Raw genomic sequence first — 57,671 nt, forward strand, 5'->3', positions numbered from 1 at the left:
CTTCGCGCTAATGGTACTCAAACTTATAAAGCTACTGTTAAAGTTTACGGAAATAAAGACGGTAAAGCTGACTTGACTAATCTAGTTGCTACTAAAAATGTAGACATCAACATCAATGGATTAGTTGCTAAAGAAACTGTCGAAAAAGCTGTTAAAGATAACGTTAAAGACAGTATCGATGTTCCTGCTGCTTATCTTGAAAAAGCTGAAGGAAAAGGTCCTTTCACAGCCGGTGTAAACCAAGTAATTCCTTATGAACTATTCGCTGGTGATGGTATGTTGACTCGTCTATTACTAAAAGCTTCTGATAAGGCTCCATGGTCTGATAATGGTGTAGCTAAAAATCCTGCTTTATCTCCATTAGGAGAAAATGTGAAAACAAAAGGTCAATATTTCTATGAAGTAGACTTAAATGGCAATACTGTTGGTAAACAAGGTCAAGATTTAATTGATCAGCTTCGCGCTAATGGTACTCAAACTTATAAAGCTACTGTTAAAGTTTACGGAAATAAAGACGGTAAAGCTGACTTGACAAATGTCGTAGCAACTAAACAAGTTACTATTAAGATAAATGTTAAAGAAACATCAGACACAGCAAATGGTTCATTCTCACCTTCTAACTCTGGTTCTGGCGTGACTCCGATGAATCATAATCATGCTACAGGTGCGACTCATCAAACAGCTGCTGACCATAAGGATATGATGACACCAGCCAAAGAGACTGATAAAGCAATGCCAGCAAATGACCAAATGGAAAAATCAGGTATGAAGACTGAGACTCCAGCTCCAAGTACTACAGATAGCATGCCTGCTGACACCATGACAAGCTCTACCAATACGATGGCAGGTGAAAACATGGCTGCTTCTGCTAACAAGATGGCTGATACGATGATGTCAGACAAGATGATGTCAGATGATAAAGCTATGCTACCAAATACTGGTGAAGCTCAAACATCAATGGCAAGTATTGGTTTCCTTGGGCTTGCACTTGCAGGTTTACTTGGTGGTCTAGGTTTGAAAAACAAAAAAGAAGAAAACTAATCAGCTAAGGAAATAAATGATGGATAGTGGGCTGACTAAGGCTAGTTTACCAACTCAATCAGCAATCAGGACTTTCTTTCAATAGCAGATTAAAATCATCGTAAAACAATAAAAATAGTGTTATACTTAAAGCAGTATAGCACTGTTTTTATCAAAGGAGAGACAGATGGGAAAGACAATTTTACTCGTTGACGACGAGGTAGAAATCACCGATATTCATCAGAGATACTTAATTCAGGCAGGTTATCAGGTCTTGGTAGCCCATGATGGACTGGAAGCGCTAGAGCTGTTCAAGAAAAAACCGATTGATTTGATTATCACAGATGTCATGATGCCTCGGATGGATGGTTATGATTTAATCAGTGAGGTTCAATACTTATCACCAGAGCAACCTTTCCTATTTATTACTGCTAAGACCAGTGAACAGGACAAGATTTACGGCCTGAGCTTGGGAGCAGATGATTTTATTGCTAAGCCTTTTAGCCCACGTGAGCTGGTTTTGCGTGTCCATAATATTTTGCGCCGCCTTCATCGTGGGGGCGAAACAGAGCTGATTTCCCTTGGCAATCTAAAAATGAATCATAGTAGTCATGAAGTTCAAATAGGAGAAGAAATGCTGGATTTAACTGTTAAATCATTTGAATTGCTGTGGATTTTAGCTAGCAATCCAGAGCGAGTTTTCTCCAAGACAGACCTCTATGAAAAGGTCTGGCAAGAAGACTATGTGGATGATACCAATACCTTGAATGTGCATATCCATGCTCTTCGACAGGAGTTGGCAAAATATAGTAGTGATCAAACGCCCACTATTAAGACAGTTTGGGGGTTGGGATATAAGATAGAGAAACCGAGAGGACAAACATGAAACTAAAAAGTTATATTTTGGTTGGATATATTATTTCAACCCTCTTAACCATTTTGGTTGTTTTTTGGGCTGTTCAAAAAATGCTGATTGAGAAAAGCGAGATTTACTTTTTGCTTGGAATGACCATCGTTGCCAGCCTTGTCGGTGCTGGGATTAGTCTCTTTCTCCTATCGCCGGTCTTTACGTCGTTGGGCAAACTCAAGGAACATGCCAAGCGGGTAGCAGACAAGGACTTTCCATCAAATCTGGAGGTTCAAGGACCTGTAGAATTTCAGCAATTAGGCCAAGCTTTTAATGAAATGTCCCATGATTTGCAGGCCACCTTTGATTCCTTGGAAGAAAGCGAACGAGAAAAGGGCTTGATGATTGCCCAACTTTCGCATGATATCAAGACCCCCATCACTTCGATCCAAGCGACGGTAGAAGGGATTTTGGATGGGGTTATCAAGGAAGGAGAACAGGAGCATTATCTAGCAACCATTGGACGTCAGACGGAAAGACTCAATAAACTGGTTGAAGAGTTGAATTTTTTGACTCTAAATACAGCTAGAAATCAGATGGAAACGACCAGCAAGGACAGTATTTTTCTGGACCAGCTCTTGATTGAGTGCATGAGTGAATTTCAGTTCTTGATTGAGCAGGAAGAGCGAGATGTCCATTTGCAGGTAATCCCAGAGTCTGCCCGGATTGAGGGAGATTATGCCAAACTTTCTCGTATCTTGGTGAATCTGGTCAATAATGCTTTTAAATACTCAGCACCAGGAACCAAACTGGAAGTGGTGGCTAAGCTGGAAAATAACCAGCTTTCAATCAGTGTGACCGATGAGGGACAGGGGATTGCCTCAGAGGATTTGGAGAATATTTTCAAACGCCTTTATCGTGTAGAGACTTCGCGTAACATGAAAACAGGTGGTCATGGCTTAGGACTTGCGATTGCGCGTGAATTGGCCCATCAATTGGGTGGAGAAATTACAGTTACCAGTCAGTACGGCCTAGGAAGCACCTTTACCCTCCTTCTCAATCTCTCTGGCAATGAAAATAAAGCCTAAAACCCCTTTACAAATCCAGCCATTCATGGTATAATGAATTTTGTGTGAAATATCAGCAGGAAAGCATGAAGCTCGTCAACAGGTGTCTTATGATAAGTAACCTTGGCTGTTTAGGCGAAGGGCATCTGCACGAATCAGGGCTTTCTAAGTGACTATTTCCACCGAAATATTATTTATATCAGGAGGACATTCACATGTCACGTTATACAGGACCATCTTGGAAACAAGCTCGTCGCCTTGGCCTTTCACTTACAGGTACAGGTAAAGAATTGGCACGTCGTAACTACGTACCAGGACAACACGGACCAAACAACCGTTCTAAATTGTCAGAATACGGTTTGCAATTGGCTGAAAAACAAAAACTTCGTTTCACTTACGGTGTAGGTGAAAAACAATTCCGTAACTTGTTCGTACAAGCTACAAAAATCAAAGGCGGAATCCTAGGTTTCAACTTCATGCTTCTTTTGGAACGTCGTTTGGATAACGTTGTTTACCGTCTTGGTCTTGCGACTACTCGTCGTCAAGCTCGTCAATTCGTAAACCACGGTCACATCCTTGTTGACGGAAAACGCGTTGATATCCCATCATATCGCGTAACTCCAGGTCAAGTGATCTCAGTTCGTGAAAAATCATTGAAAGTTCCAGCTATCCTTGAAGCAGTAGAAGCTACTCTTGGACGTCCAGCATTCGTATCATTCGACGCTGAAAAATTGGAAGGTTCATTGACTCGCTTGCCAGAACGCGACGAAATCAACCCAGAAATCAACGAAGCACTTGTCGTTGAATTCTACAACAAAATGCTTTAAGGTAAGACTTTATATTGTAAGAAGCCTACAACAGTGGGCTTTTTGCTTTGTCTTAAAAGGTTGATTTCTGGGTTTGTCATCATTTTTGTCATCACTTATAACGAACTCACAGCTTTCTCATAAAATGAGACGGCTGTTTTACTTTTTCTTTGGAGAGATGACTGTAAGTGTCCATAGTCATAGCTAGTGTAGAATGACCTAGACGGTGTTGCAGTTCTTTATATGGTATTCCAGAGTTAAGCAAGAGACTAGCGTGAGTATGGCGAAAACCATAAAAACCAATGTTAGGTACACCAGCATGTTTGAAACGTGTGTTTAAACGAGTTGCTAGTGTTTTATTGTTTGGGTATTGAGGAAATAAGAAAAGTTTAAGTCTGTTATTTTAAATTTGATGTTTACAAAATGATAAGCAGATAAGCAAAGTAATAACTTGCCTTAGTTGCTCGCAGAATGACAAGGGATAGAAGAGATAAAAATGTCTCTTAATTCCTTACCAAATGGTATGGAGAATGGACTTGAACCAAGAGCGAACGCCGAGAAAATGCAAAAAAGCACTTAGAAAAATCTAAGCGCTCAAGAGTAGTGGACGGTGTGCCTGTCCCGTCATCTCATACTATGAAGTTGCGTAGCGACACTATCATTTCTACCTCACTTCTCTTTAAACTAATTATATCATAAAGGAGTAGCAGCTTGACCACTGACGAAGTAGAAAAGAAACAAAAAGTATTAAAAATTTTGAAAAAGCAACTCAGAGACTAGACTTAGACTTAGACTTGAAGATAAGTGATTGTATGATGTACGACGTGAGATATTCGCCACTCTCTTTACAAGGCGAACTGGAGAGAGATTAAAGCTATGGCAATTATACGAGGCGCTAGACATCAATAAGGCTCAATATGAGTGCCTCAAGGCTGAGATACTGCTAGACTTTGCTAAAAGCTATCGTGGTGGTGTTTTAGTGGTGTATAAGCAAAACAATATCTTAGGCCTAATTAAAAGCCCTTAGAAACGAATCTAAGGGTTTTTTGTAGTACGACGGGCATGTCGTGCATCTGAGGTGTAAGTCCTCCGTGGGCACCCGCTACCGGTGAACCCAATAGCGATTCCCAAGCCTGACTATCGTGAGGTAGCGGGGAGAGGAAGGGATAGCGAAATCGTGGCTCTACGGACAGGAACGTGATAGTAAGGCGTATATAGCGGATAAGGGGGCTTCAAACTCTAAAGTCCAAAAAGGTAGTCGTAACCTATATGCGTAAATCACGAGAGTAAACGAGGAAAGATGTATGACTTATCCCGTGAGGTCTCATGAGCGCTGAAAGCGTAGTAACAACGAATCATGAGAAGTCAGCCGAACCCATAGTAGTGAGGAAACTTCTGTAATGGAAGTGGAGCGAAGGGGTGAACAACTAATTGAAGTAATCCTACTTCACTTGTGTCTGTAAAACAAGCGGTCTGATAGAACTGGACTCTATCACGTATTGACTAGATGAAGGCTCACCAATATAAGATGTCCCTCAGGCACCAAAACAAGAAAGGAATACGCACATGTCAAAATTGCTAGATAAGATATTATCACGCGAAAATATGCTTGAAGCCTACAATCAAGTAAAATCCAATAAAGGCTCAGCTGGGATTGATGGAATGACTATCGAAGAGATGGATAATTATCTCAGACAAAACTGGCGCCTGACTAAGGAACAGATAAAACAGAGAAAATATAAGCCTAAACCAGTTCTCAGAGTTGAGATTCCCAAACCAAACGGAGGTATTCGTCAATTAGGAATTCCAACGGTTATGGATAGAATGATTCAACAGGCCATTGTCCAAGTCATGAGCCCCATTTGTGAACCTCATTTCTCAGATACGAGTTATGGCTTCAGACCAAATAGGTCATGTGAAAAAGCCATCATGAAGCTCTTAGAGTACTTAAATGACGGCTATGAGTGGATAGTGGATATAGACCTAGAGAAATTTTTCGATACGGTTCCTCAAGATAGATTGATGTCCTTAGTACATAATATTATCGAAGACGGAGATACGGAATCCTTGATTCGTAAGTATCTTCATTCAGGTGTTATCATTAATGGTCAGCGTCATAAAACGCTAGTTGGTACACCACAGGGAGGAAATTTATCTCCTCTCTTGTCCAATGTCATGCTTAATGAATTGGACAAGGAATTAGAAAAGAGAGGACTTCGATTTGTGCGCTACGCAGATGATTGTGTGATGACGGTCGGAAGCGAGGCAGCCGCTAAGCGTGTGATGTATTCAGTCAGTCGTTTTATTGAGAAACGGCTAGGTTTGAAAGTAAATATGACCAAGACTAAGATTACCAGACCAAGAGAGTTGAAATATCTAGGTTTTGGGTTCTGGAAATCATCAGATGGTTGGAAAAGTCGTCCACATCAAGATAGTGTTCGGAGATTCAAGCTTAAATTGAAGAAACTAACACAGAGGAAATGGAGTATAGACTTAACAAGACGTATTGAGCAACTGAATTTGTCCATTCGAGGATGGATAAACTATTTCTCATTGGGAAATATGAAGCGCATAGTCGCTAGCATAGATGAGCGCTTGCGTACTCGCCTACGAGTGATTATCTGGAAGCAATGGAAGAAGAAATCGAGACGATTATGGGGATTGCTTAAGTTAGGAGTTCCTAAATGGATAGCAGATAAGGTATCTGGCTGGGGCGACCACTACCAATTAGTAGCTCAGAAGTCGGTACTTAAATGTGCTATATCAAAACCAGTCCTTGAAAAACGTGGACTGGTTTCGTGTTTGGATTATTACCTTGAACGACATGCGTTAAAAGTTAGTTGAACCGCCGTATGCCGAACGGCACGTACGGTGGTGTGAGAGGGGCTAGAAATTATCCCCTACTCGATTGGTTGATTTTATCAGTAATTTCAATTTCCTTGATTTCATTTTCAAAGAGTTTAATCCATTTGGTTCCAGAATTAACGGATAACCCATCAAATTCTTCATCGTGGACATCTTTGTCTTCGTAAAGAGCTACACCTTTAAATATTTGGCCATCAATATCGGTGATTCTGACAACCTTGTTATTAAATTCTTTAAGTTCCATAAGTCTCTCCTTTCGTGGTACTATAGTCTGTTATATTATTGGAATTCCCTTAACATACGCTTCTTTAGCCTCCGCAAGTGTCATTTTATTAGGACCACCATCTATATTAGTTTCTCCTGTATTTTGCCACTGACAAACGTCACAGATATCATACACTGCGGTAACAGTACCACATACTGGACAATGGACATATTCGCTACCGTTAATAATGATTAAATTCTCTTTTCCAGTCTTATTCATTTAAGGTTACTCCCAACACTATACAAATATATTAGCTATTTCTATACACTACTTTTTCAATATCATTGATTGTAATTGTTATGGTATCCCAGTCTTTCGGGGAATCTCCTATGTCAGCAATAAAAGTATCTTCACTTAACTTTTCGACAATTGTCGCCGTTTGACCGTTTTTTAACAACACTGTATCAAATTCTAGAATTTTTACGATTTTTCTCCTTGCGTAAGCTTCTTTGGCTTCAGCTAGAGTCATCTTATTCGGACCACCGTCTATATTTATAATACCCGTATTTTGCCAACGACAGACGTCACAGATATCATAGTCCATAACTTCAGTTCCGCAAACAGGGCAATGTAACCATAAATATCCATCAATTTCCCATGTCGATTTTGATCTATCCATATAAATCCCTCCTCCATAAACTCGCCAAACCAGTCTTTTTGGTGAACCGTCAACATTAACCCACTTTTTCATCATTATACTGCAAATCGAAGGGGATTGCTAATAATTGAGTGTGTATTCCAGATGTGCTATGATAGTATTATTAGGTAATAAAAAAAGCACGATTGATTGTCCTTTTGTGGGGGTTTTTGTGGTTGAAAAGTGTTAGAAAAGGTGTATAATATAGATAAAGAATAGAAGTAGAGAAATATCGGGAACTACGCACCCTTGGGGTATCTGAAAAGTGGGGAATTCCCGTCCCGCCTATTCCAGCACCTAGAGAAATCTAAGTGCTTTTTGATATGAGTTATTTTCTACGTGATATAATGAACCTATCAGCAATAAAAAAGCACGTTTGACCGTGCTGATTCCTTGCCTGCTGAACTCATCATTTTAAGTCCTTTTTTGTTACCCTTTAATGTTTTTTCAACTTATTTGAATTTAATAGTTTTGGAGAAAATCAAGTTAGATTTAGAGCAGGCTTAGGCCTGTTTTTCTGTACCTAATCACTGCAAGATAAGAAAATGTTGTAATATTTTATTAAACAAGATAGGCTTTGAATCCTTGATATTAAGCACTTTGGGGCGCTTTCCCTTAGTGCTTTTTGATTTCTCTTAGTATCTAGCTATAATCGTCTATACGCAACTAGACCTGTATAGTTTAAAGTGATATAATAGTATAAAGGAGGTGCTACCATGAATGTTTTAGAAAAAAACACACAGGTAAACTTTAAGACTAACAGAGACTTGTTAGAAAAGGCTAAAGCTATTATCACAGCGCAAAATCTTGATATGACAGCCAGTTTTAACTTGTTTTTAGAACACATTGTAGAAAATAAAGCCTTGCCATTTGAAACTCAAGTAGACAGAGAAAGAGAAGAACTTCTATCAGGGTTGCGTGCTGAAATTGCCCGTAGCTTTGAGGATTTAGAATATGGTAGGACTTACAGCCTTGATGAAGTGAGGGCTAACCTTGGAATTTAACGAGAACGCATATAGCCTTATTATCTCCGAAACGGTACAAGAACAGCTAAGAGGTATTAAAGATTATATCTCAGCTAACTACTTTTCAGAACAGGCAGGAGCAAACACAGTTAAGAATATTCTTTATGGTTTGGAGCGTCTTGAAGTCTTCCCAGAAGCAGGATCTGATGCTGATGAAAGAATAGGAGTTATTATATACCCACCCCACAAAACTCGATGCATCATTTTAGGCGATTACTTAGCTTTCTATCATATTTTAGAGGATAGAAAAGCTGTCTTTGTATCAGATATTATTCATAGTAAACAGGACTACATCCGTTTGTTCAAGAAAAAATAGCGCCTTAGGAGGCGTTTTTGTTTGGGAATGACGTGATCTTGATGATATAATATTTTGCCCCCTCACTTTAAGGAAGGGAGGTGTTATATATGCTAGAATTATTTTCCCTTTTTCTAGCTCCGTTACTTGTTAACGTACTATCTGAGCTTTTCAAGCTATGGATAAAGAGACGTAGCAAGTAGCATTTAACCCTTTTAGAGGGTAGCAAAAAACCCCATCGGTGGCACGGTGGGGCTTTTTAGTTATATATGCTAGAAGCATTATTTTCCCTTTATGCTCTCATTCTAACACAATTCCTCTGATATTTCAAGCCTTTGTTTTTATATTTCCTTAGAGTGTGTTTGTGTTTTGAGTCCGCTCCACTGAAATTAGCACGCCTCCATTCTACAGCAAAGAAATCAACTCTTTTATAGGGGATTTCCGCCCTCATTTTGCTCTTTTGTGCTAAAATAGACTTATAAATTGAAAATAAGGAATGTTTATGAAATCGAGTAATGGTTTTTGGAAAGGCTGTCTCTATTTTTGGGGCTTCTTGTTCTTACTGGGCCTTTTGGTTCAATATGCTCTCCCACTTGCGGCTTGTGTCTTGCTAGGCTATGGTGGTTATCGTCTCTATAAACGTTGGCGCTATCCTCTTTTGCAGGATCGTTCTCTCGACGATCGGATTGAGCTGTTAAAAGCTCGGATTCGCCAGGCGGACAAGGATATTCAGCAATTGGAGGGAACTTTAGTAGAAAAAGGCTCAGAGTCCTATAAGAGTCTGGCCAATCAAGTATTGATCGAACTGAGGGAAATCCATCAGGAGGCGGATCGTCTCAAGTCCTATATCGATGCTGATGTTTACAACCGTATTGACAAAAAGGTTCGTACAGTAAGGGCAAACATCGATGTTCAGCTAGAACGTTTGGATAGAGAAAGTCAGGTAGATCTTGAAAATGCGGAGCCAGAGGAATTAGCTCCAGAATTGTCCCAGACCTTGGCCAATATTGCCATTGACCATCAGGCCATTTTAGACAAGATTGCTACCTCGGCTGAGGGAGATAAGGAAGAATTGACGGCCATTCATAGTTTGAAGATGGAGAAATTCAAAACGATTTTAGAAGGCTATTTAAAGATTAAGGTCAATCCTAAAAACTATAATCGAGCAGAAGAACGTTTACAGCAAGCTAAAGCAGCTATCGAACAATTTGACCTTGAGCTGGACCAGGTGTTGAGAGAACTCAATGAAACAGATATGCGTGATTTTGATATTAGTTTGCGTATCCTAGAAAAAGATCGTAAAGAATAGGTTAGAAACAAAGGAGTAACCATGACAGAATTTAATTTTGATATTGACCAGATTGCCAATAATACGGTAGCTAAGGTGGATAAAACAACCCAAATCATCGAGACCAATACTGGCTCGGACAAGACCTTGACCTTCCTTGAAAAGTTGAGCCCTGAGCAGCAAGAAGGAATCAAGGCGCACGTGCCCCAGTTGGTAGACCAATTTGTCAGCAATCAAAATGCTCTTTTGGATTTTGGACAATCTGCTGTCGAAGGTGTGAATAATACAGTCAATCGTATCTTGTCAGAACAAAAGAAATTGCAGATTCCCCAAGTAGATGATCTACTTAAAAATACCAACCGAGAGTTGCAAGGCTTTGTAGTCAAATACAAGAACGCTGAAATTGCTGAGTTAGAAGAGAAGCCAAACTTTTTGCAACGATTGTTTAACAAGAGTAAGAATACCTTACAAGAATTTTACTTTGACTCAAAAACAGTGGAGCAAAAGCTCGATGGCATGGCTGCCGCAGTGGTCAAGCAAGAAGATGTGCTAGCTCGAAATATCGTCTCTGCTGAGATGTTGATTGAGGACAATACCAAATCCATTGAAAATCTAGTGGGAGTGATTTCCTTTATCGAAGCCAGCCAGACAGAAGCTGGCAATCGCGCTGCCGAACTGAAGGCCCAAGCTGATCGACTCGACACAAGTACGGTAGAATACCAAACCAAGTCACAAGAATTGGCCCGCATGGCTGAAGTGGTCAATACCCTCGAACAACAACACACCGAGTATGTCAGCCGTCTCTACGTTGCCTGGGCAACAACACCTCAGATGCGCAATCTTGTGAAGGTGTCATCTGATATGCGTCAAAAATTGGGCATGCTTCGTCGCAATACGATTCCGACAATGAAACTTTCGATTGCCCAACTTGGTATTTTGCAACAATCAATGAAATCAGGTGTCGTGGCAGATGCCATTGTCAATGCCAATAATGCTGCCCTTCAGATGCTAGCTGAGACCAGCAAGGAAGTGATTCCGCAGATGGAAAGAATTGCTCAAAGCCCGACAGTCGCTGTTGAGTCTGTTACCAAACTGGCTGAAAGTCTGGTCGCTCAAAACCAGGGTATCGTCGCTGCCATTGAATTGGGACGGCAGAAACGTGCCCAACTAGAAACAACCATCGTCAAGTCCGCAGAAATGATCAACGACTCTGTTAAACTCCGCGATGAGAAAATCGTCCAAGCCCTTCTCGACCAAGGAAAGGCTGCTCAGAAAGAAGTACAAGAATAACACACAAGTCCCTTGTAATGTAGATTTGCAGGGGATTTTGCTTGGTCTAGGAGTTTTTACCAATCATCGTCAGTGGCCTGCAAGCAAGTTTACTCTGAAATAGAGATAAAACCATAGGAAATCTTTTCCCAAGGAGTCTTTTATGATACAATAGAAAGAAGTAAAGGGGTTGTTTTTCGATCTTATCAACGCCTTGGATGAATGAAAAGGAAGAGTCCCTATGGTTTTCAGATTTAAGCAAATAACTAGCTTGCATATATATATATATATAAACTCGCGTTTTCATACCCATTTTCAAAACCTGCCAATCTTTTTGGTAGGCTTTTTGCGTTGTAGAAATGGGGTATGAACATGGCTTACACCTTATCAAAAGAATTAGAACAAGAACTCATCGTTTCAGCACCTGAGTTGCAGCCTAGTTATGCTGCCATCGTAGAATACCTAGAAGCTATCAACCAGAAAGAAGCATCTGGAAGCAATTCTCAGGAACTCCAGAACCAGCTTGCTATTCAGCTGGGACGTTTAGAAGATTTGGTGCAGGGCTATATCCAAATAAAGAAGAACCCCCATCACTACCTGGATGCAGATAAAGACCTGACGGCAGCCTATCAAGCCATTAAAGGGACGGAGCAAGCTCTTCTGGAAAAATTACAACATCTCAATCAAGCAGCCTTGCAGGATTTCCATATCAGTCAGAGACTCTCTCCCAAAGATGAGACTGCTATCCCTGTAGCGGGTAAAGCCAAAACCAAACAGGAATTGGCTATCGAGCGAGATTTAATCAACCAGCTGACAAAGGGAGAAAGTCAATGGGTGTATCGACCCGAGTTAAATACAGAAGACCTCCTATGGGGAAACTTTTTTGCCAAGCTGGAAGCCAATAATGTCCGCATTTTGCAAGACCATCCCCTTACAAATTCAGAGAAAAATCAAATTAAAAACCAGCTCAATTTCGTCAACTTCTATGAAGCAGCTAAGTGGATAGCAGGGGAAAATGGCATTGCCAAGGTACAGGTTCAACGTGAAGATGCTAGTTTAGGCACCATTCGCTTGGAAGTCTTGTGGAGAAACAATGTCGCTGGTGGCAAATCCAGCTATGAAGTTGTCAGTCAAGTCATCACAGGCGGAGAAGGGATTCGCCAGCGTCGTGGGGATGTGACTTTGCTGATCAATGGTCTGCCTATGATTCAGATTGAACTGAAAAGCCGTTCTCATCCTTACATGGATGCCTTCCGTCAGATTAAAAAATACGACCAAGAAGGACAATTCAGAGGCATTTTTTCAAGTCTTCAGATGTTTGTCGTCTCTAATGTCACAGACACCCGCTACATCGCAACTGCCAAAGCCAACAAGCTAAATGAACGCTTCTTGACCAAGTGGGTGGATAGTGAAAATAGACCTCAACCCCAGCTATTTGACTTTGCAGAGTCTGTCTTGTCGATACCGAGAGCCCACGAGATGGTCATGCAGTATTCTGTCATCGATGATGACAAGAAGGCCTTGATTTTATTGCGTCCCTATCAAGTCCATGCCATTGAAGCCATCCGTGAAGCCAGTCGCAAGCGCCAATCGGGCTATATTTGGCATACGACTGGTTCAGGAAAAACCCTGACTTCCTATAAGGTTTCGCGTAATCTGCTTCAGATACCATCCATTGAGAAGACAATCTTTGTGATTGATAGGACAGACCTTGACCAACAGACGACCAGTTCTTTTCAGTCTTACGCAGAGAATGACATGATCGATATCGACGAGACCGATGATACACAGGAATTGGTTAAAAATCTAGCTTCTGATGACCGCCGTGTCGTTGTGACGACCATCCAGAAAATCAATGCCATGATTCGTCAGTTTGATGAAGGCCGTCACCAAAAGGTCTACAATCGTATCAAACAACTCAAACTAGCCTTTGTCGTCGATGAATGCCATCGCGCAGTGACTCCTGAACGCCAGCGCCATCTAGAGCACTTCTTTACAAATTCTCTCTGGTATGGGTTTACAGGGACTCCTATCTTTACAGAAAATAAGCGTGAACAAAAAGGAGACCTTGCTCAGACGACCGAAGAGCAGTACGGTGACTGCCTCCACCAATATACCGTCAAAGAAGCCATCCATGACAAGGCGGTTCTTGGTTTTAATGTGGAGTATCAGACAACCATGCCTGGTTGGGCAGAAGATGAGATTGACGAGGAGCGTTATGATGACGAAGGCCACATGCTTGCTGTTTTAGATGCCATTCTCAATCGCTCAAGACGCAAACTCGGCTTCCAAAATGGGGTAGGAAAAACCTATGAAGCCATTTTGACCGTCAAAAGCATTGCCCGTGCACAGGCCTATTATAACCTGATTAAGCAAGTCAAAAATGGAGAAAAGTCTTTAAGCATTTCGGAAAATGTTAAAAAGGTCTTACCAGACTTTCCTAAGGTTGCTATTACTTACTCTGTGACAGAGAATGAAGCAGACTCCTATGTCAACCAAGCCTATATGGAGGAGAGCCTAGAAGACTACAATACCATGTTTGGTACCCACTTTAGCCTAGCAACCATTGCTTCCTACAATAGTGACCTTAACGACCGTCTGGCCCGTAAGAAAGAACGCTTTGCCTTCCGTGAAGAGCAATTGGATCTGGTTATCGTTGTGGACCGCTTGTTGACAGGCTTTGATGCCCCTTGCCTATCGACCCTATTCATGGACCGTCAGCCCATGAAACCCCAGCATATCATTCAGGCCTTTTCACGAACCAATCGCCTCTTTGATGAAGGCAAGAAATTCGGTCAAATCGTCACCTTCCAAACTCCTGACCGTTTTAAAGAAAAGGTGGATGAAGCTCTGAGCCTCTACTCAAATGGTGGCGAAACCAGTGTCTTAGCCCCAGAATGGCAGGAGGAGAAGGCCAAGTTTCTGGAGAAGGTTCATCAACTATTAGCCATCGCTCCAAGTCCAGAGCAGGTGCCTGATTTGGATACAGCGACAGATGCAGAATTAAAACGCTTTGCCAAGGCTTTCCAAGAATTTGACAAGCTCCTATCCTCCATACAAGTCTATTCTGACTATGATGAGAAAGTCATTTTCAGAGAGATTGGTCTCAGCCTAGAAGACATCGAGAACTTTGCCGGCCAATATCAAAATGTCATCGAAGAACTCCGCAGACGCAGAAAAGAAGACCAAGAAGAGGAAGGGGTTCTCCTAGATATCGAGTATGAGCTCGAATCCATCCGCACCGACGAGATAAATTATCACTATATCCTCTCTCTCATCCAAGCCCTGATTGAAAATCGGGAAAACTTCATTGGTAAAAAGGAAAAGAGTCTGGTAGATAACTATATCGAAGATTTGAACAAATCCAATCCCAAGTTATCCAGCCTCATCTCCAAACTCTGGCAGAATGTCCAATCAGATGCCAAGAGCTATCAGGGTCAATCTATCATCCATAAGTTGGATGAGATGATTGAACTAACAACCCAGAAAAAGATTCGTGAAACGGCAGATTATTGGCAGATAGGGGAGGATGAACTCCAGTTCGTAGTGGACAACTACCGCATCGGACGCGACAAGCAAAATGGCGAAAAAGCCATCACCGAGTCTCAGGACTATCTGGCCTATAAGGAAGCTCACGGAGACAAGGCGCTACCAAAACTCAAATATAAAAAAGCCCTCAAAGAGGACTATATGCGCATGATTTCAGAGGATATCCTACCGCTAAGGGGGAGATAGGTTTATACTCTTCGAAAATCTCTTCAAACCACGTCAACGTCGCCTTGCCGTATATATGTGACTGACTTCGTCAGTCTTATCTGCAACCTCAAAACAGTGTTTTGAGCAGCCTGCAGTTAGTTTCCTAGTTTGCTCTTTGATTTTCATTGAGTATTAAAAATGGTCAGAAAGATAATGTTGGGAAGGTTTTCTACCAATTAGGGTCAAAATTCCCCTATCTTCAAGATGCAAGAAAGCATCCTTGACCTTTTTCTTAGAGTAATGATGGTTGGACTGATTGGCCAGTTGGATGATGCTTCTATCTTCTATGCCATATCTCTTATCATCGACAAAGAGCTTGGACTGAGCGAGGAGAAACAAGATGTATTTCTCGACTTCTTCCAGCCCTTCTGTTTGCTCTATCTTAACTTTATAGCGATGCAGTTGCTCTTGTTTTTCAAGGAGGGTTTGGATAATATTTTCCTGCCCTTCCTTGATAAAAGTCAATAAAGTTTCAACGAAGAAGGTAGCATCGGCACGGTTGAGATGATCACCAGTATTCCTAAAAGCCTTATAATAGTCTTGCTTATGGTGATTGATTTGTTGGGACAAAACCAGGCCTGAGAATTTATCGAGCTTTCTAGACAAGTACTTGGCAAGGATATAGCGGCCTGTCCGACCGTTCCCATCGTAGAATGGATGAATATTTTCAAAAAAATAGTGTCCGGCACAAGCCTTGATAAGGTTTGGGATAGAATGGTCGTTGATAAAACGAATCCACTCTGTCAGCATGACCTGAATCTGTTCCTCCTTTTGAGGTGGGATATAGATGACTTTGCCAGTCTTGTCGTCTTGGATAAAGACCGATTTCTGTCTAAAAAACTCTCCATCGAGTTCATCCTCTGGCGATATTTCTCCCTGTGTTAATTGGTCATAAATCCCTCTGATATCTTCAAGAGATTGGATTTGGAGAAATTCATCCTTCAAGATTTGTTGGTACATTCGCAAGGTGGAAAGATGTTTGACTTGTTCGGTCTTATAGGGGTCTTCCTCTAGGAGTTTCTCCACATCGACCAACTCTTTACGAGTTGTATGGATACCTTCGATTTCATTTGTGGAAATAATCGATTGGTAGAGTTGTTCTTTATAGAACTGATCGTGGGCAATCTTGGGGAGGGTATCAGCTATTTCGCTAATTCGTTGAGACTGCTGTGAGATAGTTTCCATTAGTTGGGAAATCCCAAGATGCAGGGTTACAAATAGAGGGTATTGACTTGTTTTGACAGTATCGCGTTGCATTAAATGAGGATAAAGAGATGTTCTAATGGAACTGTATCCTTGTAAGCGTAGTTGATACTCTTCCTCATATTGGTCACGATGACTGTAGTATATTTTTCTAAGTTCTCTATAGTTCATATGTAGTCATCCTCGCATTTTAACGTTTTTTAACATTATATCACAAAATCAGCCCTTCTATTGTTTCAAAATAGGCAAAATTGAAGAATAGAATAGCATAGTTGCCTATCTAAAGTGCAAAAATAGCTAAAATTGAACAATAGAAATGATAGATGGACATTCTAAAGTGTAAAAACTGCCAAAATTGAAGAATAGAAATCAAAAAAGAAAATCTAAAGTGTAGAAATAAGAAAATGGAGTAATAGAAAGGGGGATATAGTGGAGAAATTATTTATTATCGGAAATGGTTTTGATATGGCACATGATATGAAGACGAATTATCTATATTTCAAAAAGTTTGTTTATCAGCAGGCTTATGGGAAAGATGAACTTTTAGAGTCGTTGCAAACAGTAAAAGGAATTTGCGACTTTTTTAGGGAAAAGGATATTGAAATTCAAGAACAACATCAATGTGCTAAGGAAGATGAGTTGAGAGACATATATGGATATTCTCTGCCTAAAATTAGAAATGGTCAGTTAGATAGATATGAACGGTATCAATTTATTTATCGACATATGATGCAGTTAATGGGATTAGAAAATTTTTGGTCTCAGTTGGAGCGTGATTTAGGTTGGATAAATGAGGTGAAAATTATACCGCCATCTTGTGTGCCAGAAGATTTAGTAACATATTCTGAGGAGCTGGCAACGATTCTTGAAAAATTTCTAAGAGCAGACATTGAAAACTTATTTAGGGAATGGGTCCAATGTTTTGTTCTTGACTGGGATAATATGCCTTCTAATCTAAAAAAACTAAAACGAAAGAAATATGTTGAACACAATAAAAATGCCTACTTTTTAACTTTTAATTATAGTATGTTGTTAGAGGATTTCTACGGTATAAATTCTGAACAAATATGTCATATACATGGAAGCATTTCTGAAAATAAGCTAATATTTGGACATAATCGTGAAATGGATTCTTATGATAAATTTAGACAAAATAACCCAACTGAGGTACGTGACTTTCTTCATAATTTAGTTGATTTGACTAGAAAGCCTGTCCATCAGCAACTTAGAAAACATGAATACTTTTTCAAAAGTTTAAGTTCTATCAAAGAAATCTATTTCATTGGTTTTGGTATTCGGGATGAGAATGGAGTGGATGCTCCGTACTTTAAAGTAATTTTTAAACAGGCACCGGATGTAAGTATTTATGTAGACCAGTTTGATAAGGAGAATGAATATACTATTAAGAAAATACTTAAGGCATGGGGAGCTCGTAAAGCTTATCAATTGCAATTTATAGATACAGATAAAGACGAATTAGTTGGAGGAGTAATATGACAAAGAAACCAAGTTATCGCTTTGCGGGTTATACCGAATCTTGGGAAGATAGTAAGTTAGGGGAATGTACAAAAATATCTGCTGGTGGAGATCTTGAAAAATCTAAATTGTTGAATAACGGTAAATATCCAGTGATTGCAAATGCTCTTACAAACGATGGAATTGTTGGGTATTATAATGATAGTTATAGAATAGATGCTCCTGCAGTTACAGTAACAGGTCGAGGTGATATTGGAGTAGCAAAAGCTCGCAATGTCAATTTTACTCCTGTTGTTCGTCTTTTATCATTAAAGTCAGAACATGATGTTATTTTTTTAGAGAATGCTATAAATATTCAAAATATTGTAATTGAATCAACTGGAGTTCCCCAGCTAACTGCCCCACAGCTAGGAAGATATAGGATTTCCTTCCCTTCCCTCCCCGAACAAACTGCCATCGGTTCTTTCTTCCAAGAGATTGACCAGCTCATCAGCCTTCAACAGCGTAAGTTAGAGGTGCTCAAAGAGCAGAAGAAAACCTACCTCAAACTCCTCTTCCCAGCCAAAGGACAAACCAAACCAGCCCTTCGCTTCGCAGGATTTGAAGATGAGTGGAAGGAAGTGAAGTTGGGGGAAGTTACGAATAGGTATGATAATTTAAGAGTTCCAGTTTCAGCAAATGAAAGAATTTCTGGGGATACTCCATATTATGGGGCTAATGGGATACAGGATTATGTAGATGGTTATACACATGATGGCGAGTTCATTCTTATTGCCGAAGATGGTGCAAGTGATTTAAAAGATTATCCAGTACAATATGTAAATGGAAAAGTTTGGGTAAATAATCACGCTCATGTTATTCAAGGTAAAAAAGATTTGATAAACAATATTTTTTTACTATTTGCAGTAAAACAAATTAACATTGAACCTTTTCTAGTGGGAGGAGGGAGAGCGAAGCTAAATTCGGATATAATGATGAAACTTCCTCTATATCTTCCAACCCTCCCTGAACAAGAGGTCATCGGTTCTTTCTTCCAAGACCTAGACAAGGCCATTGGCAAGCAAGAGGAAAAAGTCAACCAGCTAAAAGAAAGCAAACAATCCCTACTCAGAAAAATGTTTATCTAAGATACTAAGACCGTCAAAAGCTCAGTAAAAATAGGAAACTGGGACAGTCTTCGATGAAGACCAGACAGTTTGTCTTTTTTACCCAGCTTTTAGGTCGTGTTCGATTATCTAAGATACCAAGACCTCAGAAAGCTACACTAAACGAATAAAAGTAGAAATTGATAGGAGACCCTATGTCACAAACAGATTTATCAAGAGAACTCTACCAATCCCTCTGGAATGCGGCAGATATCCTGCGTGGCCAGATGGAAGCCAATGAATACAAGTCCTACCTCTTGGGCTTGATTTTCTACAAGTACCTATCCGACAACATCCTCCAAGCCGTCTGTGATAACTTGGACGAGCCCTTTGTGTCCTTCCAGCAAGCGCAACTTCTTTACGAGGAAAACTTTGCGGATGCAGATGTCCGTGAAGACCTCATTGAGGTCTTAAATGACGAGCTGGGCTATGTGATTGAGCCTTCTCTAACCTTTACCAAGCTGGTTCAGTCTATCCATGAAGGAACCTTCCAGCTAGAGTCTCTAGCCCAAAGTTTCCGTGATATTGAGCAGGCCAATGAAAAATTTGAAAATCTTTTTGAAGATATCGACCTCTATGCTAAAAAGCTAGGCAACACCCCACAAAAGCAAAACAAAACCATCTCTGAGGTTATGAAACAGCTCAACGACCTCAATGTCTCTGGTCATGCTGGTGATATCTTGGGTGATGCTTATGAGTACTTGATTGGCCAGTTTGCCAGTGATTCTGGGAAAAAGGCTGGAGAGTTCTATACACCTCAAGCAGTCTCTCACCTCATGACTCAGATTGTCTTTGCAGGGCGGGAGCATCAAAAGGGGATGTCGGTTTACGACCCGACCATGGGTTCTGGTTCTCTCTTGCTCAATGCCAAGCGCTATAGTAAGGAAGCTTCGACGATTTCTTACTACGGTCAAGAGTTGATTACTTCGACCTTCAACCTTGCTCGTATGAATATGATGCTTCATGGGGTTGCGATTGAGAACTATCACCTCAGCAACCAGGATACCCTAGACGAAGATTGGCCGACTACCGAGCCGACAGACTTTGATGGGGTTTTGATGAACCCACCCTATTCGCTGAAGTGGTCAGCAGATAGTGGCTTCCTGCAAGATCCTCGCTTTTCAAGTTATGGAGTTCTTGCACCTAAGTCTAAAGCAGATTTTGCCTTCCTTCTTCATGGTTTTTACCACCTCAAGTACAATGGTGTCATGGCTATTGTCCTTCCTCACGGAGTTCTCTTTCGAGGAGCAGCCGAGCAAAAGATTCGTCAACACCTGCTAGAAGAAGGCGCTATTGATACAGTTATCGGCTTGCCAGCAAATATCTTCTACAACACCTCTATCCCGACAACTATTATTATCCTTAAAAAGAATCGCACCAATAAGGATGTCTTCTTTATCGATGCCTCAAAAGAGTTTGAAAAAGGGAAAAATCAAAACAATATGACCGAAGACCATATTGCTAAGATTTTGGAGACTTATCAAAAACGCGAGAATGTCGAGAAGTTCGCCCATTTAGCCAGCTTTGAAGAGATTGTCGAAAATGACTACAACCTTAACATTCCACGCTATGTAGATACCTTTGAGGAAGAACCCGTTGTTCCCCTCACCGACCTTGCAGACCAACTCGCAGAGATTGATAAAGAGATTGGAGAGGTAGAAACCAGACTCGCACACATGCGCAGCCAGCTAGTAGGCACAACACCAGAAGCCCAAGCAGAATTAACCGCCTATCTTGAAAAGTTGAATGAGATTTAGAGAGTAGGGGAAGAGTGAAAAGACGCAGGCCGATTTGAGCCTGCGTTTTGGTTTCCGAAAATTTGGGAAAAGACAATATTATTTCAAAAATTTTTAGGAATGAAAATAAAATATTTAATATTTAGTCATGAAATCTCCAAGATTTTTGATTTGTTGTTTAATGATGTGGTATTGTTCAGTTGAGCTTTTAGGGAGAACATATCTTGTAGATCGTCCCTTACCTTCTATCTCAATATACTTTTTATTTTGTAGAGATTTCAAATTTTCTCTAAATTTATACTCAGTCATGAGAGAATTTTCGAGGACATCATTTTTAGTAATACTACCATTTTTAATGATATATTCAAGTATTATCTTTTCATTATCTGATGTATTCGCATAAGAAGACAATAAGTCTACTTTCCAGATTGTAACAACAGTACTATCAAAGGTAGTGCTTACCTCAGGGATTTTTAGTTTATACTTTTCGGAAATATCAAAAATTTTTGGTCCACCTGATCCAGCTTTTTCGGACATCCCAATTCTACGGAATAATGAAGAGATTGTACTATTTCGCGTTTTGGAAGTTCCGCCATGTATAAATTCGGGAATAGAAATTTTCATCTTACCTGGATTTTTAAATTCATAGAAGTCTTGATAAGCTGTAATAACTATAGGAGAATCAAAGTCATAGTAAGCATGCATTAAGCAGTTTACTAAAGCTTCACGTATAGATTCAGATAGGTCTTTCTTGAATGGTAAACGGTGGGCAGATTCGTTATTAAACTCAAATCTATCATTTGTTGTAGTAGTTAATTTCTTATATGCTAAATTGAAAAAATCAAACATGTTTAAATCAGGGTACATCATATCCCCTGTTGAAATTCTATCGTTCCACCTAGTTGAAAGGGAGGTATCTTTTTCAAAATAGTCTAATTGAAATTTGGGATAACGAGAAATGATAGAATTGTACTTTCCAAAAAATATTAGTCCTCCTGCGGTTAATTTATATGTATTATCAATCCTGTCTTTTTTAAATACACCAATTTCGATTAGAAAATTTCTCAACGAAATGCTATTATATTTTGTATTACCAGTAAGTTCAATTAATAATTGCTTGTAATGTTTTATTGTATCTAAATTTAAATCATTTTCGTCAAAATTATTAAGTAACTCACTATCAATATCATCATGAGAACTAGTCATCAGATATTTAAGTTCTTCTTTATCAAGTCGAACATCGCCTTCACCTAATCTTTTATATGACTCACGATAATCATTTTTTAGATGGACGGGTTTTTGGTGAGGATTCGCTTCTCTTACAGTGATTACCATGAGTTGTTTATTTTTGCCTGGAATATCAATGTATTCAATATCATTATCTGTAAGTAAGTTACAACTAACTTTTTGTTTGTTTGCGACTAAAGCGAATAAATTATCTCGTATTTTTTGAGGATTATTGACTCCTTGGTAGGGGTCAATATTTTTTTCGTCTATCCCGAGAATTATTTTCCCGCCATTTGTATTTGCAAATGCTGAGTAGGTTTCCCAGAAAGATTCTGGAAGATCGTTTTTAGCTTTTTTGTATTCTAAATCAACCCCTTCAAATTTTAAGTCCATATTTTCCCTTCCTAAAATATAATGTTGCTTAAATTTATTTTTTTAAATGATTGTCACGCGAAAAAGTAAATTTGATAGATAATTAAAATCTTTGATTTCATCGTATTTCTAAGATATATTTTAAAATATTCACGCGAAAATCACGCGAAAATCGCGCGAATATTTGTAATCAAAATTCAATTGAAAAATGTAGAATTTTCAATAATAAAATAGATGGATTTAAAATCTATTTTATTATAACACAGAGATAAGAAAAAATAGATAGTGAGACGAGTTTAAATAGGATTACTCGTTATGAAATGTTAATTACTTTTGATGGCTTAACAAATATTATCAATAATGTAGTCATTCGAATGATTCTCATTGCAATGTACTGAAATTAACAAAAAGAAAAAACGCTTGAATCAGCGTTTTTCTTCTGTATTGATTCGTATTGAATGCTTACTTAACTTCGGTAAACACAACGTGTTTGCGAAGTTTTGGTGAGTATTTCTTCAATTGAAGACGGTCTGGAGTGTTACGTTTGTTTTTAGAAGTAAGGTACAAGCGTTCACCAGATTCTTTGTGTTCAAGTGTAATATTTATGCGCATGGTATCTCCCTTCTATTATTCAGCTGATGCAGCTTTAGCGATTTTACGTCCTTTGTAGTATCCTTTAAGTGATACACGGTGAGAACGTGAGTAATCTCCAGTAGTTTCGTCAAAGTTTACAGATGGAGCTGTTACTTTGTAGTGTGTACGACGTTTGTTTTTCTTCGCTTTTGAAGTGCGACGTGCAGGTACTGCCATTTTGATTTCTCCTTTAGGTATTTATATTCGATTCAATCTACTGATTTTCATCAACCATACTAGGATAACACATTTTTTTTGTAAAGTAAAGTTACTTGACAAAAAAAGATGAAAAAATTCTCCTGTCAGACCTAGCAGACAGGAGAAGGTGTTAAATATCAATCTCAAATGGTTCGTCAATGGTTTCTGATACGTATTTTCCGTCTTTCTTCCGTTGTTTGACACATTCTGTAAGGAGTTATTCGACTTGCCCATTGACTGAACGAAAGTCATCTTCTGCCCATGAGGCGAGTGCAGCGTATAACTTTGTTGAGAGTCGAAGGGGGATATGCTTTTTTTAGCTTCAACCATCTTTAGTAAAGACTTCCTGTGTTGACAATTGGTTGTGCATCATGATTGCCACAGAGGACGACTAGGAGATTTGAAACCATAGCAGCTTTTCGTTCTTCGTCAAGCTCTACCAATTCCCCTTCATTGAGCCGTTCTAGTGCCATTTCAACCATTCCTACAGCACCATCTACAATCATCTTACGGGCATCAATAATGGTAGTAATTTCTGTAGCATAAGCTAGGTAAGTGATACGTGCTTCAAGGATTTCCTAAGCAGTCATTGTCATTTGATGATTTAGCTCCTAAAAAAGGAGATTTTGTGCTAACATCACCACTTTGTCCAAGTCGAGTGTGGTTTGCAGGGTTGACTGCTACGCTGAAGGGATTGACAAAGTAAAAGCCAGGTTCTTTGATGGTACCTGTATAGTTACCAAAGAGTGTCAGAACCATAGCCTCCTGAGGTTTGACAACTTTTAAACCAGCATGAGTTAGCGTTGCAATTACGATTAGTAAAGGTCCGATAATAATTCCAAAAATGTTTTCCGAACCAACACCCATTTTAAATATAAAGATACCAAGTACGATTGTCAACTCAATGAGAATCAATGCTAATACACCATTTGGTTATGAATTGATTAGTTTTTCAGTCATAAGAATGACCTCTGTTATTTGATATCTAAATGATATCATTTTGTTTTTAAAAATTAATAGAAAGTTGACAAATAATCACTAAAAAGTTTCAGCCCAATAATTACTTATAGGAAGTGAGATTATATTGTGCTGAAATACTCTTTTATTCTTATAACTTTTACACTATAATTGTAGTTAGAAAGGAAGAGAAATGTTTGATTATAGAGCACTAGTTATTTTGATGACTTTGATGGATCATTGTGAGCTATCATTATATGAATTATCTGTTAAGGTGAGCTTACCTATAAAGGAAGTCAAAGAAGGAATAGATTATTTAGTGCCTTATCTAGCTAATAAAGGGATAGTGCTGGATAAAAAACAAGGTCGCTATAGTTTATCAAATCGTACGAAGCAGTCTTTGACAGATATTATTAAGTCGGATGAATTGGTTTTACCAAAGTCGACTCGCTTAGCATTAATCTATCTTTACACTTTTTGCCGATTAGATTTTATATCGAATAATCATTACCAAGACTTTTTGAAAGTAAGTAAGAATACAACCTTATCTGATATTCAATCATTAAGAAAGATTATGTTGGATAATGATTTGGAGCTAGGGTACAGTAGAGCAAAAGGTTATACTTTACACGGTTCAGAGTGGAATAAGCACCGTTTAGCTTTTCAAATGGTTAGTGAGTTGCTGGAATCCTCCATAGGGATTTGGGGGTTGGATTATGTTTTATCCAGTTGGGGGTATTCATTAACTTATGATTTGATTGATCAGGTAGTTAAAGATTATTATGAAAAGCTACAGATAGTACCTATTGTTAATCAATTAAAAGTTTGCCTTTTCGGTTTAGTATTCATTATATGTAGGTATCAAAGGGATGTTGAAAGAGTATGTCTTTCAGAGACATTAGTATCTCCTATTATTCAAGATATAACGACTATTTTATTAGATACAGTAGTTGATTTGGGAATTATAGATACGGTATTTTCAGAGGATGATTATCGCTATGTCACAGTTTTATTATCAAGTTGCTTTGAAGGTGAAGTAGATGTTGCTCCGGTTTACTTTAATCAATTAACAGAGGCTATTATAAGTAGAATGGAAGATATTTCTTTGTTACATTTTAAACAAAGAGAAGTATTGAGAGAAAATCTTCGCCGCCACCTTATACCGGCTTACTATAGATTAAAGTTCGGCTTACCTAGTTCAAATGAATATGTGTTGCATGTTAAAGAACATTATCCTGATTTATTTGAACTAGTAAAAGATTCTTTGACTCCCTTGATGGACGCTATTGACAAACCCATACCTGATAGTGAAACAGCATATTTTGTTGTCCATTTTGGAGGTTATTTAAAGAATGCAGATACTTTGCCTCAAAAATGTTATAAAGCAGCAATTATTTGTCCTAATGGGATTAGTTCTTCATTGATGTTAAAAGAAAATCTATTAGCATTGTTTCCTCAAATTGAATTTATAGGGACTTCAAAGATTGACGATTTACCGGCGAAAACTAGTAGTGACTATGATATGGTTTTTTCTACTATAAAGGTAGAGACAGAGAAGCCAAATTATCTAGTTTCCGTTATGATGACTGAAGAACAAACAACTCAATTAGTTGAATTGGTATCAAAAGATTTTCCGGATACAGGTTATCAAGATATTGAGCTGAATCAGATAATTAGTATAGTAAGACGATATAGTGTAATCACACAAGAATTAGAGTTGAAATTAGCATTAAAGCGATATCTCTATCAAGAAATGAATAGAAAGGAAATGTTACCATTGTTAGAAGAATTAATTACAAAAGAAACCTATCAGGTTAGTTCGAAAAAATTAGGATGGAAGGAGGCGATTCGTTTAGCAGCTAAACCGCTTTTGGATCAACATAAGATAACTGAGAACTACCCTGAGGCAATGATTCAAAAAGTAGAAGAGTTTGGACCTTTTATTAATTTAGGGAAGGGAGTAGCAATTCCTCACGCTCGACCAGATGAAGGCGTGAATGAAATAGGAATGTCAATGTTAGTTTTGGAAGAGCCGATTTATTTATTGGATAATCCAGAACAAGAGGTAAGATTGTTGATTTGTATTGCAGCCATTGATAATGAGAGTCATTTAAAGGCTTTGTCACATTTAACAACAATTTTAAGAGATAAAAATCATGTTCAAGCTTTAATTTCATCAAAAAACTATGATGACATTAAAATGATAATTAAACAGGAGGATTAGATAATGTTAAAAATTGGTACAGCTTGTGGTTCAGGATTAGGTTCAAGTTTTATGGTACAGATGAATATTGAATCTGTATTGAGTGATTTGAATGTTTCAGATGTAGAAGTTGAACATTATGATTTAGGTGGAGCAGATCCAAATGCAGCCGATATTTGGATTGTTGGTCGTGATTTAGCTGATTCAGCTAGTCATCTTGGAGATGTTCGTATTTTAAATAGTATTATTGATATGGACGAGCTACGAGAATTAATTACTAAAATTTGTGAAGAAAAAGAACTTATATAGGAGGCTAGCGTCATGATGAAGTTCATATTGGATATTGTTAGTACACCAGCTATTTTAGTAGCTTTAATTGCAATCTTAGGATTAGTTCTTCAGAAGAAGAAATTACCTGATATTATTAAAGGTGGAATTAAGACTTTTGTTGGTTTCTTAGTTGTATCTGGTGGTGCAGGAATTGTGCAAAATTCTTTGAATCCATTTGGTACCATGTTTGAACATGCTTTTCATTTATCTGGAGTTGTACCGAATAATGAAGCAATTGTAGCTGTAGCTTTAACAACATATGGCTCAGCTACTGCAATGATTATGTTTGCAGGTATGGTGTTCAATATCTTAATCGCTCGTTTTACTCGATTTAAATATATCTTTTTAACAGGGCACCACACTCTATATATGGCGTGTATGATTGCGGTCATTTTATCAGTTGCTGGCTTTACTAGTTTGCCTCTTATCTTACTAGGAGGATTAGCACTCGGTATTATTATGAGTATTTCTCCAGCATTTGTACAAAAATATATGGTTCAATTAACTGGAAATGACAAGGTAGCTTTAGGTCATTTCAGTTCTTTGGGATATTGGTTGAGTGGTTTCACTGGTAGCCTTATCGGTGACAAATCAAAATCAACAGAGGACATTAAATTCCCAAAGAGTTTAGCTTTTTTACGTGATAGTACTGTTAGTATTACTTTATCTATGGCAGTTATTTACATTATTGTAGCTATCTTTGCAGGGTCAGAATATATAGAAAAAGAAATCAGTAATGGTACAAGTGGTCTAGTTTATGCTTTACAATTAGCAGGTCAATTTGCAGCAGGTGTATTTGTTATTTTAGCAGGTGTTCGCCTTATTTTGGGTGAAATTGTTCCAGCCTTTAAAGGTATCTCAGAGCGTCTCGTACCTAATTCAAAACCTGCTTTGGATTGTCCGATTGTTTATACTTATGCACCTAATGCAGTCCTAATTGGATTTATCTCTAGTTTTGTTGGTGGTTTAGTAAGTATGGCAATTATGATTGCTTCAGGAACGGTTGTCATCTTACCAGGCGTTGTGCCTCATTTCTTCTGTGGAGCGACTGCAGGTGTCATCGGGAATGCATCTGGTGGTGTTCGTGGAGCCACTATTGGAGCATTTTTACAAGGTATTTTAATTAGTTTTCTTCCAGTCTTTTTAATGCCAGTTTTGGGAGGACTTGGTTTCCAAGGGTCAACTTTCTCAGATGCAGATTTTGGTCTATCAGGAATTATTTTAGGAATGTTGAATCAATTTGGCTCACAAGCAGGTATTGTTATTGGTCTTGTTCTTATTTTAGCAGTTATGTTTGGAGTATCCTTTATTAAAAAGCCATCTGCAAAGGAGGAATAAGGGATGATTTTAAGTGAAAATAGAGAAGATGAGTTAAGAAAATTTGCGACTAAAATCCGATTAAATACTCTTAGAACATTGAATCATCTTGGATTCGGTCATTATGGAGGGAGTCTGTCTATAGTAGAAGTTTTAGCAGTGCTTTATGGTGAAATAATGCCGATGACTCCAGAAATATTTGCATCACGAGATAGAGATTATTTTGTTTTATCCAAGGGACATGCTGGACCGGCTTTATACAGCACACTCTATTTGAATGGTTTCTTTGACAAAGAATTCTTATATTCTTTAAATACAAATGGAACCAAATTACCGTCTCATCCTGATAGAAATCTAACGCCGGGCATAGATATGACAACTGGCTCTTTAGGACAGGGAATTAGTGTTGCAACCGGACTTGCATATGGTCAGAGAATAAGAAAAAGTCCCTTTTATACTTATGCTATTGTTGGAGATGGTGAGTTAAATGAGGGACAATGTTGGGAGGCTATACAGTTTGCTTCTCATCAACAGTTATCTAATTTAATTGTATTTGTAGACGATAACAAAAAACAATTAGATGGTTTTACAAAGGATATTTGTAATCCAGGTGATTTTGTAGAAAAATTCTCAGCATTTGGATTTGAATCCATTAGGGTCAATGGTTCAGATATTAGAGAAATTTATGAAGGGATTGTCCGATTAAAACAGTCAAATGATTCATCCCCTAAGTGTATTGTATTAGATACTACTAAAGGTCAAGGAGTTCGAGAGCTGGAAGAAATGAAATCCAATCATCATCTTCGCCCTACTGTAGAGGAGAGACAAATGTTAACTTCAGTTGTAGAAAGATTAAGTCAGGAATTGGAGGAAACAGAATGATGAGAAGTACGAAAGAATTACGACATGTGTATAGAGATTTCCTTCTAGAGGCTAACCAAAGTTATTCTGATATAGTAGTTTTAGAAGCAGATTTGTCAAGTTCTATGGCTACTAATAATCTTGAAAAGGACTTTAGAGACCGTTATGTGAATGTTGGAATCATGGAAGCAGAAATGGTCGGGCTTGCAGCAGGTTTATCTATTCAGGGGTTTAGACCTTATCTTCATACATTTGGCCCTTTTGCTTCACGAAGAGTATTTGATCAATTATTTATTTCTCTTGGATACGCACAATTGGATGCCACTGTGATTGGATCAGATGCAGGAGTAACTGCAGAAATGAATGGTGGGACACATATGCCATTTGAAGAAATTGGATTGTTACGTTTAATTCCTAAATCAATCATTTTCGAAGCAACTGATGATATCCAATTTCGTGAAATCTTGAACCAGACATTAGACTTAAAAGGACTAAAATATATTCGAACAATTAGAAAAGCTCCAGAGGCTGTATATCAAGGTGGAGAAGATTTTTCTAAAGGCTACATTGAGTTAAGACACGGTGAAGATGTTGTAATAGTTGCTTCTGGCATAATGGTTGCTCCAAGTATTCGAGTTGCGGATGAACTGTTTAAATTAGGTTATTCAGTAGGTGTGATAGATTTATTTAGAATCAAACCGATACCAGAACAGATAAAAACAATGTTAAGTGGAAAAACTATATTTACTGTAGAAAACCACAATCAGATAGGTGGAATTGGCAGTGCTTTATGTGAATTATTCTCTGATGATGGAATAACAAAAATTCATCGGATGGGTGTTCAAGAAAGATTCGGTCAAGTAGGGAAAATGGATTATCTTCTTAATGAATATGGTTTGAGTGAATCGAATATAAAAGAGAAAGTTCTAGAGTTTTATAATGCAAGATAGATGTTAAATACACTTATCTGAAAGAACTTCTGTAAAAATTACATTACGTTATTTAAAGCAAGCGGATTAAAAGCATATTCTGGTAATCAGAAAGTGCCCTGATCCGCTTTGTTGTTTTTAATTTAAAATGTTTATATGTGTATAGAATTTTCTGAAAATTCAAGAATTTTCTTCTGTTCATTGCCTTTAAAATGTGCTATAATAGTAAAAACTGAAATGGGAGGGATAAGATGACTGAATTAGATAAACGTCACCGCAGTAGCATTTATGATAGTATGGTTAAATCACCAAACCGTGCTATGCTTCGTGCGACTGGTATGACAGATAAGGACTTTGAAACACCGATTGTGGGAGTGATTTCGACTTGGGCGGAAAATACACCATGTAACATCCACTTGCATGATTTTGGGAAATTAGCTAAAGAGGGTGTCAAATCTGCAGGTGCTTGGCCTGTGCAGTTTGGAACTATTACTGTAGCGGACGGGATTGCTATGGGAACGCCTGGTATGCGTTTCTCTTTGACATCTCGTGATATCATTGCGGACTCTATCGAGGCGGCTATGGGTGGTCACAATGTGGATGCCTTTGTTGCTATCGGTGGTTGTGACAAGAACATGCCTGGTTCTATGATTGCCATTGCTAATATGGATATTCCAGCAATTTTCGCCTATGGTGGAACTATTGCACCGGGAAATCTTGATGGCAAAGACATCGACTTGGTTTCTGTTTTTGAGGGGATCGGAAAATGGAACCACGGTGACATGACGGCTGAGGACGTAAAACGTCTTGAATGTAATGCCTGCCCTGGCCCTGGTGGCTGTGGTGGTATGTATACTGCTAATACAATGGCGACTGCTATTGAAGTTCTCGGTATGAGTTTACCAGGGTCTTCATCTCACCCAGCGGAATCAGCTGATAAGAAAGAAGATATCGAAGCAGCAGGACGTGCTGTTGTCAAGATGTTGGAGCTCGGTCTCAAGCCATCAGATATCTTGACTCGTGAAGCCTTTGAAGATGCTATCACTGTAACCATGGCTCTCGGTGGTTCTACAAACGCCACTCTTCACTTGCTTGCCATTGCCCATGCTGCCAATGTTGACTTGTCTCTTGAGGACTTCAATACGATTCAAGAGCGTGTGCCTCACTTGGCCGACTTGAAACCATCTGGTCAGTATGTCTTCCAAGACCTCTACGAAGTCGGTGGTGTGCCTGCGGTTATGAGATACCTCTTGGCAAATGGTTTCCTTCATGGAGACCGCATTACATGTACTGGTAAGACTGTAGCTGAAAACTTGGCTGACTTTGCAGACCTTACACCAGGTCAAAAAGTTATCATGCCACTTGAAAATCCAAAACGTGCAGACGGTCCGCTTATCATCTTGAACGGGAACCTTGCCCCTGATGGTGCGGTTGCTAAAGTATCAGGTGTTAAAGTGCGTCGTCACGTTGGTCCAGCTAAGGTCTTTGACTCAGAAGAAGATGCGATTCAGGCCGTTCTGACAGATGAAATCGTTGATGGCGATGTAGTCGTTGTTCGTTTCGTTGGACCTAAAGGTGGTCCTGGTATGCCTGAGATGCTGTCACTTTCATCAATGATTGTTGGTAAAGGTCAAGGAGACAAGGTTGCCCTCTTGACAGATGGACGCTTCTCTGGTGGTACTTATGGTCTGGTTGTTGGACATATCGCTCCTGAAGCTCAGGATGGTGGACCAATTGCCTACCTTCGTACAGGCGATATCGTTACGGTTGACCAAGATACCAAAGAAATTTCCATGGCCGTATCCGAAGAAGAACTTGAAAAACGCAAGGCAGAAACAACCTTGCCACCACTCTATAGTCGTGGTGTCCTCGGTAAATATGCCCATATCGTATCATCTGCTTCACGCGGAGCCGTGACAGACTTCTGGAATATGGACAAGTCAGGTAAAAAGTAAATTCAAAAAGCAAGCCAACTTTGGCTTGCTTCTTTTCATCTTCAAAAGTAATTTACCTGCTTAACGAGGTGGCAGTCCAAGGGCAATGCGGCCGTAGCGACTGATTCGTGTAATCTTCCAGGCAGGCGACCAGGTAACTTCAACCTTGACATCTTCGATACCCTCGATTTGTTTCAGACCTGCCACGATTTCGATAGGCAGGCTTTCGGCGCAATCGCAGGCGGTGTCGGTGAAGGTCATGACAATCTTACAGAGGCCTGTTTCGTCTAGATTGATCTCATAAATCAGCCCTAGATTGTACACATCCAATTCCACATCTGTATCAAAAACCTTCTCTAGTTTTTCGATAATTTGGTCTTGCAAGGCCAAAGCCCGGTCATTGATTTTGATATCGTCTCTCATTACAGTCCCTCCACGTGATAAATATCCTCTATTTTCTCATAATTCTGACAATTTGGCAAGTTTTTGATGAATTTTCTGAAAAAATATGATAATATAAAGAAAACACTGAATCAAGGGGAAGCCTATGGAGCAGATTGGAAAAGTCTTTAGACAATTACGAGAGTCAAGAAATATCTCGCTGAGACAAGCAACTGGGGGACAATTTTCGCCGTCTATGTTATCTCGCTTTGAAACAGGTCAGAGTGAGCTTTCGGTGGAAAAGTTCTTATTTGCCCTAGAAAATATATCTGCTAGTGTAGAGGAAATTCTCTTTCTGGCGAGAGGTTTTCAGTATGATACAGATTCTGAGTTGAGAAAAGAAATCATAGATGTCTTGGATCCAAAGAATATAGCTCCGCTTGAGGACTTGTATCGCAGGGAGTATCAAAAGCATGCCCATTCTCACAATAAACAGAAACATATTCTAAATGCCATTATTATCAAGTCTTATATGAAGAGCATGGATGAAAGGGTAGAGTTAACAGCAGAGGAAGGGAAAGTTCTTCATGATTATTTGTTTTCTACCGAGATTTGGGGAATCTATGAACTCAATTTATTTTCAGTCAGTTCACCATTTCTATCTGTTTCTCTTTTCACTAGGTATGTTAGAGAGATGGTACGTAAATCTGATTTCCTAATGGAAATGTCTGGCAATCGAAACCTTTTTCACACTATACTATTGAATGGCTTTTTAGCCAGCATTGAGTGTGAAGAATTTACCAATGCCTCTTATTTTAAACGTGTTATCGAAGAGCATTTCTACAATGAAAATGAAACCTATTTCCGAATTGTCTATTTGTGGGCGGAAGGTCTCCTTGATAGCAAGCAAGGTAGAGTCAAGGAAGGTCAGAAAAAGATGGAAGATGCTGTCCGTATTTTTGAGATGCTTGGCTGTAATAAATCTGCCGAATACTATAGAAATACGACCGATTGTTGAATATCTGCAAACTAAGAAAATCATTTGAAATTTTAAGCGATAGAATTGTTGACCTCTCTCGTGTCACTGGAGAAATTCTATCGTCTCTTTTTACTTATTTTTTTGTTGCATATATTCAAAAGTTTTTCCTCTAAAATTTCTAAGTGCTATACTATAGTCATACTTCACATAAAACTTATACTCTTCGAAAATCAAATTCAAACCACGTCAGCTTCACCTTGCCGTACTCAAGTACAGCCTTCGGCTAGCTTCCTAGTTTGCTCTTTGATTTTCATTGAGTATTTGAACAAGAAGGGAGATTACCTATGAAACTATTGTTCAGAAATCAAGCTTATCGTCTCTTGACTTTGTCACGCTTCTTCAATGCTTTTGGTGCTTCGATTTTCAACCTGGTCTTTATCGTCTATGCATCGACCTTGCCACAAGCCTCTTTTGCTGTTGCTATGGCGAATATTGTCATGATTGTTCCGACTCTCTTTACAGTTTTTGTAGGGATTCGGGCAGATTACACGAGGGCCAAGGTCAAATGGATGGTCTATAGCGGTTTGTTTCAGGCGGTTTTATTTTTTCTAGCAGCCCTAGTTGTTCAGCAAGCTAGTCTCTTTGCCTTTTCTAGCCTGTGTTTAATCAATGTCATTAGTGATGTCATCAGTGATTTTGCAGGTGGTTTGCGCATGCCTCTCATTAAGGAAAAAGTAGCTGAAGATGATTTGATGGAGGCTTACTCTTTTTCCCAGTTCATTACCTATATTTCAGCTATTGGTGGTCAAGCTTTTGGAGTCTGGCTCTTAGGTCTATCGGTCAACAATTTTTCCCTCGTTGCGGGAATCAATGCCTGTTTCTTCCTAGTATCAGCCGTCATCCTCTTTTTAGGAAAAAGCAAATTGAGCCTGTCAATTTCATCTCCTGATGGTGAATCACTAAAAAATGAGAAGCTTTCTATCAAAGACCAGTTCCTAACGATTTATCGGAATTTACGTCTCGTTTTTCTTAAAGGTGGACAGAAAAACTTTGGTTTTATGCTCTGTGCTGTCTTGCTTATCAATGCCTTGGGTGGCGCTTTAGGAAGCATCTATAACATCTTCTTTTTGAGCCATTCTCTTTTGGACTTTTCTTACACAGAGGCATTATTTATCAGTCAAGTCTGTGCTTTGTTAGCAATCATCATCAGTAGCCTTACGGGCAATGATTATTTTGGGAAGCAGTCCTTGCCTAGATTGATGATGTGGGTGACCGTAGGACTCAGTCTAGTTGGTCTAGCTAATTTATTCAATCAAGTCGTACTTGGTTTACTATTTCTCTGTTCAACTCTGTATGTGTCTGGTAAAGTTCAACCAAAGATTAGTGCCATGCTCCTGAAAAATCTAGCTCCAGAGGTTCTAGCTCGTACCAGTAATTTTTTAGGTTTATTGTTCACCTTATCCATACCTGTGGGAACAGCCTGTTTTTCACTTGTAGCCGTATGGAATATACAGTTGACTTGGATGCTATTTGTTGGTCTTTCCTTTCTGGCTATTTTTTTGACAGTTATTAATCTCAAAAATGATATCTAATACTCTTCGAAAATCTCTTCAAACCACGTCAGCGTCGCCTTACCGTACTCAAGTACAGCTTGCGGCTAACTTCCTAGTTTGCTTTTTGATTTTCATTGAGTATAAATCCTAATTTTTTCTTACTGTTTTAATCCCTTTATTTATGGTAAAATAAGACTATTAAGTTTAAAGAGGATTCCCTATGAAATTACAAAAACCAAAAGGAACGCAGGATATTTTACCTGCTGAATCTGCCAAATGGCAGTACGTTGAGGGCTTTGCCCGTGAGATTTTCAAGCGCTATAACTATGCAGAAGTGCGCACGCCTATTTTTGAACATTATGAGGTCATCAGTCGCTCTGTCGGAGATACAACGGATATCGTAACCAAGGAAATGTACGATTTCTATGACAAGGGTGACCGTCATATTACCCTCCGTCCAGAAGGAACTGCGCCCGTTGTCCGTTCCTATGTGGAAAATAAACTCTTCGCCCCAGAAGTGCAAAAACCAAGCAAGTTCTACTACATGGGCCCTATGTTCCGTTACGAGCGTCCACAGGCAGGGCGTTTGCGCCAGTTCCACCAGATCGGAGTTGAGTGTTTTGGATCTAGCAATCCAGCTACCGATGTGGAAACAATCGCGATGGCAGCCCATTTCTTGAAAGAAATCGGTATCCAAGGTGTCAAATTGCACCTCAACACTCTTGGAAATCCTGAGAGCCGTGCAGCCTACCGTCAAGCCTTGATTGACTATTTGACACCGCTCAAGGAGACCTTGTCTAAGGATAGCCAACGTCGTTTGGAGGAAAATCCTCTTCGTGTCTTGGACTCTAAGGAAAAAGAAGACAAGGTAGCAGTAGAGAATGCGCCTTCTATCTTGGACTTCCTTGATGAAGAAAGTCAAGCTCATTTTGATGCTGTGCGTCAGATGTTGGAAAATCTTGGAGTAGACTATATTATCGATACCAATATGGTGCGTGGTCTTGACTACTACAACCACACCATTTTCGAGTTTATCACTGAGATTGAGGGGAATGACCTGACAGTCTGTGCGGGTGGTCGTTACGATGGTTTGGTTTCTTACTTTGGAGGCCCGGAAACTGCTGGATTTGGTTTTGGACTTGGTGTAGAGCGCCTGCTTCTCATTCTTGAAAAGCAAGGTGTTGCTCTTCCTATCGAAAACGCCCTAGATGTCTATATCGCAGTCTTGGGAGACGGAGCAAATGTAAAAGCCCTAGAACTAGTCCAAGCTCTTCGCCAACAAGGTTTCAAAGCAGAGCGTGATTACCTTAACCGTAAACTCAAAGCTCAGTTCAAGTCAGCTGATGTCTTTGCAGCTAAGACTCTCATCACCCTAGGTGAGAGTGAAGTCGAAAGCGGACAAGTAACGGTCAAGAACAACCAAACCCGAGAAGAAGTGGAAGTTGCGCTTGAGACAATCAGCCAAAACTTCTCAGAAATCTTTGAAAAACTAGGCTTTTAATAGCAGATAAACTGGTCAGGAATCTATTCCTGACCTTTTTCTTTTGCAAAATGACAAAAATCATAAACTTTTTGATAAATATGCTTGTCAAAAAGAAAAAGATGTGTTACAATATAAGCAAGTTAAGAGAAAAGGAGAAAGGAATGCTTAAAAATCGTCTAAAAGAGCTTCGGGCTCGCGATGGTCTCAATCAAACCGAACTGGCCAAGTTAGCAGGGGTTTCCAGACAGACCATTAGCTTACTAGAACGGGACGAATACACCCCGTCCATTGTGATTGCCTTGAAAATATCTCAGATTTTCAACGAAACAGTCGAATCGGTATTTCGCTTGGAGGAGGATGAGTGATGAACAAGTATAAAGTGGTTTATTATGTAGTTGTCGCAGCTCTATTCGTCAGCGTATTTCTACTGATTGGGATAGACTTAGGTTGGTTTAGTCCCTATCAAAGTGACCAATTTATTTGGGCCTACTTTGCTCTTATCCCAGTAATTGACTGGATTGAAAAGAAATCCCAAAATTTAGCAAGTGAAAAAGGAGAATGAATATGAAAAAGAATAAGAAAGGTGGCTTGTTATTTTTAATGTCTATTGTCTTGGGAGGTTTCTTGTACATATTTGTAGATATGTTGAAGGCTGGTGCCGAATCCCACGGAATTATGTTAGATGTAAAAATCTTGATACCATGGATATCAGCTATTTGTTTACTGATAGGTTTCATTAGCATTCTTTTGACGTTCAATTTCTTAAAGAAAAGCAGAAAATTTCACTCCTTGTATCAAGAGGAAATGGATGATGATCTGAATGAAACCTATTATGTGCAGATGTATCGGAATCTCGAGTTTGGAACTATTGCTTTTAATAGTGCAAGCGTAGCGATTTTATTGGCTCTCTTCATTTCAGGAAGTGAAGTAATTGTACTCGATATAAGCCATATAACCTTATCCCTTTCCTTTTTGGGGTTAGTGTTAGTTTTAAATGCTCAAAAATATCTTTTTAAGACCATTGCTATTGTTCGTCAGTTTGATTTGGCATTTTTCTCTACACCAAAGGATGTCATGGACTTTATCAATTCTTACGATGAAGGGGAGCGCCAGGCTAATTTGGAACAGAGTTTTCGGATTTTATTCCAATTACATCAGTATGTCTTGCCAACCTTGTACTTTCTGATTGCTCTCTTTTCCTTACTGACAGGAGAGATTCAGCTACTAGCTTTCGTACTTGTCGGAGCCATCCATGTTTATATCAATGTGATGCAGTTACCTATGGTAAAACGCTATTTCAAATAAAGGAGTTTCTATGATTCGTGTTGAAAATGTAAGCAAAAGTTTTGGGAGCAAAAAAGCTCTTCATCAGATTTCTTTTGAGATTAAGGAGGGTGAAATCTTTGGTTTTCTTGGCCCTTCTGGCTCAGGTAAAACAACCATGATCAATGTCTTAACAGGACAGTTGGCTGCAGATCAAGGTAAAACAGTTTTGTTAGGCAAGAATTCTCAAGATTTAACCTCAAATGATTTGGAACAAATTGGTATTGTTAGTGATGGCAGTGGTTTTTATGAAAAGATGAGTCTTTATAAAAATCTTCTCATCTATGCTAAGTTATATGGCCTCAAGGCAGATAGAGTAGTTCAGGTGCTTCAACAGGTTGGATTGGCAGATGCTAAAGATATTATTGCAGAAAAGTTATCTACTGGAATGAAACAACGAATGTTCTTGGCTCGTGCCCTTCTGAATGCTCCTAAGATTCTCTTTCTAGATGAGCCAACCAGTGGCTTAGACCCTACAACATCTAAGATGATTCATACCCTACTTCAAGAATTAAAGCAGGCGGGGACAACTATCTTTCTGACCACGCATGATATGAATGAAGCAACTCTGCTTTGTGATCGCTTATCTCTTTTGAATAAGGGTAACCTAATAGAGTATGGAAGTCCGCAAGATATCATCCAGAAGTACCATGTGGATAAGAAAGTACGTGTGGTTTATAACGACGGACGAGAACAGATAGTTCCATTTGATGAATTACCACATTTAGACACGACAGATTTGATGGTGGTTCACTCTTGTGAGCCAACTTTAGAAGAAATCTTTATCAGATTGACAGGAGAAAAGTTAGATGTTTAGAAAATTAAATGCCCTACTATGGTTAAGATTACAAGTTCTTATCAGCAATTCAACTTTGTTGGCGACTCTATTGTTGCCTTTTGGACTGGCTGTTCTATATAATGAGTTCTTAAACAAGAGTGGAGAATTGAGTACGTATTTCCTTTCTATGAGTTTGACGATGGTCTTGAGCATGGGAAGTGGTTATATGGTATCGATTATGATGGCAGAAGATAAGGAAAAGCGCAATCTTAAATCACTCATCCTAAGTGGTGTGACAGCAACAGAATATACTTTCAGTATGCTCATTCTCCCTCTGTTGATTATGTTGCTTGGAATGATTTTACTACCAATCTATTTTAAAGTGGATGTATCAGGTTACTTATTGGCCTATGTTATCTATTTGGTCTTAGCAGCTATTAGTGTTATTTTTCTCAACCTTCTAATCGGTGCAGTGTCAGATACTCAGTCTAAAGCGCAAGTTTATAGTATGTTTCCTGTGTTTATCGTCTCTTTTTTACCCATGATTGCTCTTCAAAATGATACGGTTCAGAAAGTGTTGGATTACTCTTTTATTGGTCCAATTGTAAATCTTTTAAATAAAAAAGGTGGGGAAATATCTTTTTCTAATATTGGTATGTTACTTGCCTGGGTACTTGTGTTAGGAATAGCGAACCTCTTTGTATTGAAAAATAGCTATAAAGCAAGATAGGAGATTTATATGAAACTACTTAAAAACCTCGGCTGGTTTCTTCTAGCCATTCTATCTTTTCTGGTTATCTATGGGACCGTTCAAAGTGGGGCTGTAGAAGCTTTGAAACTGGGCGCTTCGCCCTATGCTACTACCTTGCTTTATGTGGCCTTGGCTGGAGTATATGTGTACGTCATTTATAAATGGTACCAGAAAGCTCCTGTTCATATTGAGAAGAGTGGCTTTAACCGATTTATTTGGCTCCCTGCCTTGGTTTGGTTCTTATCTCTGGTTGTCCAGTTTTTCTTGCCAAATGATCCTTCAGTAAATCAACAAACAGCGATAGACTTGACCTTGTCTCAACCCCTTTTCTCATTCTTTGCGGTCGTTATTTTTGCTCCTTTGACGGAAGAGCTTATCTTTAGAGGGATGTTGGCACGCTATCTCTTTCCTAAGCAGGACAATAGTAAACAAACTCTGCTTTTCCTTCTGGTAACAAGTGTTCTATTTGCCTTGATTCATTTCCCAGGAACTTTGCAACAGTTTTTGGTTTATGCTAGTCTAGGATTGAGTTTGGGGCTGGCTTATGTAAGTCGAAAAGGTCTTCTTTACAGCATTTCTCTTCACGCTTTGAATAATTTAGTGAGCTTTTTGATGATTCTCATGCTATAATAGAGTCAGGAGGTCACATGAAACGAGTAATTTTATTAGCAGTGATTCAAGCAGTCGTTCTATTTTTCATCATTGGAGCGCTAGCTTATGCCTTTAAGGGCGATTTCTTCTATAACTATCTAGCAGTCGTCTTTGCCCCTATTGCAGGTGTCTTGCGCTTTGGGACAGCTTACACAACGGAAATTGTCTTGCCTCGAAAGGCAGCCGAAATTGCTGAAAAGCGTAAAGCAGGCAACAATTCAAAATAAAAGAGTCCGATGAACTTCATCGGATTTTTGTATGGGCGTCAATTTTTAGAGTCTTCACTTGATTTTTAAAGACTGGCAAACTTTTCTGATGATTTTCATGAAGAGCCTGCGCTTTTATGGTAAAATAGTAACAGAATAAAAGAGGAGAGAAACAATGAAACGTAGTATGTATGCTGGTCGTGTTCGTGAGGAACACATCGGACAAGAAATAACCTTGAAAGGATGGGTTGGCCGTCGTCGTGACCTTGGTGGTTTGATCTTTATCGATCTTCGTGACCGTGAAGGAATTATGCAGTTGGTTATCAACCCTGAAAAAGTATCTGCAGAGGTCATGGCAACAGCTGAAAGCCTTCGTAGCGAATTTGTTATCGAGGTGACTGGACAGGTCGCTGCGCGTGAGCAAGCCAATGATAAGTTGCCAACTGGTGCAGTTGAGTTAAACGTGACAGCTCTGACAGTGCTTAATACAGCTAAGACAACCCCATTTGAGATTAAGAATGGCATTGAGGCCAATGACGATACACGTTTACGTTACCGTTACCTTGACCTTCGTCGTCCAGAAATGTTGGAAAATCTTAAACTTCGTGCTAAAGTGACCCACTCTATCCGCAACTACTTGGATGAGTTGGAGTTTATCGACGTGGAGACACCATTCCTTTCTAAGTCAACGCCTGAAGGGGCGCGTGACTACTTGGTGCCATCTCGTGTTAATAAAGGGCATTTTTACGCTCTTCCTCAAAGTCCACAAATCACGAAACAGCTCTTGATGAATGCTGGTTTTGACCGTTACTATCAAATCGTTAAATGTTTCCGTGACGAGGACTTGCGTGGAGACCGTCAGCCTGAATTTACTCAGGTCGACTTAGAAACGTCCTTCCTTACTGAGCAAGAAATCCAAGATATCACAGAAGGTTTAATTGCGCGCGTGATGAAGGAAACAAAAGGAATTGAGGTAACTCTTCCTTTCCCACGTATGAAGTATGATGATGCTATGGCTCTTTACGGTTCTGACAAGCCAGATACCCGTTTTGACATGTTGCTTCAGGACTTGACAGAAGTGGTCAAAGGTGTAGACTTTAAAGTCTTTTCAGAAGCACCTGCTGTAAAAGCAATTGTAGTCAAAGGAGCTGCGGACAACTATTCACGTAAAGACATCGACAAGATGACGGAAGTAGCCAAACAATATGGTGCCAAAGGTCTTGCTTGGGTCAAGGTTGTTGATGGAGAATTAAACGGACCAGTTTCCAAGTTCTTGACTAGCATCCAAGCAGAATTGACAACAGTGCTTGCACTTGAAGATAAGGACCTCGTTCTCTTTGTGGCGGATACGCTTGAAGTGGCCAATGCAACACTCGGTGCCCTTCGTGGACGTATTGCCAAAGAGCTTGGTTTGATTGATGGCGATAAATTCAACTTCCTTTGGGTGGTTGACTGGCCAATGTTTGAATGGTCTGAAGAAGAAGGCCGTTACATGAGTGCCCACCATCCGTTTACTCTTCCACAGGAAGAAACAGCTCACGAATTAGAAGGTGACTTGGCTAAGGTTCGTGCCATTGCTTACGATATCGTCTTGAACGGTTATGAGCTTGGTGGTGGTAGCCTTCGTATCAATCAAAAAGACCTTCAAGAACGCATGTTCAAGGCTCTTGGTTTCTTAGCCGAAGAAGCAAACGATCAGTTTGGTTTCCTTCTTGAAGCCATGGACTATGGTTTCCCACCACACGGTGGTTTGGCTATCGGGCTTGACCGTTTTGTCATGCTCTTAGCAGGAGAAGAAAATATCCGTGAAGTTATCGCCTTTCCTAAGAACAACAAGGCAACTGACCCAATGACACAAGCTCCTTCAACAGTCGCTCTCAAACAACTAGAGGAACTCAGCTTACAAGTAGAAGAAGATGAAACAAGCAAAACGAATTAAGCGGTGGCGCTATTATCTGCGCCGCTTTGCTTATCAGATAAAAATTTTACGTGTCTTACAAAGTATCTCTCGGGAAAAATATGACGAGAAGATTTCAGCTTCTCTGGTATATGGTTTTCTATCAGCAGTAGCGGTCAATTTCTTTTTCCAACCAGGGCATGTGTATTCGAGTGGTGCGACAGGTCTGGCACAGATTATCTCTGCCTTGAGTAATCACTGGTTTGGTTTTCATATTCCGATTTCGCTAACCTTTTACGCCATTAACTTCCCTTTGATGGTCTTGGCCTGGTATCAGATTGGGCATAAGTTCACTGTTTTTACCTTTATCACGGTGTCCATGAGTTCCTTCTTTATCCAGTTTGTCCCTGTGGCAACCTTGACGGAGGATCCCATTATCAATGCCCTTTTTGGGGGTGTTGTCATGGGCTTGGGGATTGGTTTTGCTCTTCGAAACAATATCTCCAGTGGTGGAACGGATATCGTCAGCCTGACCATTCGCAAGAAAACAGGTAAGAACGTCGGTAGTATTTCTTTCTTGGTAAATGGGACCATCATGCTGATAGCAGGTTTGACCTTTGGTTGGAAATACGCTCTTTACTCTATGATTACCATCTTTGTTTCTAGCCGTGTGACAGACGCGGTCTTTACCAAGCAAAAACGCATGCAGGCCATGATTGTGACCAATCATCCAGAGAAGGTAATTGAAAAAATCCATAAAAAATTGCACCGCGGAGCAACCATGATCCACGATGCAGAAGGAACCTATAATCACGAGAGAAAGGCAGTTTTAATCACTGTCATTACACGTGCAGAGTTTAATGAATTTAAACAGATTATGACACAAGTGGACCCAGGTGCCTTTGTCTCTGTATCAGAGAATGTTCATATTCTAGGAAGATTTGTTGAGATAGATAACTAGTGACTAGTACTTAAAATGAGTCTTCCCACAATAAAACGCAGACTATCAAGTTTTTAATACCTGATAGTCTGCGTTTTTTGCTTTTAAAGACTTTTTGCCCAGTCTCTTATTTTTCAATAATTTTGTGGGCAATCAACTGGCGGTAGCAGATTTGTCTATTTTCTTTAGAATCATTGATGATGCAGAGAATAGTTTCTAAAGAAGTGCGTCCGAGGGCTAGGCTATTGATATCTATATAGGCTGCCAAATTGAGCTTAGGATTAACCGAGTCAAAGCTGAGAACAGGGACATCCAGCTGGTGTTTGGCAATATAGTCACAGACCCCTTCAGCTAGGAGGCTATCGGTTGTGATGATGGCATCAATTTGTGGATCGTGCTTGAATAATCGCTTGCTAAATTTATAGCCCTTTTCTTCCAGAAACTCGTCTGCAAAGTAGATGCGATTGGTGTCAGTGGTAAGTTTGTAATGTTTAAGCGCCTGTTCATAGCCTGTTAAACGGTCTTTGGTCACGAAGAGCTTTTTACTTCCTCCGATAAAGGCAATGCGTTTGCAGCCTTTTTTGATGAAATATTCGGTTGCATCAAAACCAGCTTGAACATTGTCGTTGTCGACAAGTGGGATGAAAGGAGATAGAGATTTACCTAAGATAAGGAAGGGGAACTGTTCTTCTGCTACGAGTTTTACAAGAGGGTCTTCTTCTTGGGCATAGAGAAAGATTAGCCCATCTACACGCTTGCCGTAGACCATTTGTGAAATAGCGTTGAGACGCTCTTTTTCATCTTTCCCTGTTGCTATCTGAATGGCATAGTGATTTTCAGATGCGACTTGAGAGATGCCACGTAGAACCGATGGAAAGAAAGGATTCTGGTAGAAGGCATCTGAGTCATCAGGAAGAACCAAACCAATCACCTGAGTATAGCTACTTACCAAGCTACGAGCGTTGAGGTTGGGGTGGTAATTGAGCTCTTTCATAGCCTTGCGAACGCGTTTTTTTGTTTCGTCGCTAATGGTTGATTTATTTTGAATAACACGGGTTACGGTTGAAGGCGAAACACCAGCAGCCTTGGCCACGTCTTTAATCGTAACGGGCATAAAAATCTCCTATTTATGGTAATCTGGGTCACGGAAATGTGTTTTATAAAAGATAGTGACCAGATAAAGGACAAAAAGAATGTTTTGTACAGTAATCAGGGTTGTCATATTTTGGCCAAATAATCCCAAAATAAGTGTAATCAGAGTTGGTAATCCTAAACAGTTCAAGATAAAATGGTAGCACTCTTTAAAGGTTCTAAATGAAAAGAGGCGTGATTTCTTAGTGATATAAAGGAGAAGACTCGCCCCTAGAGAGACGATAAAGAAATTCAAACCAAAGAGGAAGCTAGCACCGAGAACTAGGAAGAGACTGATATAGACACGATTCTGTTGGTACCAGTCTTTAGAAATGGCTTGGGTCAAGCTATCCTTGCTTTTGAAACTCTCAGTCTCAATCGCCCGGTAAGAGATACGAGTCAGTTCCTTACTTTCCTTGCTGATGACTAGCTCATTCGTATCGAAATGCAGTTGCAAGTCCTTAGGTAACTCCTTACTTTGACTTGGACCGATCACAATAGAAGGTGTTTGATTGGCAGTTCCTGTATAAGTAAATTTACCATCAACAATTCTAGCATGTTCAGAGAGATCCTGGACAACCTCATCTGTCAGAGGTTCATAGACATTATCGATAAAAGTTTCTAGCGGATAGGTCTCCTGAGAGCTGTTTTGAATGGCAATGGGTACCATAGACAAGCTGATAAGGAAGATACTGGTAAAGAGTAGTTGAAACCAGTTGAGCCCGAAACGTTTGGACAGGGGCTTACGAAATCCCCAAATACTTGAAAAATAGGAAAATGGATATGGAAGCATAGGTATCTTTCTAAAAGGTGTTTTCTATATGAGTATTATTATATAGAGAAATGCGCTTTATTTCAAGTCTAGGAGAAAATTGCTTGTTGTAAGGATCTTACTTACAGTAACAATCGCTAATATTCAATGAAAATCAAAGTGCAAACTAGAAAGCTAGCCGCAGGTTGATCAAAACACTATTTTGAGGTTGCAGATGGAAGCTGACGTGGTTTGAAGAGATTTCCGAAGAGTATAAAATGAAAAAGGGTGGCGGGGATATATTATCCCTTGTCGCCACCACTTGTGAGTCCTGAAACAAAGTTCTTTTGTAGGAAGAAGAAGAGAATACAGATTGGAAGGGCGATGAGGATAGCACCTGCTGAGAAGTAGGCAATCTTCAAGTTTTTCACATTGCTGACGAAGGTTTGGAGACCTACGGCAACAGTAAAGTATTCTTTCTCACGAAGCAAGAAACTAGAGAGGATGTAGTCCCCAAAAGGTCCCATGAAGGCCCAGAGAGCTTGTACGGCAACCATTGGGCGAACAAGTGGAAGAACAATTTGCCAGAAGCGGCGGAAGTGTCCTGCACCGTCTAGTTTTGCAGATTCGTCTAAAGACATTGGCACTGTATCGAAGTAGCCTTTCATGAGCCAAGCATTCATCGGGATACCACCACCAACGTAGAGGAAGATGAGGAACCAGCTGTGGTTAAGGGCGTTCAACATAAGTGCCATAACGAAGAAGGCTGTCAAAGCGGCCATGGTTGGCACCATTTGGATAATCAAGAAGAAAACCAAACTTTGTTTACGAGCCAAGAAGTTGTAACGGCTGTAAGCATAACCAGCAAGTACGATAATACTTGTTTGAACAGCCATGGTAATCAAGGCGATAATCAAGGTGTTGAGGTACCAAGTACCGTACAAGGTTTCAGTGAAGAGGCCTTTAAAGTTATCAAAATTGAGGTCGATATTAGTATCTAGTTTAAAGGCTGAGACATTACCTGCTTTAAAGGCTGACATGATGGTAATCAACAGTGGATAGATAATGACAATTGATAGACCAATCAGGTAAAGGTATGTAAGGGTTTGAGTCAGTCTACGTTTGAGTTTAATTGAGTTATTCATCTTAGACGTCCTCCATATCAAATGCGTGTAGTTTCTTGAATGCGATCATAGAGATTGAGATGACAATGATAGAGATAATCAAGGTAACAGCTGCCGCCATTGAGTATTGAGGAGATGTACCTGTTGTCAAACGGTAGATCCATGAGATCAAGATATCGGTTGAACCAGCTCCACCTCCGACGCTACCAGGTCCTCCACCATTGAAGAGGTACATGATAGAGAAGTTGTTAAAGTTGAAGGTGTATTGGCTAATCAAAGTAGGTGCTGCAACAGCCAAGATCATTGGGAAAGTGATGTTGCGGAATTTTTGCCAAGCATTAGCACCGTCAATATAAGCTGCTTCGTAAAGGTCGTTAGGAATAGATTGCAAGATACCCAAAGTCAAAACGTAGATATATGGGAATCCAAGCCAACCTTGCATCATAATCAAGGCAACCTTAGTCCAAGTAGGGTCTGTTTTCCAAGGGATAAGAGCCCCATCAAGGAATGGAAGGAATTTAGCAAAGATCGGCAAGACTTGAGTGTTGATAGCTCCGACACTATCGTTAAACATGTTTGAGAATGTCAAGATAGTGATGAAGGCTGGAACAGCCCAAGGAAGAAGGAAAATAACACCAAAGATACGTTTTCCTTTGATAAATGGTTGGTTAGCAATGATAGCTGTGAAGATACCAATCACGATCTGTAAAGTTGAGGCAGATAAAGCCCAAATGATAGTCCAAGAAAGAACAGAACCAAAGGCAGAACGGAAGGTACTCAAGCTCCAAATGTTTGTAAAGTTGGTCAAACCAACCCAGTCCAACAATTTGTTTGGTGGCAAGTGTTGGAAGTCGTAGTTGGTAAAGGCAATCATCAAGGTTACGATAACTGGGAAGATGATTGCAAAGGTCATGGCAATGTAAGATGGAATGATCAAGAGGTAAGGGAAACCATTTTCATAGATTCCTTTGACCATTTCTTTAAAGGTAAGTGCTACTGGAATGCCATTATTAATGTGTTTAGCAGTTGTATGAGCATCTTTGATATTTGAGAAATAAAAGAGTACATAAACAACTACAAAGATTAAATGGAAGGCACCGCGAATCAGCATAAAGAGGGAATTGTCACGACCTGGTTTGTCACCAAGAGTGATGAGATTGCTCAATTCAGGGGCTGCAAGTGCTAGGAAATAAAGGACAAATACGATGGTTACACCAAGGAAGATAAAACCTTTGGCTTTTTGTTTATTGTAAATCTGTCCTAACCCAGGAATGATAGACAGCAGGGCTGCTTTACTAGGTTGTTGCTTTTCCATAATAACTCCTTTCATAGGATACTGGTTTCTAGATAAAACCTAAACTATTTGTGTTTTTGTTGATAAATTCAAAGGGGGATTTGATTTCCACCCCCCTTGAACAAATTTCTTATTCACCAAATTTTTGTTTGATTGTTTCTTTGATCAATGTTACAGCATCGTTAGCAGCTGTTTTAGCATCTTTCTTACCACTTACAGCTTCAAACAACATTGTTTTAGCTGGGTCCCAAACAGCTGACATTTGAGAGATGTTTGGCATTGGTTGAGCGTTCTTGAACTGTTTGATAACAGCTGTTGTCAACTCATCATTTTTACCTTCAGCGTATGAACGAGCTTCAGTGTTAGCTGGGATTTCATTAGTTTTATCGTAGAAGGCTTTTTGTTGTTCAGTTGAAACAAGGAAGTCTACAAATTTTTGAGCAGCTTCAAGGTTCTTAGTGCTTGATGGGATGATCCAAGCTTTACCACCACCAAATGCTGCGTAGTCTTTTCCGTTTGGAAGAGTTGGGATAGTTGCAACACCGTAGTTTACTTTAGCGTCTTTGAAGGCTTGAGCTTTCCAAGGTCCATCGATGATAGCAGCTGTTTTACCTTCTTGGAATTGAGTTTGGATTAGGTTTCCAGCTCCTTCAGTATCTTGCATACCTTTAGGCCATTTTTCATACCAAGTTTTAGCGTAGTTGATACCTGCGATAGAACCGTCGTTGGCAAGACCGATGTCTTTAGCGTCTTTACCGTTTTGTCCGAATACGTAACCGCCGTTACCAGCAAGAAGTCCGTATGCAAAGTAGAAGTTTGTCCAGTCAGCTAGGAAAGCAGAAGTTTTTCCATCTTCTCCAGCGAATGCGTATTTGCTATCTTTAGCAAGGTTTTCCAAGTCAGCAAATGTTTTTGGAGCTTCTTTTACCAAGTCTTTGTTGTAGTACATAACAAGTGACTCGATAACGGCAGGAGCACCGTAAACTTTACCGTCAGCAGCTGTTACAAGAGATTTAGTTTTATCATCTGTTTTAGCACCGTCGCTCAATTTCACTTCTGAAAGTTGTCCGTCAGTACCAAGGCTACCTACACGGTCGTATGGAGCCATCATAACGTCAGGAGCTTGACCTGATTGGTTGTCAAGAGAAAGTTTGTCAAGCCCACCCATTTGGTCACCAGATTTGATGTTAACTGTTGTTCCTGATTGTTCTTTATAAGCTTTAGCAACTGTTTCAGCATAAGCTTTGTATTGGTCCTCAACGTAAAGAGTGATTTCTTTCGCTTCAGATGAACCAGAATCAGCAGGTTTATCAGCAGTTTTGCTTCCGCAAGCTACCAAAAGCAAGCTAGCAAGTGTAACAGTTCCAAGCACCGCAGCGCTCTTCATGAATTTAGATGACATAGTGTATTCCTCCTAAAGAATAACAAGTTTTATTGATAAGGAAACGCAAACGTTTTCCTTTATGAGCTTAGTATAGCACAAATAGAAAACGGTTGCAAGTGTTTTTGTCAAAAATTTTAAAAAATTTTTAAGCTTGATTTGATAGCATGATTTTGCTTTTTAATAGAAGAAAAGTGTGAAATAGATAAGAATACAGTATTTTTAATAAAAAATAGATGGAATCTGTCTAAAGAGGGAGATCAGGAGGGGTACCTCCCTGTTTCTAATCCCTATCTATTTTCTATAGATCTTTGTGCTTTTTTGCATATAAATAAAAGTTTTCTAAAGGAGGATTTGCGCTTTGTAGACTGTCCCGTGAGAGTCAAACTTTAGGATTAGATGGTTTTAAGTTATCTTTGCTAAAATGGGTTAGTCTCCTTAAAAATAATCAAAAAAGTTTTTTAAAAACGCTTGCAATTATGCTTGAAAAGGAGTATACTTATAAGTAGCGCAAACGTTTGCGTCTGCAAAAATACGCAACGTTCCATTAATTTTAACACATGAGGTGCTATTATGAAAAAACGTCAAAGTGGTGTGTTGATGCACATCTCTTCTCTTCCAGGAGCATACGGAATCGGATCATTTGGTCAAAGTGCTTACGACTTCGTTGATTTCTTGGTTCGTACAAAACAACGTTACTGGCAAATCCTTCCATTAGGAACAACTAGTTACGGAGATTCTCCTTACCAGTCTTTCTCAGCCTTTGCAGGAAATACTCATTTTATCGACTTGGATATCTTGGTGGAGCAAGGTTTGTTGGAAGCAAGTGACCTTGAAGGAGTTGACTTTGGTAGCGATGCGTCTGAAGTTGACTATGCTAAAATCTACTATGCACGTCGTCCTCTTTTAGAAAAAGCGGTGAAACGTTTCTTTGAAGTCGGAGATGTTAAAGATTTTGAGAAGTTTGCTCAAGACAACCAATCATGGCTTGAGCTCTTTGCTGAGTATATGGCTATCAAAGAGCATTTTGAAAATCTTGCTTGGACTGAATGGCCAGATGCAGATGCTCGTGCTCGTAAAGCTTCAGCACTTGAAAGCTACCGTGAGCAATTGGCAGACAAGTTGGTTTACCACCGTGTGACTCAATACTTCTTCTTCCAACAATGGTTGAAATTGAAAGCTTACGCTAACGACAACCACATCGAAATCGTTGGGGATATGCCAATCTATGTAGCGGAAGATTCAAGCGATATGTGGGCAAATCCACATCTCTTCAAAACAGATGTCAACGGTAAGGCTACTTGCATCGCAGGATGCCCACCAGATGAGTTTTCTGCAACTGGTCAGCTTTGGGGTAACCCAATCTATGATTGGGAAGCAATGGACAAAGACGGCTACAAATGGTGGATTGAACGCTTGCGTGAAAGCTTCAAAATCTACGATATCGTTCGTATCGACCACTTCCGTGGTTTCGAATCTTACTGGGAAATCCCTGCTGGTTCCGATACAGCAGCACCTGGTGAGTGGGTGAAAGGTCCGGGCTACAAGCTTTTTGCAGCCGTTAAGGAAGAACTTGGTGAGCTAAACATCATCGCAGAAGACCTTGGCTTCATGACAGATGAAGTTATTGAGTTGCGTGAACGTACTGGCTTCCCAGGAATGAAGATTCTTCAATTTGCTTTCAATCCAGAAGACGAAAGTATCGATAGCCCACACTTGGCACCTGCTAACTCAGTTATGTACACAGGAACACACGATAACAACACGGTCCTTGGTTGGTACCGTAACGAGATTGATGATGCTACTCGTGAGTACATGGCTCGCTATACTAACCGTAAAGAATACGAAACAGTTCCACACGCTATGCTTCGTACAGTCTTTTCATCAGTTAGCTTCATGGCAATTGCAACTATGCAAGATTTGCTAGAATTGGATGAGACAGCTCGTATGAACTTCCCATCTACCCTTGGTGGAAACTGGTCTTGGCGTATGACTGAAGAACAATTGACACCAGCTGTCGAGGAAGGTTTGCTTGACTTGACAACAATCTATCGCCGAATTAATGAAAATTTGGTAGAATTAAAGAAATAATACAATATCAGGAGACATCTTAAACATGTTATCACTACAAGAATTTGTACAAAATCGTTACAATAAAACCATTGCAGAATGTAGCAATGAAGAGCTTTACCTTGCTCTTCTTAACTACAGCAAGCTTGCAAGTAGCCAAAAACCAGTTAACACTGGTAAGAAAAAAGTTTACTACATCTCAGCTGAGTTCTTGATTGGTAAACTCTTGTCAAACAACTTGATCAACCTTGGTCTTTACGACGATGTCAAAAAAGAACTTGCTGCTGCAGGTAAAGACTTGATCGAAGTTGAAGAAGTTGAATTAGAACCATCTCTTGGTAATGGTGGTTTGGGACGTTTAGCTGCCTGCTTTATCGACTCAATTGCTACTCTTGGTTTGAATGGTGACGGTGTTGGTCTTAACTACCACTTTGGTCTTTTCCAACAAGTTCTTAAAAACAACCAACAAGAAACAATTCCAAATGCATGGTTGACAGAGCAAAACTGGTTGGTTCGCTCAAGCCGTAGCTACCAAGTGCCATTTGCAGACTTTACTTTGACATCAACTCTTTATGATATTGATGTTCCTGGTTACAAGACAGAAACGAAGAACCGCTTGCGTTTGTTTGACTTGGATTCAGTTGATTCTTCTATTATTAAAGACGGTATCAGCTTTGACAAGACAGATATCGCTCGCAACTTGACTCTCTTCCTTTACCCAGATGATAGTGACCGTCAAGGTGAATTGCTCCGTATCTTCCAACAATACTTCATGGTTTCAAACGGTGCGCAATTGATCATTGACGAAGCAATCGAAAAAGGAAGCAACTTGCATGACCTTGCTGACTACGCAGTTGTACAAATCAACGATACTCACCCATCAATGGTTATCCCTGAATTGATCCGTCTTTTGACTGCACGTGGTATCGAGCTTGACGAAGCAATCTCAATCGTTCGTAGCATGACTGCCTACACTAACCACACAATTCTTGCTGAAGCTCTTGAAAAATGGCCTCTTGAATTCTTGCAAGAAGTGGTTCCTCACTTGGTACCAATCATCGAAGAATTGGATCGCCGCGTGAAAGCAGAATACAAAGATCCAGCTGTTCAAATCATCGATGAGAGCGGACGTGTTCACATGGCTCACATGGATATCCACTACGGATACAGCGTTAACGGGGTAGCAGCACTCCATACTGAAATCTTGAAGAACTCTGAGTTGAAAGCCTTCTACGACCTTTACCCAGAAAAATTCAACAACAAAACAAACGGTATCACTTTCCGTCGTTGGCTCATGCACGCTAACCCAAGCTTGTCTCACTACTTGGATGAGATTCTTGGAGACGGCTGGCACCATGAAGCTGATGAGCTTGAAAAACTCTTGTCTTATGAAGATAAAGCAGCTGTCAAAGAAAAATTGGAAAGCATCAAGGCTCACAACAAACGTAAATTGGCTCGTCACTTGAAAGAACACCAAGGTGTGGAAATCAATCCAAACTCTATCTTTGATATCCAAATCAAACGTCTTCACGAGTACAAACGCCAACAAATGAACGCCTTGTACGTGATTCACAAATACCTTGACATCAAAGCTGGTAACATTCCTGCTCGCCCAATCACAATCTTCTTTGGTGGTAAAGCAGCTCCAGCCTACACAATCGCTCAAGACATCATCCACTTGATTCTTTGCATGTCAGAAGTTATTGCTAACGATTCAGCAGTAGCTCCACACTTGCAAGTAGTTATGGTTGAAAACTACAACGTTACTGCAGCAAGCTTCCTTATCCCAGCATGTGATATCTCAGAACAAATCTCACTTGCTTCTAAAGAAGCTTCAGGTACTGGTAACATGAAATTCATGTTGAACGGAGCTTTGACTCTTGGTACTATGGACGGAGCTAACGTGGAAATCGCTGAGTTGGTTGGTGACGAAAACATCTACATCTTTGGTGAAGATTCAGAAACTGTTATCGACCTTTACGCAAAAGCAGCTTACAAATCAAGCGAATTCTACGCTCGTAAAGCTATCAAACCATTGGTTGACTTCATCGTTAGCGATGCAGTTCTTGCAGCTGGAAACAAAGAGCGCTTGGAACGTCTTTACAATGAATTGATCAACAAAGACTGGTTCATGACTCTTCTTGACTTAGAAGATTACATCAAAGTGAAAGAGCAAATGTTGGCTGACTACGAAGACCGTGACGCATGGTTGGATAAAGTTATCGTTAACATTTCTAAAGCAGGATTCTTCTCATCTGACCGTACAATCGCTCAGTATAACGAAGATATCTGGCACTTGAACTAAGATACAAGTTTATATTAATACATCTTGTAAAAAAGCGAGTTTCGATTGAAATTCGCTTTTTTGCCTCTTTATTTGAATGCTGTGGATTTGGGTCAATCTTGTCTAAAAATAGATAAATCCTAGATACAGTGAAGGTTTAGAAATGCTGGTTTTTACTGTCTTTCAGCTTCACACCTCTTGTATTCGCTTACATAAAGTATTATAATATAATTATAGGAAAGAAGGTGTTTTTATGTGGAAAAAATATTTTTCAAAATATAAATGGACGGATTTATTTTGGATTCTATTTGTTATTTTGACATGCCTCTTGGCGGGTAATGATACTCTTTTCCCCCTTACCCATCAAGAAATCTCTTATCATGGGTGTTTATTTGGAATTACACTTGCATTATATCACTTGCTATTTATTGATAAGTTTGTTATCTCGAATCGAAAATAAAGATTAGAGCTATGCTTGACTGTGTACTTTTATGATTGATTTTTGGGGGAAGATTTTGTCTCTGTTATTTATTATTTTAAATTTATTTATTTTGTACAAAATCTATTCTTTGAGGCGGGAGAAATCGAAATACTTGATTTATACGGCCTATATCATATTTGGAGTAAATGTACTATATGGTATTCAATGGCTATTAAGAGAACTGATTTCAAATATTTTCCCTTAATGTGTATGGAAACTATAACAAAACGCATAAGATTAAGGTTTTGACCACCTGTTCTTATGCGTTTTTGTAATATTGGAGATTTTCGGTAAGTTTTATACCTTTGGGAAGTATAGTTTAGAGTGCTTTCCCAACCAAAATCTCTGCTTCAATGGTAATTTCTGTCAGTTGGCTCCAGTCAATCTTAGTCTGGTCGATGTGAAAGAGGAGAGGAGTCATACTGAGCAGGGCTTGAAGCTGCTTTGTTGTGATAGTCTTAGTCAGAGAGGCAGTTTGACTAAATAGGATGGTAAAGTGTTCTTGGAAATGATTTTTGATATCTTGGTTGGAATAGTCCTTGTTTGTCAGCTGGTCTTGTACCTTCTGACGGATTTCCTTGAGGTGATTTTCAGTTGGAATAACCTTTATCAAGATACCGTCTTTGGATAAAACGCGACGAAATTCTCCATAGTTGGCAGGTGAAAAGATATCAAGCAGGATATCCATGCTAGCGTCTTTTATAGGGAGACGTGCCAAGTCGCCAACGAACCAATTGACTGCCCAGTTGGGTTCACTCTTGGCAGCGATTTGGACTGAATCTTTGGAGATGTCAAAGGCATAGAAAGTTTTGTCAGGATGCCTTTCTTGGAGCTTGCGAGAATAGAATCCTTCACCACAGCCGATATCCAAAATTGTTTTGGCATTTTTTGAGTTTGAAAGTAAATCAGAGATAGCCTCTAAGATGGCCCGATAAAAGCCGGCTTCTAGGATTTGTTGCCGGTTTTGAAAGTTTTCCTTGTCGTAGTTGACAGATTGCTTGATTTGAGGGGCTAGATTGACATAGCCAAATTTCGCCAAGTCAAAAGAATGACGGTTGCAGCACTTGAGACTAGTCTCTAGCAGAGTCAGATTTTCTTGACAGATAGGGCAGGCAAAGGCAGTCGCAGAAGCAAAACGCTGGAGTTTAGGTTTGAGATTTGTATTCATAGTTTAAGTGTATCAAAAGAGGCAAATGAAAGCAACTTTAGGATGATTTGTAATAAAATTAAATAGTAGTATAATTACTTTTCAAAGTGCCAAAATTAAATTGCTTTTATATCCAAAATGCTATATAATAATGATAAGGAGGAAATAAGTATGTTAAAAGAAGTATTAACCGTTGCAAAAGTTGCGAAAAAATCATCACTCTTTTTGGGTGGTGTCGCATTTGGTACCCTTGGTTTGAAAATCTTGGCAAGTAAGGAAGCTAAAAAAGGTTATTCTAAAGCTTTGGCTAAGGCTTACAAGTTGAAAGACGGGCTAGATGCATCTGTTTCTGTTGTGAAGCAACATGGAGACGATGTCTTGCAAGATGCCAAATATTTGTATGAGCAAGAGAAAAAAGAAGAGCAATTAGATAGCCTTATAGGAGAATAATATGTCTTTTAAAGTGCTACATAGAGGATACCAACATATCCGACTATCATCTTCTTTTTCGCTCACCTTGGATATTCAAGACTATCTTCGTTCCTTGGCGAGAGATGAAAAGGGGATTGAGTCTATCCAGTTTTACATGGATCAACAGCACTTTACTCTACGCATAAAAGAAGGCTTTTCTGTATTAGATAATGCAGAAGCCTTTTTAAAAAGAATTGATAAAGGGAAAGTTTCTGAGTTGATGACTCTTCCCATTCGTAGAGAAGAGAGTGCTTATTCTATTGTTTCAGGTGCAGCGATTAAGCGTATGATTTTTCGTAGTTTTGTGCCGTATCCTATTCGCTATATATGGACTTGTTATCAGGCTTTTGGCTATATTAGAGAAGCCTATCAAACACTAGCGCGTAAGGAACTAACGATGGAAGTCTTGGACTGTTCGGCGATTTTATTGTCCTTGTTTATGAACCAATCCAAGACGGCAAGTAATATCATGTTTATGCTTGATTTGGGGAATCATTTAGATCAGTGGTCCTTGAAAAAAACTGCAACAGATTTAGAACAGAGTCTTCTTGCAAAAGAGAGCGATGTATTCTTAGTGCAGGGCGATACGGTCGTTAGTATCAAGAGTTCCGATGTTCAAATAGGAGATGTCTTGGTCCTATCTCAAGGAAATGAAATTCTGTTTGATGGACAAGTGGTTTCAGGTTTAGGTATGGTCAACGAAAGTTCCTTGACGGGAGAGAGTTTTCCAGTTGAAAAAAGAGAGTCTGATTTGGTTTGTGCAAATACAGTATTAGAAACTGGAGAGTTACGCATTCGTGTAACCGATAATCAGATGAACAGCCGTATTTTACAACTGATTGAGTTGATGAAGAAATCTGAAGAAAACAAGAAAACGAAACAACGCTATTTCATCAAGATGGCGGACAAGGTCGTCAAATATAATTTCTTGGGGGCTGGTCTGACTTACCTATTGACAGGTTCTTTTTCTAAGGCTATTTCTTTTCTATTAGTCGATTTCTCCTGCTCTTTGAAAATCTCTACTCCTGTAGCTTATTTGACAGCTATCAAGGAGGGGTTGAATCGTGAAATGGTGATTAAGGATGGGGATGTTCTGGAGAAATATCTGGAAGTTGATACTTTCTTGTTTGATAAGACGGGAACAATCACAACTAGTTATCCTATAGTTGAAAAGGTGTTACCTTTTGGGGACTATAGTGAGGAAGATATTCTCAGAATCAGTGCCTGTCTTGAGGAACACATTTATCATCCTATTGCTAATGCCATCGTCAAGCAAGCTGAGATAGAGGGGATTGAACATGAGGAAATGCATGGGAAACTTCAATATATCGCAAGCAAGGGAATCAAATCTCATATAGATGACCAACCAGTTCTTATTGGAAATTATGTCTTGATGCAGGATGAGCAGATTCATATCAGTTCAGAACAAAATGCTTTAATTGAAGAGTACAAGAGTCACTACAATCTCTTATTCTTGGCTTATCAGAATGAATTGATTGGAATGTTCTGCATTCATACTCCTTTGAGAAAAGAAGCAAAAGCAGCCTTGGAGAAACTTAAGGCACAAGGGAAAAAATTGATTCTGGCAACAGGGGACACCTTGGTTAGGACAGAGGAATTAGTCAAAGATTTGCCCTTTGATCAGGTTTATACAGATTTGAAACCTGATGGGAAATTTGAGTTAGTAGAGGAACTGCAGAAAGCAGGTCACACTATTTTGATGGTTGGGGATGGGTTGAATGACTCAGCTGCTCTAACCCTATCAGATATCGGTGTGGTGATGAATGAGAGTGCAGATATTTCTAAGCAGATGAGTGATATCTTATTGTTAGATAATCGTTTGGATTTCTTCCAAGAGTTGGATTGGCTATCATCATCTTTGCAAACACTCATCAAGAAGAATATTCAAGATACTGTTGTCGTAAATAGTAGTTTGATTGGCTTTGGCTTATTTAATTGGCTCAGTCCTTCAAATCTCTCTATCTTACATAATCTAACAACCTTGCGCATTGTACTGCGTAGCCTGTCTATTAAAAATAGATAGATGAGAGTTATCAACAACAAAAAGGAGTTACCTTTCTCGAGGTTAACTCCTTTTTTTATAGGTAAATGTTGAACAGTTTAGTAAGTCAATACAAAGTATTTTTTCTTTCCACGACGAATAACAGTCAGTTCGTTTTCTAACTTATCTGCGTCACTCAAGACATAGTCAAGGTCTTGGATGCGATCGCCGTTGACGTAGATAGCTCCGTTTTGGACGTCTTCACGGGCTTGGCGTTTTGAGTTAACTACACCAGATGAGACGAGCAGTTCCACGATATTGTGGTTTTCGTCTGCCTGAACTTGGTAGTTTGGTACACCACGAAGTCCTTGTTTGAGCTCTTTGACAGAAAGGTTTTTGATGTTTCCTGCAAAGAGTTGTTCAGTGATGTTGAGGGCTTCTTTGTAAGCTTCTTCGCCGTGAACAAGTGTGACAACTTCACGAGCCAAGACTTTTTGAGCCAAGCGTTCGTGTGGAGCCGATTCAAATTGTTTGCGGATGTCTTCAATCTCATCAAGTGACAAGAAAGTAAAGATTTTCAAGAAGCGAACAGCGTCAGCGTCCATAACGTTCATCCAGAATTGGTACATTTCGTATGGAGAAGTCTTTTCAGGATTGAGCCAGACTGCGTTTCCTTCTGATTTACCAAATTTCTTACCAGTTGCATCGGTAATCAGTGGAACAGTGATAACGTGACCAGTTTTGTCAGCCTTACGACGAAGCAATTCAGTACCAGCTGTCATATTTCCCCACTGGTCAGAACCACCGATTTGAAGAGTGACATTATGGTCTTGGTTAAGGACGAAGAAGTCGTACCCTTGCATGATTTGGTAAGCGAACTCAGTGTAAGAAATTCCTGTTTCAATTCGTTTTTTCACAGATTCCTTGCTCAT

Annotated in this window: 50 protein-coding genes and 4 pseudogenes (1 of these 54 running past the window's edge); 36 read left to right on the forward strand and 18 right to left on the reverse strand. The window is 39.5% G+C overall.

The genetic code is table 11. The annotated features are described in order from the left end of the window. The 4 genes from HW098_RS09780 to rpsD form a co-directional block, all read left to right on the forward strand. Nucleotides 1-1,041 (forward strand): fibronectin-binding SSURE repeat-containing protein (locus HW098_RS09780; RefSeq protein WP_176139979.1); only part of this gene is annotated, 1,041 nt, incomplete at its 5' end. Nucleotides 1,042-1,207: 166 nt separating this feature from the next. Beyond that, entirely contained in the window at nt 1,208-1,906 is a 699-nt protein-coding gene (locus HW098_RS09785; RefSeq protein ID WP_000520643.1) for a response regulator transcription factor, read from the forward strand. After that, on the forward strand, nt 1,903-2,955 hold the full coding sequence (locus HW098_RS09790; RefSeq protein ID WP_176139980.1) for a HAMP domain-containing sensor histidine kinase: 1,053 nt from the start codon (nt 1,903-1,905) through the stop codon (nt 2,953-2,955). The genes HW098_RS09785 and HW098_RS09790 overlap by 4 nt, the downstream gene beginning before the upstream one ends. A 194-nt stretch (nt 2,956-3,149) precedes the next feature. Next, entirely contained in the window at nt 3,150-3,761 is a 612-nt protein-coding gene (gene rpsD, locus HW098_RS09795; RefSeq protein WP_000092756.1) for a 30S ribosomal protein S4, read from the forward strand. 95 nt (nt 3,762-3,856) lie between these two features. On the opposite strand, the pseudogene HW098_RS09800 reads toward rpsD, so the two are convergent. Next, nucleotides 3,857-4,113: pseudogene (locus tag HW098_RS09800) on the reverse strand (tyrosine-type recombinase/integrase); the annotation flags it as partial. A 1,193-nt stretch (nt 4,114-5,306) separates the two neighbouring features. Here HW098_RS09800 and ltrA point away from each other — a divergent pair. Continuing rightward, entirely contained in the window at nt 5,307-6,584 is a 1,278-nt protein-coding gene (ltrA, locus tag HW098_RS09805) for a group II intron reverse transcriptase/maturase (protein ID WP_176139981.1), read from the forward strand. Between the two features lie 49 nt (nt 6,585-6,633). On the opposite strand, the gene HW098_RS09810 is transcribed toward ltrA, so the two are convergent. The 3 genes and pseudogenes from HW098_RS09810 to HW098_RS10655 form a co-directional block, all read right to left on the reverse strand. Beyond that, nucleotides 6,634-6,849 (reverse strand): hypothetical protein, encoded by a 216-nt coding sequence (locus HW098_RS09810; protein WP_176139982.1) that lies wholly within the window; start codon nt 6,847-6,849, stop codon nt 6,634-6,636. Nucleotides 6,850-6,879: 30 nt separating this feature from the next. Then, the gene (locus tag HW098_RS09815; protein WP_001044017.1) at nt 6,880-7,089 is read right to left on the reverse strand and encodes a CPCC family cysteine-rich protein; all 210 of its coding nucleotides are present in this window, start codon (nt 7,087-7,089) and stop codon (nt 6,880-6,882) included. 202 nt (nt 7,090-7,291) lie between these two features. After that, nucleotides 7,292-7,489 (reverse strand): annotated as a pseudogene (locus tag HW098_RS10655) (CPCC family cysteine-rich protein); the annotation flags it as partial. Nucleotides 7,490-8,223: 734 nt separating this feature from the next. On the opposite strand from HW098_RS10655, the gene HW098_RS09825 reads away from it, so the two are divergent. The 5 genes from HW098_RS09825 (at nt 8,224) to HW098_RS09845 (ending at nt 15,119) form a co-directional block, all read left to right on the forward strand. Next, on the forward strand, nt 8,224-8,511 hold the full coding sequence (locus tag HW098_RS09825) for a type II toxin-antitoxin system RelB/DinJ family antitoxin (RefSeq protein WP_176139984.1): 288 nt from the start codon (nt 8,224-8,226) through the stop codon (nt 8,509-8,511). After that, a complete protein-coding gene (locus HW098_RS09830; protein WP_176139985.1) occupies nt 8,501-8,848 on the forward strand; it encodes a type II toxin-antitoxin system RelE/ParE family toxin in 348 nt (115 codons plus the stop codon). Before HW098_RS09825 ends, HW098_RS09830 begins: the two co-directional genes overlap by 11 nt. A 481-nt stretch (nt 8,849-9,329) precedes the next feature. After that, nucleotides 9,330-10,136, forward strand: a complete 807-nt coding sequence (locus HW098_RS09835) for a hypothetical protein (protein WP_176139986.1) — start codon at nt 9,330-9,332, stop codon at nt 10,134-10,136. A 21-nt stretch (nt 10,137-10,157) separates the two neighbouring features. Next, nucleotides 10,158-11,405: a toxic anion resistance protein gene (locus HW098_RS09840; RefSeq protein ID WP_176139987.1), complete on the forward strand. Its 1,248-nt coding sequence runs from the start codon at nt 10,158-10,160 to the stop codon at nt 11,403-11,405. 345 nt (nt 11,406-11,750) lie between these two features. Next, complete coding sequence (locus HW098_RS09845) at nt 11,751-15,119, forward strand: type I restriction endonuclease subunit R (protein WP_240149488.1); 3,369 nt, start codon at nt 11,751-11,753, stop codon at nt 15,117-15,119. 153 nt (nt 15,120-15,272) lie between these two features. Here HW098_RS09845 and HW098_RS09850 read toward each other — a convergent pair whose 3' ends face one another. Further along, nucleotides 15,273-16,514: a Fic family protein gene (locus tag HW098_RS09850; RefSeq protein WP_176139988.1), complete on the reverse strand. Its 1,242-nt coding sequence runs from the start codon at nt 16,512-16,514 to the stop codon at nt 15,273-15,275. Between the two features lie 258 nt (nt 16,515-16,772). Here HW098_RS09850 and HW098_RS09855 point away from each other — a divergent pair, with 258 nt between their 5' ends. From HW098_RS09855 to HW098_RS09865, 3 genes are all read left to right on the forward strand, one after another. Next, nucleotides 16,773-17,840 carry an AbiH family protein gene (locus HW098_RS09855; protein ID WP_176139989.1) on the forward strand — a complete coding sequence of 356 codons (1,068 nt, stop codon included), beginning with the start codon at nt 16,773-16,775 and terminating at the stop codon, nt 17,838-17,840. Continuing rightward, nucleotides 17,837-18,946, forward strand: a complete 1,110-nt coding sequence (locus HW098_RS09860) for a restriction endonuclease subunit S (protein ID WP_176139990.1) — start codon at nt 17,837-17,839, stop codon at nt 18,944-18,946. The genes HW098_RS09855 and HW098_RS09860 overlap by 4 nt, the downstream gene beginning before the upstream one ends. Before the next feature lie 173 nt (nt 18,947-19,119). After that, nucleotides 19,120-20,721, forward strand: coding sequence for a type I restriction-modification system subunit M (locus HW098_RS09865; RefSeq protein WP_176139991.1), 1,602 nt, complete (start codon nt 19,120-19,122; stop codon nt 20,719-20,721). 114 nt (nt 20,722-20,835) lie between these two features. Here HW098_RS09865 and HW098_RS09870 read toward each other — a convergent pair whose 3' ends face one another. The 5 genes and pseudogenes from HW098_RS09870 to HW098_RS10660 all read right to left on the reverse strand — a co-directional run bounded on the left by HW098_RS09870 (nt 20,836) and on the right by HW098_RS10660 (nt 24,045). Beyond that, nucleotides 20,836-22,320, reverse strand: coding sequence for an RNA-binding domain-containing protein (locus HW098_RS09870; protein ID WP_176139992.1), 1,485 nt, complete (start codon nt 22,318-22,320; stop codon nt 20,836-20,838). A gap of 441 nt (nt 22,321-22,761) precedes the next feature. Beyond that, on the reverse strand, nt 22,762-22,911 hold the full coding sequence (rpmG, locus tag HW098_RS09875; RefSeq protein ID WP_176139993.1) for a 50S ribosomal protein L33: 150 nt from the start codon (nt 22,909-22,911) through the stop codon (nt 22,762-22,764). Nucleotides 22,912-22,926: 15 nt separating this feature from the next. Continuing rightward, nucleotides 22,927-23,109 carry a 50S ribosomal protein L32 gene (gene rpmF, locus HW098_RS09880; protein ID WP_000290417.1) on the reverse strand — a complete coding sequence of 61 codons (183 nt, stop codon included), beginning with the start codon at nt 23,107-23,109 and terminating at the stop codon, nt 22,927-22,929. 151 nt (nt 23,110-23,260) lie between these two features. Further along, nucleotides 23,261-23,437, reverse strand: a pseudogene (locus HW098_RS09885) (PTS ascorbate transporter subunit IIC). A gap of 25 nt (nt 23,438-23,462) precedes the next feature. Then, nucleotides 23,463-24,045 (reverse strand): annotated as a pseudogene (locus tag HW098_RS10660) (hypothetical protein). 235 nt (nt 24,046-24,280) lie between these two features. Between HW098_RS10660 and HW098_RS09900 the strand changes: the two are divergent. The 6 genes from HW098_RS09900 (at nt 24,281) to ilvD (ending at nt 31,682) form a co-directional block, all read left to right on the forward strand. After that, complete coding sequence (locus HW098_RS09900) at nt 24,281-26,311, forward strand: BglG family transcription antiterminator (protein WP_176139994.1); 2,031 nt, start codon at nt 24,281-24,283, stop codon at nt 26,309-26,311. Between the two features lie 3 nt (nt 26,312-26,314). Then, nucleotides 26,315-26,599 carry a PTS sugar transporter subunit IIB gene (locus tag HW098_RS09905; RefSeq protein ID WP_000912473.1) on the forward strand — a complete coding sequence of 95 codons (285 nt, stop codon included), beginning with the start codon at nt 26,315-26,317 and terminating at the stop codon, nt 26,597-26,599. A gap of 12 nt (nt 26,600-26,611) precedes the next feature. Further along, a complete protein-coding gene (locus tag HW098_RS09910; RefSeq protein WP_000975289.1) occupies nt 26,612-27,958 on the forward strand; it encodes a PTS ascorbate transporter subunit IIC in 1,347 nt (448 codons plus the stop codon). A gap of 3 nt (nt 27,959-27,961) precedes the next feature. Beyond that, a complete protein-coding gene (locus HW098_RS09915; RefSeq protein WP_000603569.1) occupies nt 27,962-28,819 on the forward strand; it encodes a transketolase in 858 nt (285 codons plus the stop codon). After that, on the forward strand, nt 28,816-29,748 hold the full coding sequence (locus HW098_RS09920; RefSeq protein ID WP_000986407.1) for a transketolase family protein: 933 nt from the start codon (nt 28,816-28,818) through the stop codon (nt 29,746-29,748). Before HW098_RS09915 ends, HW098_RS09920 begins: the two co-directional genes overlap by 4 nt. 230 nt (nt 29,749-29,978) lie before the next feature. Beyond that, nucleotides 29,979-31,682 (forward strand): dihydroxy-acid dehydratase, encoded by a 1,704-nt coding sequence (gene ilvD / locus HW098_RS09925; RefSeq protein ID WP_000137346.1) that lies wholly within the window; start codon nt 29,979-29,981, stop codon nt 31,680-31,682. Nucleotides 31,683-31,742: 60 nt separating this feature from the next. Here ilvD and HW098_RS09930 read toward each other — a convergent pair whose 3' ends face one another. Then, nucleotides 31,743-32,084, reverse strand: coding sequence for a metal-sulfur cluster assembly factor (locus HW098_RS09930; protein ID WP_001204052.1), 342 nt, complete (start codon nt 32,082-32,084; stop codon nt 31,743-31,745). Between the two features lie 124 nt (nt 32,085-32,208). Between HW098_RS09930 and rgg the strand changes: the two genes are divergently transcribed. The 12 genes from rgg to HW098_RS09990 all read left to right on the forward strand — a co-directional run bounded on the left by rgg (nt 32,209) and on the right by HW098_RS09990 (nt 42,624). Further along, nucleotides 32,209-33,060 (forward strand): quorum-sensing system transcriptional regulator Rgg, encoded by an 852-nt coding sequence (gene rgg, locus HW098_RS09935; protein WP_024056776.1) that lies wholly within the window; start codon nt 32,209-32,211, stop codon nt 33,058-33,060. Between the two features lie 305 nt (nt 33,061-33,365). After that, entirely contained in the window at nt 33,366-34,613 is a 1,248-nt protein-coding gene (locus HW098_RS09940; RefSeq protein WP_176139995.1) for a transporter, read from the forward strand. Between the two features lie 181 nt (nt 34,614-34,794). Then, entirely contained in the window at nt 34,795-36,075 is a 1,281-nt protein-coding gene (hisS, locus tag HW098_RS09945; protein WP_176139996.1) for a histidine--tRNA ligase, read from the forward strand. A 143-nt stretch (nt 36,076-36,218) separates the two neighbouring features. Continuing rightward, nucleotides 36,219-36,422, forward strand: coding sequence for a helix-turn-helix transcriptional regulator (locus HW098_RS09950; RefSeq protein ID WP_084945484.1), 204 nt, complete (start codon nt 36,219-36,221; stop codon nt 36,420-36,422). Beyond that, complete coding sequence (locus tag HW098_RS09955) at nt 36,422-36,619, forward strand: hypothetical protein (RefSeq protein WP_049550907.1); 198 nt, start codon at nt 36,422-36,424, stop codon at nt 36,617-36,619. Before HW098_RS09950 ends, HW098_RS09955 begins: the two co-directional genes overlap by 1 nt. 2 nt (nt 36,620-36,621) lie before the next feature. Beyond that, a complete protein-coding gene (locus HW098_RS09960; RefSeq protein ID WP_049550908.1) occupies nt 36,622-37,362 on the forward strand; it encodes a DUF3169 family protein in 741 nt (246 codons plus the stop codon). Nucleotides 37,363-37,372: 10 nt separating this feature from the next. Further along, entirely contained in the window at nt 37,373-38,197 is an 825-nt protein-coding gene (locus HW098_RS09965) for an ABC transporter ATP-binding protein (RefSeq protein WP_024057248.1), read from the forward strand. After that, nucleotides 38,190-38,888 carry an ABC transporter permease gene (locus HW098_RS09970; protein WP_020903388.1) on the forward strand — a complete coding sequence of 233 codons (699 nt, stop codon included), beginning with the start codon at nt 38,190-38,192 and terminating at the stop codon, nt 38,886-38,888. The genes HW098_RS09965 and HW098_RS09970 overlap by 8 nt, the downstream gene beginning before the upstream one ends. A 9-nt stretch (nt 38,889-38,897) precedes the next feature. Next, nucleotides 38,898-39,539: a type II CAAX endopeptidase family protein gene (locus tag HW098_RS09975; RefSeq protein ID WP_020903389.1), complete on the forward strand. Its 642-nt coding sequence runs from the start codon at nt 38,898-38,900 to the stop codon at nt 39,537-39,539. A 17-nt stretch (nt 39,540-39,556) separates the two neighbouring features. Beyond that, nucleotides 39,557-39,787, forward strand: a complete 231-nt coding sequence (locus HW098_RS09980; RefSeq protein ID WP_000832185.1) for a hypothetical protein — start codon at nt 39,557-39,559, stop codon at nt 39,785-39,787. 154 nt (nt 39,788-39,941) lie between these two features. Continuing rightward, the gene (gene aspS, locus HW098_RS09985; protein WP_176139997.1) at nt 39,942-41,705 is read left to right on the forward strand and encodes an aspartate--tRNA ligase; all 1,764 of its coding nucleotides are present in this window, start codon (nt 39,942-39,944) and stop codon (nt 41,703-41,705) included. After that, on the forward strand, nt 41,683-42,624 hold the full coding sequence (locus HW098_RS09990) for a YitT family protein (RefSeq protein WP_173218843.1): 942 nt from the start codon (nt 41,683-41,685) through the stop codon (nt 42,622-42,624). The genes aspS and HW098_RS09990 overlap by 23 nt, the downstream gene beginning before the upstream one ends. Before the next feature lie 106 nt (nt 42,625-42,730). Here the strand turns inward: HW098_RS09990 and HW098_RS09995 are convergent, their stop codons facing one another. The 5 genes from HW098_RS09995 to HW098_RS10015 all read right to left on the reverse strand — a co-directional run bounded on the left by HW098_RS09995 (nt 42,731) and on the right by HW098_RS10015 (nt 48,305). Beyond that, nucleotides 42,731-43,717 carry a LacI family DNA-binding transcriptional regulator gene (locus HW098_RS09995; RefSeq protein WP_050261020.1) on the reverse strand — a complete coding sequence of 329 codons (987 nt, stop codon included), beginning with the start codon at nt 43,715-43,717 and terminating at the stop codon, nt 42,731-42,733. 9 nt (nt 43,718-43,726) lie between these two features. After that, nucleotides 43,727-44,527: a DUF1189 domain-containing protein gene (locus HW098_RS10000; RefSeq protein ID WP_176139998.1), complete on the reverse strand. Its 801-nt coding sequence runs from the start codon at nt 44,525-44,527 to the stop codon at nt 43,727-43,729. Between the two features lie 260 nt (nt 44,528-44,787). Then, on the reverse strand, nt 44,788-45,630 hold the full coding sequence (locus tag HW098_RS10005; protein ID WP_001065647.1) for a sugar ABC transporter permease: 843 nt from the start codon (nt 45,628-45,630) through the stop codon (nt 44,788-44,790). Nucleotide 45,631: 1 nt separating this feature from the next. Next, nucleotides 45,632-46,924, reverse strand: coding sequence for a sugar ABC transporter permease (locus HW098_RS10010; RefSeq protein ID WP_000414961.1), 1,293 nt, complete (start codon nt 46,922-46,924; stop codon nt 45,632-45,634). 109 nt (nt 46,925-47,033) lie between these two features. Continuing rightward, nucleotides 47,034-48,305, reverse strand: a complete 1,272-nt coding sequence (locus HW098_RS10015) for an extracellular solute-binding protein (protein WP_176139999.1) — start codon at nt 48,303-48,305, stop codon at nt 47,034-47,036. 552 nt (nt 48,306-48,857) lie between these two features. On the opposite strand from HW098_RS10015, the gene malQ reads away from it, so the two are divergent. The 3 genes from malQ to HW098_RS10665 all read left to right on the forward strand — a co-directional run bounded on the left by malQ (nt 48,858) and on the right by HW098_RS10665 (nt 53,098). Continuing rightward, a complete protein-coding gene (gene malQ, locus HW098_RS10020) occupies nt 48,858-50,375 on the forward strand; it encodes a 4-alpha-glucanotransferase (RefSeq protein WP_112445447.1) in 1,518 nt (505 codons plus the stop codon). A gap of 25 nt (nt 50,376-50,400) precedes the next feature. Continuing rightward, nucleotides 50,401-52,659, forward strand: coding sequence for a glycogen/starch/alpha-glucan family phosphorylase (gene glgP / locus HW098_RS10025; RefSeq protein ID WP_176140000.1), 2,259 nt, complete (start codon nt 50,401-50,403; stop codon nt 52,657-52,659). A 232-nt stretch (nt 52,660-52,891) separates the two neighbouring features. After that, nucleotides 52,892-53,098 carry a hypothetical protein gene (locus tag HW098_RS10665; RefSeq protein ID WP_000265675.1) on the forward strand — a complete coding sequence of 69 codons (207 nt, stop codon included), beginning with the start codon at nt 52,892-52,894 and terminating at the stop codon, nt 53,096-53,098. A 340-nt stretch (nt 53,099-53,438) separates the two neighbouring features. Here the strand turns inward: HW098_RS10665 and HW098_RS10030 are convergent, their stop codons facing one another. Beyond that, entirely contained in the window at nt 53,439-54,287 is an 849-nt protein-coding gene (locus tag HW098_RS10030; protein WP_176140001.1) for a methyltransferase domain-containing protein, read from the reverse strand. Between the two features lie 150 nt (nt 54,288-54,437). Between HW098_RS10030 and HW098_RS10035 the strand changes: the two genes are divergently transcribed. Then, nucleotides 54,438-54,716: a DUF6110 family protein gene (locus HW098_RS10035; RefSeq protein WP_000910910.1), complete on the forward strand. Its 279-nt coding sequence runs from the start codon at nt 54,438-54,440 to the stop codon at nt 54,714-54,716. Nucleotide 54,717: 1 nt separating this feature from the next. Beyond that, nucleotides 54,718-56,781 (forward strand): heavy metal translocating P-type ATPase, encoded by a 2,064-nt coding sequence (locus HW098_RS10040; RefSeq protein WP_050116739.1) that lies wholly within the window; start codon nt 54,718-54,720, stop codon nt 56,779-56,781. A gap of 77 nt (nt 56,782-56,858) precedes the next feature. On the opposite strand, the gene tyrS is transcribed toward HW098_RS10040, so the two are convergent. Beyond that, nucleotides 56,859-57,671, reverse strand: the 3' portion of a protein-coding gene (tyrS, locus tag HW098_RS10045; protein ID WP_050116740.1) for a tyrosine--tRNA ligase. Its footprint extends 444 nt past the window's final position; the window shows 813 of its 1,257 coding nt (coding positions 445-1,257); its start codon lies off the right edge, out of view — the gene reads right to left on this strand; it ends in the stop codon at nt 56,859-56,861.

This window comes from Streptococcus sp. 1453 (genome assembly GCF_013276955.1).
Taxonomy (GTDB): domain Bacteria; phylum Bacillota; class Bacilli; order Lactobacillales; family Streptococcaceae; genus Streptococcus.

What these genes read in the sequence shown, in the direction of transcription:
- HW098_RS09995 (WP_050261020.1), bottom strand. Translation starts at nt 43,717, where the DNA reads ATGCCCGTTACGATTAAAGACGTGGCCAAGGCTGCTGGTGTTTCGCCT.
- HW098_RS09920 (WP_000986407.1), top strand. Translation starts at nt 28,816, where the DNA reads ATGATGAGAAGTACGAAAGAATTACGACATGTGTATAGAGATTTCCTT.
- HW098_RS09950 (WP_084945484.1), top strand. Translation starts at nt 36,219, where the DNA reads ATGCTTAAAAATCGTCTAAAAGAGCTTCGGGCTCGCGATGGTCTCAAT.
- HW098_RS10010 (WP_000414961.1), bottom strand. Translation starts at nt 46,924, where the DNA reads ATGGAAAAGCAACAACCTAGTAAAGCAGCCCTGCTGTCTATCATTCCT.
- HW098_RS09860 (WP_176139990.1), top strand. Translation starts at nt 17,837, where the DNA reads ATGACAAAGAAACCAAGTTATCGCTTTGCGGGTTATACCGAATCTTGG.
- HW098_RS09865 (WP_176139991.1), top strand. Translation starts at nt 19,120, where the DNA reads ATGTCACAAACAGATTTATCAAGAGAACTCTACCAATCCCTCTGGAAT.
- malQ (WP_112445447.1), top strand. Translation starts at nt 48,858, where the DNA reads ATGAAAAAACGTCAAAGTGGTGTGTTGATGCACATCTCTTCTCTTCCA.
- HW098_RS09815 (WP_001044017.1), bottom strand. Translation starts at nt 7,089, where the DNA reads ATGAATAAGACTGGAAAAGAGAATTTAATCATTATTAACGGTAGCGAA.
- HW098_RS09870 (WP_176139992.1), bottom strand. Translation starts at nt 22,320, where the DNA reads ATGGACTTAAAATTTGAAGGGGTTGATTTAGAATACAAAAAAGCTAAA.
- glgP (WP_176140000.1), top strand. Translation starts at nt 50,401, where the DNA reads ATGTTATCACTACAAGAATTTGTACAAAATCGTTACAATAAAACCATT.
- rgg (WP_024056776.1), top strand. Translation starts at nt 32,209, where the DNA reads ATGGAGCAGATTGGAAAAGTCTTTAGACAATTACGAGAGTCAAGAAAT.
- HW098_RS10035 (WP_000910910.1), top strand. Translation starts at nt 54,438, where the DNA reads ATGTTAAAAGAAGTATTAACCGTTGCAAAAGTTGCGAAAAAATCATCA.
- HW098_RS09910 (WP_000975289.1), top strand. Translation starts at nt 26,612, where the DNA reads ATGATGAAGTTCATATTGGATATTGTTAGTACACCAGCTATTTTAGTA.
- HW098_RS09915 (WP_000603569.1), top strand. Translation starts at nt 27,962, where the DNA reads ATGATTTTAAGTGAAAATAGAGAAGATGAGTTAAGAAAATTTGCGACT.
- HW098_RS09825 (WP_176139984.1), top strand. Translation starts at nt 8,224, where the DNA reads ATGAATGTTTTAGAAAAAAACACACAGGTAAACTTTAAGACTAACAGA.
- HW098_RS09790 (WP_176139980.1), top strand. Translation starts at nt 1,903, where the DNA reads ATGAAACTAAAAAGTTATATTTTGGTTGGATATATTATTTCAACCCTC.
- HW098_RS09955 (WP_049550907.1), top strand. Translation starts at nt 36,422, where the DNA reads ATGAACAAGTATAAAGTGGTTTATTATGTAGTTGTCGCAGCTCTATTC.
- hisS (WP_176139996.1), top strand. Translation starts at nt 34,795, where the DNA reads ATGAAATTACAAAAACCAAAAGGAACGCAGGATATTTTACCTGCTGAA.
- HW098_RS10040 (WP_050116739.1), top strand. Translation starts at nt 54,718, where the DNA reads ATGTCTTTTAAAGTGCTACATAGAGGATACCAACATATCCGACTATCA.
- HW098_RS10000 (WP_176139998.1), bottom strand. Translation starts at nt 44,527, where the DNA reads ATGCTTCCATATCCATTTTCCTATTTTTCAAGTATTTGGGGATTTCGT.
- HW098_RS09960 (WP_049550908.1), top strand. Translation starts at nt 36,622, where the DNA reads ATGAAAAAGAATAAGAAAGGTGGCTTGTTATTTTTAATGTCTATTGTC.
- ltrA (WP_176139981.1), top strand. Translation starts at nt 5,307, where the DNA reads ATGTCAAAATTGCTAGATAAGATATTATCACGCGAAAATATGCTTGAA.
- rpmG (WP_176139993.1), bottom strand. Translation starts at nt 22,911, where the DNA reads ATGCGCATAAATATTACACTTGAACACAAAGAATCTGGTGAACGCTTG.
- HW098_RS09785 (WP_000520643.1), top strand. Translation starts at nt 1,208, where the DNA reads ATGGGAAAGACAATTTTACTCGTTGACGACGAGGTAGAAATCACCGAT.
- HW098_RS09900 (WP_176139994.1), top strand. Translation starts at nt 24,281, where the DNA reads ATGTTTGATTATAGAGCACTAGTTATTTTGATGACTTTGATGGATCAT.
- HW098_RS09840 (WP_176139987.1), top strand. Translation starts at nt 10,158, where the DNA reads ATGACAGAATTTAATTTTGATATTGACCAGATTGCCAATAATACGGTA.
- HW098_RS10030 (WP_176140001.1), bottom strand. Translation starts at nt 54,287, where the DNA reads ATGAATACAAATCTCAAACCTAAACTCCAGCGTTTTGCTTCTGCGACT.
- HW098_RS10005 (WP_001065647.1), bottom strand. Translation starts at nt 45,630, where the DNA reads ATGAATAACTCAATTAAACTCAAACGTAGACTGACTCAAACCCTTACA.
- HW098_RS09810 (WP_176139982.1), bottom strand. Translation starts at nt 6,849, where the DNA reads ATGGAACTTAAAGAATTTAATAACAAGGTTGTCAGAATCACCGATATT.
- HW098_RS09990 (WP_173218843.1), top strand. Translation starts at nt 41,683, where the DNA reads ATGAAACAAGCAAAACGAATTAAGCGGTGGCGCTATTATCTGCGCCGC.
- HW098_RS09850 (WP_176139988.1), bottom strand. Translation starts at nt 16,514, where the DNA reads ATGAACTATAGAGAACTTAGAAAAATATACTACAGTCATCGTGACCAA.
- HW098_RS09975 (WP_020903389.1), top strand. Translation starts at nt 38,898, where the DNA reads ATGAAACTACTTAAAAACCTCGGCTGGTTTCTTCTAGCCATTCTATCT.
- HW098_RS09965 (WP_024057248.1), top strand. Translation starts at nt 37,373, where the DNA reads ATGATTCGTGTTGAAAATGTAAGCAAAAGTTTTGGGAGCAAAAAAGCT.
- HW098_RS09845 (WP_240149488.1), top strand. Translation starts at nt 11,751, where the DNA reads ATGAACATGGCTTACACCTTATCAAAAGAATTAGAACAAGAACTCATC.
- rpmF (WP_000290417.1), bottom strand. Translation starts at nt 23,109, where the DNA reads ATGGCAGTACCTGCACGTCGCACTTCAAAAGCGAAGAAAAACAAACGT.
- HW098_RS10015 (WP_176139999.1), bottom strand. Translation starts at nt 48,305, where the DNA reads ATGTCATCTAAATTCATGAAGAGCGCTGCGGTGCTTGGAACTGTTACA.
- HW098_RS09940 (WP_176139995.1), top strand. Translation starts at nt 33,366, where the DNA reads ATGAAACTATTGTTCAGAAATCAAGCTTATCGTCTCTTGACTTTGTCA.
- HW098_RS09980 (WP_000832185.1), top strand. Translation starts at nt 39,557, where the DNA reads ATGAAACGAGTAATTTTATTAGCAGTGATTCAAGCAGTCGTTCTATTT.
- rpsD (WP_000092756.1), top strand. Translation starts at nt 3,150, where the DNA reads ATGTCACGTTATACAGGACCATCTTGGAAACAAGCTCGTCGCCTTGGC.
- HW098_RS09835 (WP_176139986.1), top strand. Translation starts at nt 9,330, where the DNA reads ATGAAATCGAGTAATGGTTTTTGGAAAGGCTGTCTCTATTTTTGGGGC.
- HW098_RS10665 (WP_000265675.1), top strand. Translation starts at nt 52,892, where the DNA reads ATGTGGAAAAAATATTTTTCAAAATATAAATGGACGGATTTATTTTGG.
- ilvD (WP_000137346.1), top strand. Translation starts at nt 29,979, where the DNA reads ATGACTGAATTAGATAAACGTCACCGCAGTAGCATTTATGATAGTATG.
- HW098_RS09905 (WP_000912473.1), top strand. Translation starts at nt 26,315, where the DNA reads ATGTTAAAAATTGGTACAGCTTGTGGTTCAGGATTAGGTTCAAGTTTT.
- aspS (WP_176139997.1), top strand. Translation starts at nt 39,942, where the DNA reads ATGAAACGTAGTATGTATGCTGGTCGTGTTCGTGAGGAACACATCGGA.
- HW098_RS09930 (WP_001204052.1), bottom strand. Translation starts at nt 32,084, where the DNA reads ATGAGAGACGATATCAAAATCAATGACCGGGCTTTGGCCTTGCAAGAC.
- HW098_RS09970 (WP_020903388.1), top strand. Translation starts at nt 38,190, where the DNA reads ATGTTTAGAAAATTAAATGCCCTACTATGGTTAAGATTACAAGTTCTT.